The 49,538-nt window shown below is 61.2% G+C and carries 46 protein-coding genes; 20 read left to right on the plus strand and 26 right to left on the minus strand.

The genetic code is table 11. The features are described from left to right. The 6 genes from KBT70_RS20000 to greA all read right to left on the minus strand — a co-directional run. Positions 1–331: GNAT family N-acetyltransferase (locus KBT70_RS20000; protein ID WP_296638286.1), on the minus strand; the 331-nt coding region annotated here is incomplete at its 3' end. Continuing rightward, the gene (gene tsaB / locus KBT70_RS20005; RefSeq protein WP_296638288.1) at positions 321–899 is read right to left on the minus strand and encodes a tRNA (adenosine(37)-N6)-threonylcarbamoyltransferase complex dimerization subunit type 1 TsaB; all 579 of its coding nucleotides are present in this window, start codon (positions 897–899) and stop codon (positions 321–323) included. The genes tsaB and KBT70_RS20000, both read right to left, overlap by 11 nt. Further along, positions 889–1,452 carry a NifU family protein gene (locus KBT70_RS20010; protein WP_296638291.1) on the minus strand — a complete coding sequence of 188 codons (564 nt, stop codon included), beginning with the start codon at positions 1,450–1,452 and terminating at the stop codon, positions 889–891. Before KBT70_RS20010 ends, tsaB begins: the two co-directional genes overlap by 11 nt. A gap of 89 nt (positions 1,453–1,541) precedes the next feature. Then, positions 1,542–1,997 carry a universal stress protein gene (locus tag KBT70_RS20015; RefSeq protein WP_008281314.1) on the minus strand — a complete coding sequence of 152 codons (456 nt, stop codon included), beginning with the start codon at positions 1,995–1,997 and terminating at the stop codon, positions 1,542–1,544. 121 nt (positions 1,998–2,118) lie between these two features. After that, a complete protein-coding gene (locus KBT70_RS20020; RefSeq protein ID WP_296638300.1) occupies positions 2,119–3,135 on the minus strand; it encodes a hypothetical protein in 1,017 nt (338 codons plus the stop codon). Between the two features lie 14 nt (positions 3,136–3,149). Beyond that, the gene (gene greA / locus KBT70_RS20025; RefSeq protein WP_296638305.1) at positions 3,150–3,620 is read right to left on the minus strand and encodes a transcription elongation factor GreA; all 471 of its coding nucleotides are present in this window, start codon (positions 3,618–3,620) and stop codon (positions 3,150–3,152) included. Between the two features lie 278 nt (positions 3,621–3,898). Between greA and KBT70_RS20030 the strand changes: the two genes are divergently transcribed. Genes KBT70_RS20030 through KBT70_RS20040 form a run of 3 tightly spaced genes read left to right on the plus strand, consistent with a single transcriptional unit; the run spans position 3,899 to position 8,185 of the window. Further along, a complete protein-coding gene (locus KBT70_RS20030; protein WP_296638310.1) occupies positions 3,899–5,548 on the plus strand; it encodes an electron transfer flavoprotein-ubiquinone oxidoreductase in 1,650 nt (549 codons plus the stop codon). A 35-nt stretch (positions 5,549–5,583) separates the two neighbouring features. Next, complete coding sequence (locus KBT70_RS20035) at positions 5,584–7,371, plus strand: tetratricopeptide repeat protein (RefSeq protein WP_296638424.1); 1,788 nt, start codon at positions 5,584–5,586, stop codon at positions 7,369–7,371. Beyond that, on the plus strand, positions 7,361–8,185 hold the full coding sequence (locus KBT70_RS20040) for a 4-(cytidine 5'-diphospho)-2-C-methyl-D-erythritol kinase (RefSeq protein WP_296638427.1): 825 nt from the start codon (positions 7,361–7,363) through the stop codon (positions 8,183–8,185). Before KBT70_RS20035 ends, KBT70_RS20040 begins: the two co-directional genes overlap by 11 nt. Here KBT70_RS20040 and KBT70_RS20045 read toward each other — a convergent pair. Further along, entirely contained in the window at positions 8,178–9,179 is a 1,002-nt protein-coding gene (locus KBT70_RS20045) for a polyprenyl synthetase family protein (protein ID WP_296638314.1), read from the minus strand. The two genes, KBT70_RS20040 and KBT70_RS20045, sit on opposite strands and share 8 nt — an antisense overlap. Positions 9,180–9,235: 56 nt before the next feature. On the opposite strand from KBT70_RS20045, the gene KBT70_RS20050 reads away from it, so the two are divergent. From KBT70_RS20050 to KBT70_RS20060, 3 genes are all read left to right on the plus strand, one after another. After that, positions 9,236–9,451, plus strand: a complete 216-nt coding sequence (locus KBT70_RS20050; RefSeq protein ID WP_296638318.1) for a DUF2007 domain-containing protein — start codon at positions 9,236–9,238, stop codon at positions 9,449–9,451. Continuing rightward, the gene (locus tag KBT70_RS20055; protein ID WP_296638321.1) at positions 9,441–10,214 is read left to right on the plus strand and encodes a methyltransferase; all 774 of its coding nucleotides are present in this window, start codon (positions 9,441–9,443) and stop codon (positions 10,212–10,214) included. Before KBT70_RS20050 ends, KBT70_RS20055 begins: the two co-directional genes overlap by 11 nt. 122 nt (positions 10,215–10,336) lie before the next feature. Beyond that, entirely contained in the window at positions 10,337–10,507 is a 171-nt protein-coding gene (locus KBT70_RS20060; protein WP_296638323.1) for a YdcH family protein, read from the plus strand. A gap of 81 nt (positions 10,508–10,588) precedes the next feature. Here the strand turns inward: KBT70_RS20060 and KBT70_RS20065 are convergent, their stop codons facing one another. Beyond that, positions 10,589–11,197, minus strand: coding sequence for an alpha-ketoglutarate-dependent dioxygenase AlkB (locus KBT70_RS20065; protein ID WP_296638325.1), 609 nt, complete (start codon positions 11,195–11,197; stop codon positions 10,589–10,591). A gap of 209 nt (positions 11,198–11,406) precedes the next feature. On the opposite strand from KBT70_RS20065, the gene dnaK reads away from it, so the two are divergent. From dnaK to radC, 3 genes are all read left to right on the plus strand, one after another. Then, positions 11,407–13,314 (plus strand): molecular chaperone DnaK, encoded by a 1,908-nt coding sequence (gene dnaK / locus KBT70_RS20070; RefSeq protein ID WP_296638328.1) that lies wholly within the window; start codon positions 11,407–11,409, stop codon positions 13,312–13,314. Positions 13,315–13,392: 78 nt separating this feature from the next. Beyond that, complete coding sequence (dnaJ, locus tag KBT70_RS20075; protein ID WP_296638330.1) at positions 13,393–14,553, plus strand: molecular chaperone DnaJ; 1,161 nt, start codon at positions 13,393–13,395, stop codon at positions 14,551–14,553. Between the two features lie 87 nt (positions 14,554–14,640). Further along, the gene (gene radC, locus KBT70_RS20080; protein ID WP_296638333.1) at positions 14,641–15,396 is read left to right on the plus strand and encodes a DNA repair protein RadC; all 756 of its coding nucleotides are present in this window, start codon (positions 14,641–14,643) and stop codon (positions 15,394–15,396) included. Between the two features lie 3 nt (positions 15,397–15,399). Here the strand turns inward: radC and KBT70_RS20085 are convergent, their stop codons facing one another. From KBT70_RS20085 to secA, 3 genes are all read right to left on the minus strand, one after another. After that, positions 15,400–16,956, minus strand: coding sequence for a phosphate ABC transporter substrate-binding/OmpA family protein (locus KBT70_RS20085; protein WP_296638335.1), 1,557 nt, complete (start codon positions 16,954–16,956; stop codon positions 15,400–15,402). 25 nt (positions 16,957–16,981) lie between these two features. Continuing rightward, positions 16,982–17,956 carry a hypothetical protein gene (locus KBT70_RS20090; protein WP_296638338.1) on the minus strand — a complete coding sequence of 325 codons (975 nt, stop codon included), beginning with the start codon at positions 17,954–17,956 and terminating at the stop codon, positions 16,982–16,984. Positions 17,957–18,051: 95 nt separating this feature from the next. Further along, positions 18,052–20,748: a preprotein translocase subunit SecA gene (gene secA, locus KBT70_RS20095; protein ID WP_296638340.1), complete on the minus strand. Its 2,697-nt coding sequence runs from the start codon at positions 20,746–20,748 to the stop codon at positions 18,052–18,054. Positions 20,749–20,939: 191 nt separating this feature from the next. Here secA and KBT70_RS20100 point away from each other — a divergent pair, with 191 nt between their 5' ends. The 3 genes from KBT70_RS20100 to mutT are packed head-to-tail and all read left to right on the plus strand — an operon-like array spanning position 20,940 to position 23,419. Beyond that, positions 20,940–21,791, plus strand: coding sequence for a peptidylprolyl isomerase (locus tag KBT70_RS20100; protein ID WP_296638343.1), 852 nt, complete (start codon positions 20,940–20,942; stop codon positions 21,789–21,791). 3 nt (positions 21,792–21,794) lie between these two features. Then, complete coding sequence (gene argJ / locus KBT70_RS20105; protein ID WP_296638345.1) at positions 21,795–23,024, plus strand: bifunctional glutamate N-acetyltransferase/amino-acid acetyltransferase ArgJ; 1,230 nt, start codon at positions 21,795–21,797, stop codon at positions 23,022–23,024. After that, positions 23,021–23,419 carry an 8-oxo-dGTP diphosphatase MutT gene (gene mutT, locus KBT70_RS20110; protein ID WP_296638350.1) on the plus strand — a complete coding sequence of 133 codons (399 nt, stop codon included), beginning with the start codon at positions 23,021–23,023 and terminating at the stop codon, positions 23,417–23,419. Before argJ ends, mutT begins: the two co-directional genes overlap by 4 nt. A gap of 419 nt (positions 23,420–23,838) precedes the next feature. Here the strand turns inward: mutT and infB are convergent, their stop codons facing one another. The 5 genes from infB to KBT70_RS20135 form a co-directional block, all read right to left on the minus strand. Next, entirely contained in the window at positions 23,839–26,343 is a 2,505-nt protein-coding gene (gene infB / locus KBT70_RS20115) for a translation initiation factor IF-2 (protein ID WP_296638353.1), read from the minus strand. Positions 26,344–26,349: 6 nt separating this feature from the next. Further along, positions 26,350–26,973 carry an RNA-binding protein gene (locus tag KBT70_RS20120; RefSeq protein ID WP_296638357.1) on the minus strand — a complete coding sequence of 208 codons (624 nt, stop codon included), beginning with the start codon at positions 26,971–26,973 and terminating at the stop codon, positions 26,350–26,352. 23 nt (positions 26,974–26,996) lie between these two features. After that, positions 26,997–28,616 (minus strand): transcription termination factor NusA, encoded by a 1,620-nt coding sequence (gene nusA, locus KBT70_RS20125; protein WP_296638359.1) that lies wholly within the window; start codon positions 28,614–28,616, stop codon positions 26,997–26,999. 4 nt (positions 28,617–28,620) lie between these two features. Continuing rightward, positions 28,621–29,196: a ribosome maturation factor RimP gene (gene rimP / locus KBT70_RS20130; RefSeq protein WP_296638362.1), complete on the minus strand. Its 576-nt coding sequence runs from the start codon at positions 29,194–29,196 to the stop codon at positions 28,621–28,623. A 130-nt stretch (positions 29,197–29,326) separates the two neighbouring features. Next, the gene (locus KBT70_RS20135) at positions 29,327–30,319 is read right to left on the minus strand and encodes a P1 family peptidase (protein WP_296638366.1); all 993 of its coding nucleotides are present in this window, start codon (positions 30,317–30,319) and stop codon (positions 29,327–29,329) included. 150 nt (positions 30,320–30,469) lie between these two features. Here KBT70_RS20135 and KBT70_RS20140 point away from each other — a divergent pair, with 150 nt between their 5' ends. Further along, positions 30,470–31,678 (plus strand): aminopeptidase P family protein, encoded by a 1,209-nt coding sequence (locus KBT70_RS20140; RefSeq protein WP_296638368.1) that lies wholly within the window; start codon positions 30,470–30,472, stop codon positions 31,676–31,678. A 21-nt stretch (positions 31,679–31,699) separates the two neighbouring features. On the opposite strand, the gene KBT70_RS20145 is transcribed toward KBT70_RS20140, so the two are convergent. From KBT70_RS20145 to KBT70_RS20170, 6 genes are all read right to left on the minus strand, one after another. Then, entirely contained in the window at positions 31,700–32,113 is a 414-nt protein-coding gene (locus tag KBT70_RS20145; protein ID WP_296638370.1) for a BLUF domain-containing protein, read from the minus strand. Positions 32,114–32,961: 848 nt separating this feature from the next. Continuing rightward, positions 32,962–34,035 (minus strand): phenylalanine--tRNA ligase subunit alpha, encoded by a 1,074-nt coding sequence (gene pheS / locus KBT70_RS20150; RefSeq protein ID WP_296638373.1) that lies wholly within the window; start codon positions 34,033–34,035, stop codon positions 32,962–32,964. A 69-nt stretch (positions 34,036–34,104) separates the two neighbouring features. Next, entirely contained in the window at positions 34,105–34,569 is a 465-nt protein-coding gene (locus KBT70_RS20155; RefSeq protein WP_296638374.1) for a DUF1203 domain-containing protein, read from the minus strand. An 81-nt stretch (positions 34,570–34,650) separates the two neighbouring features. After that, positions 34,651–35,445, minus strand: coding sequence for an ion transporter (locus KBT70_RS20160; protein ID WP_296638377.1), 795 nt, complete (start codon positions 35,443–35,445; stop codon positions 34,651–34,653). 79 nt (positions 35,446–35,524) lie between these two features. Then, positions 35,525–35,911, minus strand: a complete 387-nt coding sequence (locus tag KBT70_RS20165; RefSeq protein ID WP_296638380.1) for an HIT domain-containing protein — start codon at positions 35,909–35,911, stop codon at positions 35,525–35,527. A 9-nt stretch (positions 35,912–35,920) separates the two neighbouring features. After that, a complete protein-coding gene (locus KBT70_RS20170; RefSeq protein WP_296638385.1) occupies positions 35,921–37,498 on the minus strand; it encodes a DUF5928 domain-containing protein in 1,578 nt (525 codons plus the stop codon). 150 nt (positions 37,499–37,648) lie between these two features. On the opposite strand from KBT70_RS20170, the gene KBT70_RS20175 reads away from it, so the two are divergent. From KBT70_RS20175 to KBT70_RS20200, 6 genes are all read left to right on the plus strand, one after another. After that, positions 37,649–38,467 (plus strand): sulfotransferase family protein, encoded by an 819-nt coding sequence (locus KBT70_RS20175; protein ID WP_296638430.1) that lies wholly within the window; start codon positions 37,649–37,651, stop codon positions 38,465–38,467. Between the two features lie 161 nt (positions 38,468–38,628). Further along, positions 38,629–38,898 carry a 30S ribosomal protein S20 gene (gene rpsT, locus KBT70_RS20180; RefSeq protein WP_296638389.1) on the plus strand — a complete coding sequence of 90 codons (270 nt, stop codon included), beginning with the start codon at positions 38,629–38,631 and terminating at the stop codon, positions 38,896–38,898. A 481-nt stretch (positions 38,899–39,379) separates the two neighbouring features. Further along, complete coding sequence (gene dnaA, locus KBT70_RS20185; RefSeq protein WP_296638395.1) at positions 39,380–40,726, plus strand: chromosomal replication initiator protein DnaA; 1,347 nt, start codon at positions 39,380–39,382, stop codon at positions 40,724–40,726. A gap of 124 nt (positions 40,727–40,850) precedes the next feature. Next, entirely contained in the window at positions 40,851–41,969 is a 1,119-nt protein-coding gene (gene dnaN / locus KBT70_RS20190; protein ID WP_008281276.1) for a DNA polymerase III subunit beta, read from the plus strand. 54 nt (positions 41,970–42,023) lie between these two features. After that, positions 42,024–43,130, plus strand: a complete 1,107-nt coding sequence (recF, locus tag KBT70_RS20195) for a DNA replication/repair protein RecF (protein WP_296638403.1) — start codon at positions 42,024–42,026, stop codon at positions 43,128–43,130. Continuing rightward, on the plus strand, positions 43,131–43,751 hold the full coding sequence (locus tag KBT70_RS20200) for a LysE family translocator (RefSeq protein ID WP_296638406.1): 621 nt from the start codon (positions 43,131–43,133) through the stop codon (positions 43,749–43,751). 13 nt (positions 43,752–43,764) lie between these two features. On the opposite strand, the gene KBT70_RS20205 is transcribed toward KBT70_RS20200, so the two are convergent. The 3 genes from KBT70_RS20205 to KBT70_RS20215 form a co-directional block, all read right to left on the minus strand. Next, the gene (locus KBT70_RS20205; protein ID WP_296638408.1) at positions 43,765–44,211 is read right to left on the minus strand and encodes a YtoQ family protein; all 447 of its coding nucleotides are present in this window, start codon (positions 44,209–44,211) and stop codon (positions 43,765–43,767) included. A gap of 17 nt (positions 44,212–44,228) precedes the next feature. After that, the gene (gene pheT, locus KBT70_RS20210; RefSeq protein WP_296638412.1) at positions 44,229–46,628 is read right to left on the minus strand and encodes a phenylalanine--tRNA ligase subunit beta; all 2,400 of its coding nucleotides are present in this window, start codon (positions 46,626–46,628) and stop codon (positions 44,229–44,231) included. A 111-nt stretch (positions 46,629–46,739) separates the two neighbouring features. Beyond that, positions 46,740–47,756 carry a D-cysteine desulfhydrase gene (locus KBT70_RS20215; RefSeq protein ID WP_296638415.1) on the minus strand — a complete coding sequence of 339 codons (1,017 nt, stop codon included), beginning with the start codon at positions 47,754–47,756 and terminating at the stop codon, positions 46,740–46,742. A 96-nt stretch (positions 47,757–47,852) separates the two neighbouring features. On the opposite strand from KBT70_RS20215, the gene KBT70_RS20220 reads away from it, so the two are divergent. Next, complete coding sequence (locus KBT70_RS20220) at positions 47,853–48,725, plus strand: LysR substrate-binding domain-containing protein (protein WP_296638418.1); 873 nt, start codon at positions 47,853–47,855, stop codon at positions 48,723–48,725. A gap of 6 nt (positions 48,726–48,731) precedes the next feature. On the opposite strand, the gene KBT70_RS20225 is transcribed toward KBT70_RS20220, so the two are convergent. Then, positions 48,732–49,436 carry a hypothetical protein gene (locus KBT70_RS20225; RefSeq protein WP_296638421.1) on the minus strand — a complete coding sequence of 235 codons (705 nt, stop codon included), beginning with the start codon at positions 49,434–49,436 and terminating at the stop codon, positions 48,732–48,734. Positions 49,437–49,538: the final 102 nt, after the last annotated feature.

Below are 49,538 nucleotides of genomic sequence, written 5' to 3' on the forward strand. Positions count from 1 at the left end.
GGTAGCCTGCGGCGCGGTAGAGCGCCAATGCGGGGGCATTGTCCTCGGCCACTTCAAGAAAGGCCGTGGTTGCGCCGCGGGCCCGTGCGCTTGCATCAAAGGCCGTCAAGCAGGCGCGCGCCAGACCTTCGCGGCGATAGTCGGGGTCGGTGGCGAGCGTCAGCACTTCGGCCTCGTCCGCGATCACGCGGCCCAACACAAAGGCCCGCGCGTCGCCCACGGCAAAAACGAAGGCACTACCGAGCAGCGTGGCGAATTCCTCGGCGGACCAGGCCCGGCCCGAATTGCGAAAGGCGCGGGCGTGGCAGGTGGCGAGGGTTTCAGGCGTCATCAAGGATCACTGGCGGGAGGTCGCGCGCGGGGGCGGCATCGGCGGGACGCACATAAAGCGGGGCGGGCGGCGGGCTGTCTTGTGGTGCCTGAGCGGCCAGACGCGCCATCAGTTCAGCCAGCCGGGCGGGATCAGGCGGCAGGATAGGATCGACGACAGAGGTGATCCCCACCAATTCCGGCGCGGCGGTGGCCGTCTGGATATAGGCCATGTCACGGGGCGCGGGCACGCAGGGTGTGCCGCCCTGCGTCTGTGCGCGGATCGCCTCCAGCGTACTGATTCCGACGGTGGGGATATCGAGGCTCAACGCCAGCCCCCGTGCCGCCGCGACGGAAATGCGAATGCCGGTGAAGTTGCCGGGACCGATGCCCACACCGATACGGTCAAGGTCCCGCCATGTGATCCCGGCCTGATCCAGCACCTCGTGCAAGAGCGGCATGAGCCGCTCGGCCTGTCCGCGCCCCATGGTTTCGGCACGCGATACGAGCACACGCTCTCCTTGCAACAAAGCGGCCGCGCAATGCGCGGCCGATGTGTCAAAAGCCAGTATCAGTGGTTCAGAGACCAACAGGGCGCACCTCTGTCACCTCGGGGATATAGTGGCGCAACAGGTTCTCGATCCCCATCTTGAGCGTGATGGTAGAGGACGGGCAGCCTGCGCAAGCGCCCTGCATGTGAAGATAGACGACGCCACGGTCAAAGCCGTGAAAGGTGATGTCGCCCCCATCCTGCGCCACGGCGGGCCGAACGCGGGTGTCGAGCAACTCCTTGATTTGATTCACGATCACCGAATCCTCGCCGCTATGTTCGGCATGACCCGACGCACCGCCGCCCTCGCCCAGCATGACCGGTTGACCGGATTGGTAATGTTCCATGATCGCACCCAAAATCGCGGGTTTGATATGATCCCATTCGATCGCCTCGCCCTTGGTGACGGTCACGAAATCATTGCCGAAAAACACACCCGACACACCCGGCACGCGGAAAATACGCTCTGCCAGCGGGGAGCTACCGGATTTCTCGGCGCTCGGGAAATCTGCAGTTCCAGCCTCGAGCACGGTCTGACCGGGCAGGAATTTCAACGTCGCGGGATTGGGTGTGGATTCGGTCTGGATGAACATGGCGCGCCCTTTCGTGGTTGCCCAAGATATGCGCCCGACGTCCCGTGCTGTCAAGGATTGGAACGATTCTAAACTGGTGCGGGCCTGCCTCAGGTGATGGCCTCAAGCCGTTCTTTGGTCAGATCGCCGGGCACGATGGTGATGGGAATGGGCAGGGTGCCTGCGGTCTTGGTCAGTTGCGTAACCAGCGGACCGGGCCCTTTCTTGCCGGTGGCGGCCCCAAGCACCAACACGCCGATCGCTGGATCATCCTGGACCTGCGCGATGATCTCGACCGCCGGATCGCCTTCGCGGATGACCAGTTCCGGGTTGATCCCCTGTTTGTCGCGCATCCATTTGGCAAAGACCTCGAAATGCGCCTCGATCCTCTCGCGCTGTTCCTCGCGCATGAGGTCGCCCACGCCGATCCAGTGGTTGAACTCCTCGGGTGGGATCACGGCAAGGATTTCCACCCCGGCCCCTGTATGGGCGGCGCGCATCGCGGCAAAGCGCATGGCGTTGAGACATTCGCGGCTGTCATCCAGCACGACGAGAAACTTGCGCATCGGTTCTATCTCCTCAGGCGCGCATCATGCCGTGGTTTTTTCTTCGGGGCAATCGCAGAGTCGGGGGGCTCTGCCCCCCGGCCCCCGAGGTATTTTAGGCCAGATTAAACCGAGGCGCGGATCAGTCGAAGGTGCCCGCAACGCGCCCCAAGAGCATGAAGGCGCGGGCGGTGCGCGTTTCTGAAAGCTCTGATATTTCAGAATCGCTGGCGGTTTCGGCGAACTGGGTGAACATCTTGTCGAAACGGCGCAGAAAATGATGTGCGGCGTCACGAAAGATCGTGTCCTGTTTCATCCGCGCTGCCGTCAGCGCCAGCGATGAGCGGTCGCGGATACCGCCCAAGGCGGCGATGGTGCGGCCGCGCTCTCCCCCGGCAAAACGACGCCAGACCTCGGGGCGGGCCATGTCGGGGCGCAGGTCATCCATGTAGATGCCATCATGCGACATCAGCGTCAGGATATCCTGTGAGGCGCGGATCAACTGGGCAGTAGGCCGGTCCTTGAGCGCACGGCGCAGGGCGGCGAAGCCCACCTTGTCCTCGGGGTTGTCGGGGAAATTCAGGGCGCGGATGAAATCGGCCCGCTCGAGCGGGGCCTGCATATCCTCGGCAGAGGTGCCAAGCGGCAGCGAAACCTGATCGCCGGGGTCACTGGGCGAAGGGGCCGGGGCCAATATCGGACGTGGTTCGGGCATGCCCACACGGATCGAGGAGAATGTCGCCAGTGCCGTTTCCGTCTTGCGTTGGGCGGCGGCGATTTCGTCGAGCTTCTGACTGACGGTCTTGTCCACGGTCTGACCAAGCGTCTGGTTCTGGGCAACATAGGCGGCGCGGATCGCGTCGATGGCGGCGCGCAGGCGGCGACTTTCTTCGCGCATCACACGGCTGGTGCGGGCGGCAGTCGCCCCGACCCAGATCATCGCCACGGGCATGAAGACCGCAATCAGCACGATCACGAATTGCAGCGCGCCGCCGCCGGTTTCGGCCCGCGGGGTGAAAACCAGAAAGAACACCGCCGAGCCCAAGAGCCAAATTGCCGAAAGCGCCAGGGCGATCCATTCGATCGACGTGACCCCTTCGGTTTCGGATTTCGTGTCAAACCCCTTGGCGGGGCCATTTTCAGTGCGGGCTGGGCGCATGATGGGGTGCCTGATCAGATATAGGCGACCTTTATCACCTCGTAGGCGCGATCACCACCGGGCGTGCGCACTTCGACGCTATCGCCCTCTTCTTTGCCGATGAGCGCCCGAGCAATCGGCGATTTTATGTTCAAAAGGCCCTTTTCGATGCTGGCCTCATGCTCGCCCACGATTTGATAGGTGCGTTCCTCGCCCGAATCCTCGTCCACGAGCGTGACGGTCGCGCCGAACTTGATCGCGCCTGAGAGCTTGGCGGGGTCGATCACCTCGGCGAGACTCAGGATGCCTTCAAGCTCCTTGATCCGGCCCTCGATAAAGGACTGTTTTTCCTTGGCGGAATGATACTCGGCATTCTCGCTCAGGTCGCCATGCTCGCGCGCCTCGGCGATAGCCCGAATGATCGCGGGGCGCTCCACCGATTTGAGCTGTTTCAGCTCAACCTCAAGCGCGGCATGGCCGCCAGCCGTCATCGGGATCTTTTCCATATCAACCGTCCATTGTCAGAAGCGGGGCCGCTAGATAGCAGGCCCCGTCACATCACATCTCGAATTTCGAGGCAGATTGCCCGAAGCGCGCGCCCGATTGCAAGAGCGGATCGCGGAGAGCGCGAGATTAGGCCGCTGTCGCGTGACAAATTGCCGTTTTCCAAATGGTTTTACGTCGTGTTTCAATTGACGCTCGATACATGCGCAGGCTAGTCACACTCGCAACTTTGTTGCGCGCGAGGACCATGATTGCTGCGCCCGGGAAAAGGATGAGGACGATGACCGAGATAACACGCGAGACGATGGACTATGACGTTGTGATCGTGGGCGCGGGCCCGGCCGGTCTTTCGGCGGCGATCCGCCTCAAGCAGCTTGATCCCGATTGCGCCGTTGTGGTGCTTGAGAAAGGCTCTGAGGTGGGGGCGCATATCCTGTCCGGTGCGGTGCTCGATCCTTGCGGTCTCGATGCGCTGATCCCAGACTGGAAAGAGCGCGGCGCGCCGCTCAACACGCCCGTGACCGAGGATAATTTCTATATGCTGGGCGAGGCAGGCCGAATTCGCGTGCCGAATTTCCCGATGCCGCCGCTGATGAACAACCACGGTAATTATATCGTCTCGATGGGCAATGTCTGTCGCTGGATGGCCGAGCAGGCCGAGGAACTGGGCGTCGAGATATTCCCCGGTATGTCCTGTTCCGAGCTGGTTTATGGCGAAAATGGCGAGGTCAAAGGCGTGGTTGCCGGGGAGTTCGGCAAGAATGAGGATGGCACGCCGGGCCCGAATTACGAGCCGGGGATGGAATTGAACGGCAAGTATGTCTTTCTATCCGAGGGCGTGCGCGGCAGCCTCGCCAAAGAGGTCATTGCCAAATACGATCTGTCCAAAGGCAAGGAACCGCAGAAATTCGGCCTTGGCATGAAGGAAATCTGGGAGGTCGATCCCGCCAAGCATCGCCCCGGCACCGTTACACATACGATGGGCTGGCCGCTGGGCAGCAACGCCGGTGGTGGATCGTTCATCTATCACCTTGAGAACAATCAGGTCTATGTGGGCTTCGTGGTGCATCTGAACTACAAGAACCCCTACCTTTTCCCCTATATGGAATTCCAGCGGTTCAAGCATCATCCGATGGTGGCCGACCTGCTCAAGGGCGGCAAGCGCGTGGCCTATGGCGCGCGTGCCATTTCCGAGGGCGGGTATCAGTCGATGCCCAAGATGGTGGCGCCCGGCGTGGCGCTGTTGGGGTGTTCGGTGGGCATGGTCAACGTGCCGCGCATCAAAGGCAATCACAACGCCATGCTCTCGGGCAAGGCGGCGGCAGAGGCGGCGCATGCGGCATTGGTCGCAGGGCGCGCCAGCGACGAGTTGAGCGATTACGAGACCGAAGTGCGCAGCGGTGCTATTGGCAAGGATCTCAAGAAGGTGCGCAACGTCAAGCCGCTCTGGTCGAAATACGGTCTCTTGGCGTCGCTTGGCCTCGGTGGGTTCGACATGTGGACCAATACCGCGGGCTTCAGCCTGCTGGGTACGCTCAGCCATGGCAAAAGTGATGCCGCCGCGACCGAACCCGCGTCCAAGCACAAGCCCATCGACTATCCCAAACCAGACGGCAAGCTCAGCTTTGACCGGCTGACCAATGTCAGTTTCTCGATGACCAATCACGAGGAAAGCCAGCCAGCGCATCTGCAGTTGAAAGATGCCAGTGTTCCGATTGGCATGAACCTGCCCAAATATGACGAGCCCGCGCAGCGCTATTGCCCGGCGGGTGTCTATGAGGTGGTGCGCGAAGAGGGCAAAGACCCGCGTTTCGTCATCAACTTTCAGAACTGCGTGCATTGCAAGACCTGTGACATCAAGGACCCAAGCCAGAATATCAACTGGGTCACGCCACAGGGGGGGGATGGTCCGAACTATCCCAACATGTAAGCATTTCGTGATCTTTGGGGCGCGGCGCGGCAATTCTGTCGCGCTGCATTGCCTTGGGGGGGCGGGCATATTACCTTTGCGACAAACCAGACCATAAAAGGCAGGACAGCGTGACCCATCGACCTCTTGCAGCGCTTGCATTTACCGCCCTCTTGCAGGTCATGCCCCTGCCCGCGATGTCAGAGGTGTCCTCTGGTGCCTATCTCGCAGCCCAACAGGCCCGCACCACGGGCGATTTCGCGGCAGCGGCGCAGTATTATGCTCAGGCACTGACTCGTGATCCGTCCAATCCCGCCCTGTTGGAAAATGCCACCGTCGCCTATCTGGCGCTGGGCAGGCTGGAACCGGCGGTCGCGGTCGCGCGCAAGATCGAGGCGGACGGGCTGCGCAGTCAGGTAAGCCAGATGGCGCTGGTGGCGGATGAGACACGCGAGGGGCAATGGGATGCGCTGCTGACGCGGATCGCAGAGGAACGCGGGGTCGGTGATCTGGCGGATGGGATGATCGCGGCTTGGGCCGATCTGGGCAAGGGCGACATGACCTCGGCACTGGCGCGGTTCGATGCGGTGGCCGAAGAGCGTGGCTTGCGCAGTTTTGCGATTTACCACAAGGCGCTGGCATTGGCCTCGGTCGGGGATTTCGAAGGCGCGGACAAGGTGTTCAGCGGCGAGGATGAAGGCCCCATCCAACGCACCCGGCGCGGGGTGATCGGCTGGTCGCAAGTGCTGAGCCAAATCGGACAGCAAGAGCGCGCCATCAGCATCATCGACGACACGTTCGGCACCGATATTGACCCCGAAATCGAGGCTCTGCGTGCGCGTCTCGCAGCGGGCGAGAGCGTGCCCTTTGATTTGGTCAATAGCGCATCGGACGGGATTGCCGAGGTGTTCTTTTCCCTCGGTCGCGCGTTGATGCAAGAGGCCAATGACGAGTATGTCCTGATCTATGCCCGCGTGGCCGAGATGATCAAACCCAGCCATGTGGATGCCGTGCTCATGGCTGCAAACCTGCTTGAGGATCTTGAGCGTTACGATCTGGCGATCGAGGCCTACAAGAAAGTGCCGCGCGATCACCCGTCGTATCATCTGGCCGAGTTGGGACGCAGCGATGTTCTGCGCCGCGCGGACAAGCCGGACGCAGCCATCGAAGTGCTGGAACAGTTGGCGACGGTCTATCCGAATCTGCCAGAGGTTCATGTGGCGGTGGGGGACCTCTATCGTTCGCAAGAGGATTTCGCCGCCGCGGTGCCCGCCTATGATCGGGCGCTTGATCTCTATCAGGCGCGGGGCAACGATCAGTGGTTCGTGCGCTATGCCCGCGCCATCAGCCACGAGCGATTGGACAATTGGCCCGAGGCCGAGGCCGATTTCCGTCGCGCGTTGGAGCTGAACCCGGATCATCCGCAGGTGCTCAATTACCTCGGCTATACGATGGTGGAAAAGCACATCAATCTGGACGAGGCGCTGAACATGATCGAGCGCGCTGTCGCGGCACAACCCGAGAGTGGCTATATCGTCGACAGCCTTGGATGGGTGCTCTATCGCCTCGGGCGCTATGAAGAGGCCATCGTGCAAATGGAGCGCGCGGCCGAATTGATGCCGACCGATCCGGTGGTCAATGACCATCTGGGCGATGTGCTCTGGGCTGTGGGCCGCAAGGTTGAGGCCCGGTTTCAGTGGAAGCGCGCGCTGTCGCTGAACGAGAGCGAGCCCTCGCCCGATCTGGAGCCGGAGCGCGTGCGCCGCAAGCTGGAAGTGGGTCTGGATCAGGTGCTGAAGGACGAAGGCGCGGAGCCTCTCAAATTTGTCAAAGATGGCAACTGACGGGTTCGCCCCCGCCAAGATCAACCTTTCCCTGCATGTCACCGGGCGCCGGTCAGATGGTTATCATCTGCTCGATTCGCTGGTGGTCTTTGCTGATCTGGGCGACCGTCTGAGCCTGCGACCTGCCCCAGAGGCCCGACTGAGCGTGACCGGGCCAATGGCCGGGGGCGTGCCGACCGGCCCTGACAACCTTGTGCTGCGGGCGGCGGCGCTGATTGGGATCACCGCCGAGATCACGCTCGACAAGCATCTGCCTGCAGCTGCGGGCATTGGCGGCGGGTCAAGCGATGCGGCGGCTTGCCTGCGGGCCCTGGCAGAGATGAGCGGTCTATCAGTGCCCAGCGATGTCTTGACCCTTGGGGCCGATGTGCCGGTCTGCCTATTGGCGCGCGCCGCGCGGATGCGGGGGATTGGCGAGGATGTGATCCCGGTCGATGGTTTGCCGATGCTCGATGCCGTGCTGGTCAATCCCGGCGTGCCTGTCTCGACGCCCGCAATCTTTCGCAGGCTCGCGCAGCGGGACAATCCGGCGATGCCCGAGCAATTGCCGATATGGCCTGATGTCGCCACGCTCATCGACTGGCTGAGAGCGCAGCGCAATGATCTGCAAGACGCGGCGATTGCGGAAGAGCCTGTGGTGGCCGACGTGCTGCATGCGATTGCATCGACGCGGCACTGTGCCCTCGCACGAATGTCGGGATCAGGGGCCACCTGTTTCGGGCTCTATCCCGATGCCACGACCGCCACGCGCGCCGCGCAAGCGCTGAGTGCGGCAAACCCCGGCTGGTGGGTGCAGGCCACGCGGCTTAGCTGATCCGCGCCACCACATAGCCTGCGAGATTGTCGAGCATGCGCTGCACGGGATGATCCGGCAGCACGGCAATCGCCGCACGGGCGCGGGCAGCCCAATCCAAGGCTTCGGCGCGGGTCTGCTCCAGTGCGCCATGCGCCTGCATCAAGCCAAGGGCGTGCTCCAGATCGCCATCGCGCTGATCGCCTTTTTCGATGGTGCGTTTCCAAAAGGCGCGTTCTTCGGCATTTGCCGCCGCCACCGCCTTGATCACCGGCAGAGTCAGCTTGCGCTCGCGGAAATCATCACCGACGTTCTTACCGGTGGATTTGGCATCGCCTTGATAGTCGAGCAGATCATCGACGATCTGAAACGCAATACCAAGCGCATCGCCATACTCAAAGAGCGCCTTGACGTGATCCTCGGGCGCACCAGCAATGACGCCCCCCACCTCGGTCGCGGCAGAAAAGAGCGCCGCCGTCTTGCCGCGCACCACTTGCAGGTAGATATCCTCGGTCGTCGCCAGATCCTGCGCCGCACTCAGCTGCAACACCTCGCCTTCGGCAATCGTGGCCGAGGCGTTGGACAGGATATCGAGCACCCGGAGCGATCCCGGCTCGACCATCAACTGAAACGCGCGGGCAAAGAGGTAATCGCCCACGAGCACGCTCGATTTATTATCCCAGAGCAGGTTGGCGGTGGGGCGACCGCGCCGCTGCGCGCTCTCGTCCACCACATCATCATGCAAGAGCGTGGCGGTATGGATGAATTCCACCGTGGCCGCCAGATGCACATCAAACGGGCCGTCGTAACCGCAGAGATCCGCAGTGGCCAGCACCAGCATCGGGCGCAGGCGCTTGCCGCCTGCCTCGACCAGATGCGCGGTCACTTGCGGAATGCGCGGGGCGTGGCGGGACGCCATCCGCTCGCGGATCAAGAGGTTGACCGCCTCCATCTTGGACGCCAGATGGGCGGCCAATTGTTCATGCGGCTTGGTGGCGACTTCATCCAATCCCATACTTCCCTCGTCAACACCGCTCGACATAGCGCGCGCCATGCTCTTATCTATGGCCCATGAAACAGCTTTTGCGAACCAATGACATTTCGTCCATCGCCTTTGCTCAGGCGCTTCTTCAGGGCGAGGGTATAGACTGCTTTGAAATGGACGTAAACATGAGCATCCTCGAAGGCTCAATCGGCATTTTCCCACGTCGCCTCATGGTTGCGACGGCCGATTACGAAGACGCGCGGACCACTCTCATCGACAACGGTTTCTCGCTTGAGGACTGAGCCCTTTGCCGAGGACGAACTGAGTTTTGACGCCTTTTTGGGCGGGCGCTTGCAGATTGCACAGCCGAAAACAGGCTATCGCGCCGGGGTCGATCCGGTGCTTTTGGCCGCGAGCGTGCCCGCGCGTGCGGGGCAAACCCTGTTGGATCTGGGCTGTGGGTCGGGGATTGCCGCACTCTGTGTCATGGCGCGGGTGCCGGGGGTGATGGCGGCGGGGCTGGAGGTGCAACCCGCCTATGCGACACTGGCACGCCGCAACAGCGCGACCAATGGTCTGGCGCTCGACGTGACAGAGGGCGACATTGCCGACATGCCCGCCACCCTGCGCGCGCGGCAATTCGATCATGTGATCGCCAACCCACCCTATTTCGACCGCCTGCACAGCACCGCCGCCGAGGATGCAGGCCGCGAGCGGGCGATGGGCGAGGCGCTGCCGCTGGCGGACTGGGTGCGCGCCGCGGCCCGGCGCACACTCTCGGGCGGGACTGTGACCTTTATTCAGAGGGCAGAGCGCTTGCCAGATCTGCTGACGCCGATGGCGGCGCATCTGGGAAGTATCGAGGTGCTGCCTCTGATCCCGCGTCGAGGCCGCGCCGCGCGGCTGATTCTCGTCCGGGGGCGCAAGGGTGGGCGCGCAGCACCACGTTTGCACGATGGCTGGCTTCTTCATGCAGGCGAAAATCATGGGCAAGATGGTGAGGATTATACCGCCGCCACCTCGGATGTGCTCAGGAACGCAGCAGCGCTGCCTTTCCCCGCCTGATTTATCTAAAATGCCGCAGGCATAGAGCCGCGCAGTTTGCAGGTGCAGCGTGACAGTATTGTAAAAATGTGGTGCACTTCCCATGTCGAATAGACAAACCCACACCACAGAGGAGACTGCCCATGAGCTTGAGTTCGCATATCGAAGAACTGAAGAAGAAACATCACGCGCTCTCGGAACAAGTGGAACGGGCGCAGCGCGCGCCGGGCAGCAGCACGTTGGAAATCGCAGACCTCAAAAAGCAGAAACTGAAGATCAAGGAAGAGATTGAACGCCTGTCGGTCAACGCCTGACACGCTCTCACCTCTCACGACGGGTCTTGTCCGCCAGAGTGCGGACAAGGCCTTTTTTATGTCCGCGCCGCAACTCTGGCATCAATCCACCACACGGCAGGTCAGGTTGATCCGCCCGCCTCCGCGCAAGAGGGTGGAACTGCCCGGTCTGATCCGGTCAACGCCGTGATAGACGAGCCGCGCAGCGCCGCCCATCACCACAACATCGCCGGAGTTGAGCCAGATCGAGTCTGTCTTGCCGCCGCGCGTTGTGTTTCCGATGCGAAAGAGCGCGTCATCCCCCAAAGAGACCGACAACACCGGCCAACTGAAATCGGCCTCGTCCCGGTCCTGATGCAGCCCCATGCGCGCGCCCGCTGTGTAATGATTGATCAGGCAGCAGTCGGGCATGCGCACATCGCTGACCAAAGCGCGCCAGATCGCCAGCACACTCTCGGGAATCGGGGGCCAAGCCATGCCAGCGGGATGGCTTGGCGCATAGCGATAGCCGCCCCGGTCGCTGATCCAGCCATAGCGCCCCGCCGAAGTCATGCGCACGGTCATCGCGCGGCCCGATGGTGTCACGGGCTGAAAGAGTGGCGCCTCTGCCACCACATCGCGCAACTCAGTCACCATCGCGGATTGCATATCGTGATCAAGCCATCCCTTGAAAATCGCGACATCCCGCAGGATCAGCGTGGGCTCTGGCATCGCATGCCTCCTTTTGCGCCGGACAGCACCAATTCGGACCAAATTCGAGGAATTGCCCCGCAGCCACCGCTTGCAGGGGCACAATCCCCTGCCTATATACGCCCGGAAACACTGGTCATGCCACTGGCTGACCTGTCATTCACCGGGGGCCTGATGCCGGAACGGGTCGGGCCTCTGTCACATCGCCTAAGTAGAAGGGATCGAACAACATGGCCAAAGTTATTGGTATTGACCTCGGCACCACCAACAGCTGCGTCGCGATCATGGACGGCTCTCAGGCCCGCGTGATCGAAAACTCCGAAGGCGCACGCACCACCCCCTCCATCGTCGCCTTCACCGAGACAGAGCGTCTTGTGGGTCAGCCCGCCAAGCGGCAGGCCGTGACCAACCCGGAGAATACGATCTTTGGTGTCAAGCGCCTGATCGGCCGTCGCGCGGATGACGCATACCTCGCCAAAGACAAGAAGAACATGCCGTTCACTGTCATTGATGGCGGCAACGGCGATGCCTGGGTGCAGGCCCGCGGCGAGAAATACAGCCCCTCGCAAATTTCCGCCTTCATCCTCGGCAAGATGAAGGAAACCGCCGAGAGCTATCTTGGCGAAGAGGTGACGCAGGCCGTCATCACCGTGCCCGCCTATTTCAACGACGCACAGCGTCAGGCCACCAAGGATGCCGGCAAGATCGCTGGTCTCGAAGTGCTGCGGATCATCAACGAACCGACTGCGGCTGCGTTGGCCTATGGTCTGGACAAGAAGGATACGCATACCATCGCGGTCTATGACCTTGGCGGCGGCACCTTTGACGTGACCATTCTCGAGATTGACGATGGTCTCTTCGAGGTCAAGTCGACCAATGGCGACACCTTCCTCGGGGGTGAAGACTTTGACATGCGGATCGTGAACTACCTCGCGGATGAGTTCAAGAAAGAGCATGGCGTTGACCTGACCAAGGACAAGATGGCGCTTCAGCGCCTCAAGGAAGCGGCGGAGAAGGCCAAGATCGAGTTGTCCAGCTCGTCGCAGACCGAGATCAACCAGCCGTTCATCTCGATGGGCTCGAACGGTCAGCCGCTGCACATGGTCGTGAAGCTGACTCGCGCCAAGCTCGAAAGCCTGGTGGGCGATCTCATCACCGCCTCGCTCAAGCCCTGCAAGGCTGCGCTCAAGGATGCGGGCCTGACGGCGGCGGATATCGACGAAGTGGTCCTTGTGGGCGGTATGACCCGCATGCCCCGCGTGGTGGAAGAAGTGACCAAGTTCTTTGGCAAGGAACCGCACAAGGGTGTGAACCCCGATGAGGTTGTCGCCATGGGTGCGGCCATTCAGGCCGGTGTGCTTCAGGGCGATGTCAAGGACGTGGTGCTGCTCGACGTGACGCCGCTGTCGCTTGGTATCGAGACCTTGGGCGGTGTCTTTACCCGCCTCATCGACCGCAACACAACCATCCCGACCAACAAGAGCCAGATTTTCTCGACCGCCGAAGACAACCAATCGGCCGTGACGATCCGCGTGTTCCAGGGCGAGCGGGAAATGGCGGCAGACAACAAGATGCTGGGCCAGTTCAATCTGGAACACATCCCGCCCGCGCCGCGTGGCATGCCCCAGATCGAGGTGACATTCGACATCGACGCCAACGGCATCGTGTCTGTATCGGCCAAGGACAAGGGCACCAACAAGGAACAGAAGATCACGATTCAAGCGTCTGGCGGTCTCTCGGACGAAGACATCGAAAAGATGATCAAGGACGCCGAAGAGAATGCCGAGGCCGACAAGGCCCGTCGCGAATTGGTCGAGGCCCGCAATCAGGCCGAAAGCCTCATCAACTCGACCGAGAAGTCGATCGAGGAGCATGGCGACAAGGTCGATCCGACCACGGTCGAGGCGATCGAGCTGGCCATTGCCGCGCTCAAGGACGAGCTTGAGACCGACAATGTCGGCAAGATCAAGTCCGGCATCCAGAACGTCGCCGAAGCGTCGATGCGGTTGGGCGAGGCCATTTACAAGGCCAGCCAGAGCGAGTCTGACGATGAGCCGCGTGCTGCCGATCGTGGCGGCGATGAGGATGATATCCTTGACGCCGATTTCGAGGATCTCGACGACAACAAGCGCGCCTGAGGCCCGTCTTGACCCACTGGGGCCGGTTCGGCATTGCACCGGACCGGTCCCGTCAGGGTCACACCAAGGAGATCCCCGATGGCCAAACGTGACTATTACGAAGTGCTCGGGCTGTCCAAGGGCGCCTCGGCCGATGACATCAAGAAGGCCTATCGCAAGAAGGCCAAAGAACTTCACCCCGACCGCAACGCCGACAACCCTGACTCTGAACGCCAGTTCAAAGAGGCGGGCGAAGCCTATGACGTGCTCAAGGACCCGGACAAGAAAGCGGCTTATGACCGCTTTGGTCATGCTGCATTCGAAGGCGGCATGGGCAATGGCGGTGCGCGCCCCGGTGGCTTTGGCGGCGGCGCAGGCCAGGGCGATTTCGCCTCGGCCTTTTCGGACGTGTTCGATGACCTCTTTGGCGATTTCATGGGCGGCGGGCGCGGCGGTGGCGGGCGCCAACGTGCGGCGCGTGGTGCTGACCTGCGCTATAACCTGCGCGTGACGCTGGAAGAGGCCTTTGCCGGTCTGCAAAAGACGATCAAAGTGCCCTCTGCCGTGCCCTGTGACGCCTGCGATGGGTCCGGTGCCGAAGGTGGCGCACAACCCAGCACTTGCCCGACCTGTTCGGGCATGGGCAAGGTGCGCGCGCAACAGGGCTTCTTTACCGTCGAGCGGACCTGTCCCACCTGTGGCGGTCTGGGCCAGATCATCAAGAACCCCTGCAAGAGCTGTCAGGGGCAGGGCCGCGTGCAAAAAGATCGCGCGCTCTCGGTCAACATCCCTGCGGGCGTAGAAACCGGCACCCGTATCCGGCTTGCCGGTGAGGGCGAGGCGGGCATGCGCGGTGGTCCGGCGGGCGACCTTTATATCTTTATCGAAGTGGCCAAGCACGAGCTCTTCGAGCGCGAGGAAACAAACCTCTTTTGCCGCGTGCCGGTGTCGATGACCAAAGCGGCCTTGGGGGGCGATATCGAAGTGCCCACCATCGACGGCGGCCGCAGCCGGGTCAAGATTCCGCCGGGCTCGCAATCGGGGCGCCAGATGCGTCTGCGTGGCAAGGGCATGCCGGCCCTTCGCGGGGGCGCACCGGGCGACATGTTTATCGAGATGGCGGTGGAAACACCCGTCAATCTGACCGCGCGGCAAACCGAGCTCTTGCGCGAGTTCGAGGCGCTGAGCGAGGATAACAGCCCCGAGAGCAAGAGCTTCTTCTCTTCGGTCCGCAGTTTCTGGGACTCGATGAAGAGCTAAGGCAAACCCGGCCTGCGAAGGCCGGGTTTTTTCAATTTTTCTGCAGACGTTAACCACTTGCTAAGGCTCTTGCGGCAGGGTGGGCGCATGAGCAAATCCCGCGCCTTTTCCGATATGCCCCTCCCCCTCTTTGCCTGCGACGCGGCAGAGGTATCGGGGGGCGAAAAGCTTCCCTCTTACATCCGCGATCACCGAACCCGGCTGCGGGCCCGCTTCCTTGACGGGGGGGCTGCGGCGATGCCCGATTACGAGCTTCTGGAACTCGTGCTCTTTCGTGCCATTCCCCGGCGCGATGTGAAACCGCTGGCACATGCGCTGCTGGCCCAGTTCGGGGATTTCAACGGGGTTATCTCGGCCCCGCTGGAGCGGCTCATCGCTCTGCCCGGCGTGGGCGAGGCGGTGGCGACCGAACTCAAGATCGTCGAGGCCGCTGCGCATCGCCTGGCGCGTGCGCGCGTGCTCCGCCGGCAGGTGATCTCTTCTTGGGACGCGCTGCTCGACTATTGCCACACCACCATGGCCCATGCTGAGGTCGAGCAATTCCGCGTCTTTTATCTGGACCGCAAGAATATCCTCATCGCGGATGAGGAACAGGCGCGCGGCACTGTGGATCATGTGCCGGTCTACCCGCGTGAGGTGGTCAAGCGTGCGCTGCACCTCAATGCAAGCGCGCTCATTCTGGTGCATAATCATCCTTCGGGTGATCCCACGCCCTCTGCCGCCGATATCGATATGACACGACAGGTCCAGACCGCCGCAGAGGCGCTTGGCCTGACGCTGCACGATCATATCGTGATTGGCAAATCCTCTGAGGTCAGCTTTCGCTCTGCGGGCTTTCTCTGAGCGTCAGCGCACCCAGACTTCGACCCGCCGGTTGACCTGCCGCCCCCAAGCGGTGTCGTCGCAGGCCATCGGCATCGCCTCGCCAAAGGCCTCGAGTTCCAAACCGATCCGCTCCAGATTGGCGGTCTCGGCGGCGCGCATCACGGCGCGTTGCACGGTCTCGGCCCGGCGCAGGGCGATGTCGCGATTGGTGCCAGCCGGACCATCACCATCGGAAAAGCCGACAAAGACCAAGCGCCGCGCATCGTAATGCCCCAGTTCCATCGCCCGCGCCAATTGCTCGGCGTTCGAGCGCGATTGCGCATCAAGCCGCACCGATCCAGCCTCGAACCGGAACGTCGTCGTCAGACGCTTGAGCGGCCCCAGCACCTGCACCATGCGCTGCAACTCTTCCAGCCCCACCTCTGCGCCTGCCTGCGCTATCGCATTGGCAAAGCGGTCGCCTTGGTCGTTGATCACGATTTCCTCGGGGGTCTGATCCACGAACCCGGCGCGCCGGATCACCAACTGCGCCGACGGATCGCGCAGATATGTCATGAACTCTCGCCCCAGCTTGGGCAGTCGGCGTGCGGGCAGATAGACAAAGAGGGGGGCCGTCAGCGGATAATCCTCTGTCTTGACCGCGCGACGCGTGGCGCTGAGGGCAAAGCCACAGTCCCCCGTGAGCGCCAATTCCCAGGTGTTGCCCTGTTCCGAGCGCGTTGTCAGGCCAATCGCGAAGGGATCGCGCGCAACCGCTTCGGCAAAGGCGGAACCGTCAGGATGGCGCACCGCATGTGCGATCACGTCCCGCCCTTCGGGGCGCAGCACCTGATCGACGCTGGCCTGCCCTATCCCGGTTGTCGCATCCCACAGATGCACATCAATCGGGGCGTCAGGACCCCCCAGAGCGGCCCAATTTGTGATTTCCCCAGACAAGACCTGTGCGAGTTGGCGCAGGCTAATGCCTTGCACCGGATTGCTCGGCGCGACCACGGGTATGAGCGCATCGAGGGCCAGAACACGCACCTGTCCCGACGCCATCAGGTTGCCCAATCCCGCCTCGCGGGCGCGCGTGATTTCGTCTTGTCGCGCCTCGCGCAGCGTTAGGGCAATATCGGCCTCGTTGGCCAAGAGATCGGCAAATCCCTCATCAGTGTTGGTCAGCCGAAAGACGAATTCGCCAACCAGCGTGCCGTCCCCCTGATGCAGCGCAAAAAGTAATTCTTGCGGGCTGACATCCTCACGTGTGACGGCGTAATCGCCACGAATGGCAAAGGCCTCGATCAGCGCGGGCATCAGCACCCGACCAATCGTCGGCGCACCGGAGAACACCAGCCGCGCCACGTAATGTTCCAGATCCGGACAGCCCGGCCCCTCACAGGCCACGCCCGAGCCATCGACCGTCAACTCGCCGTAAATCGTGTCGACCCGGTAGAATTCCCCGTCGAACCCCAGCAGATTGCCGGAAATCTCGACCGCGCCGTCATGCGAGCGCAGCGTGACATCCTGAGCAAGGGCCAAGCCCGGCAGAGCCAGAAATGAAAGTGCGGCGAGAATCGCCGCACGCACAATTGTCATAGCTTGCTCCCTGCAAGACCGCGCCTCAGTTGGACGCGATCTTCAGGTCATTGAACAGGTTTTTCAACACAAGAAAGTCGCCAACCCCGTCGCAATCTGGCATTGCCAGCACGATATCCTGCACATCGAGCCCATTCGCTCCGATTGCGATGGATTGCGCCTCGAGATCGCGACCGCAATTGGTGTCTGTCACCTCGGCCTCGACCTGCAAATTCACTTCGCCGCTCTGCGCTGCTGCACCGGTGGGAAATGTATAGACCTCGGCCCGCAGCGCGTGATCCATATCCGGCTCGCCCAGAGAGGTCAGGAACCCGCCCTCGCCCTTGAGTGCGCGTGTCATGTCCTGACTGGCCCCGGCCCAGACATGCCCGGACCCGCCAAAATCAGCGCCATATTCGAGCGCATGCACATGCAGCGCAGCACCCCCCCGCCATTGCACGACAAAGCGGTCATAGAGCGCCAGCGTGTCCACGGTCGCGGTGGCAATGGCCCCTTGACCATCCTCAAAGGCTGCAATGAACACTGCCGCTTCGGTCAGCGCGGGCACGCTCAGCGTGCTCTCGCCTTGATCGCCGGTCACCGCGGTGAACATCATGCCGTTGTGATGCAGCGTAAATCCGGTGTTGGGCTGGCAGGGCGCGCTCAGCTTCACTTCGACCATGGCGGCGGCCATTGGGCGTGCCTCCATGACGTAGTCACAGGTGAAACTTGGTGCTGCCTCTTCCTCGGGCATCGAGTCGGTCAGGGGCACATCTTTGGCAACGGCCAGTGTCACGGGGGCTGCGGGCAGGGGCACAGGCTCTGGCGCAGTCATCGGCGGTACCGCCTCGGCCGAGGTGAGCTCGATCTGGGTGATCTCGACCGGCGTCTCAAGAGCCGGGGTAGGGACCAATCCTGCAGTTTGAACGGGGCTCTGTGCCCCGGCCTGCATGAAATAGCCTATCCCCAATGCACAGGCGAGCGTGCCGCCTGCGGTGATGTAACGTCTGGCCTTGGACATATCACTCTCCCTGACACATCAATTGTCACGGGGAAGCTACTGTTCAAAAATGGCCGCCGTATGGCGGGGAATGGGTGTCAATCGGGCGGGCGACCTTAGGCCAGCCGCCCGTGACAATGCTTGAACTTCTTGCCAGATCCACAAGGACAAGGATCGTTGCGGCCCGGATTGCCCCATGTTGCGGGATCATTTTCATCAAAGCCGGGGGCTACGTTCTCACTCACCTGCGGTGGTTCACCCGTATCGGCCGCCGCCATCATCGCCGCGCGCTGCGCCGCCATTTCCTGCATGAGCTGCTGCTGTTCGGCCTCGCTCATGGGGCGGATCTGCGCCAGTTTCTGCGTGACATCCATGCGCAGGCTGTCGAGCATGTTCTCGAAGAGCTGGAACGCCTCGTTCTTGTATTCGTTCAGAGGATCGCGCTGTGCATAGCCACGGAAGCCGACGACGCTGCGCAGATGCTCGAGCGTCAGCAGATGTTCGCGCCACTTGCCGTCGATCGTCTGCAAGAGAATCTGCTTCTCGATCATCCGCATGGTATCGGGGCCAAACTGCGCTGCCTTGGCCGCCATCATCTCATCGGCGGCCTTGTCCAGACGTTCAACGATCTCTTCATCGTCGACCCCTTCTTCGGCGGCCCAGTCGATCACTGGCAGGTCCATGTTCAGTTTTTCGATCACCGCCGCGTAGAGGCCTTGGGTATCCCATTGGTCGGCGTAGGTCTTGGGCGGCATGTATTGATCGACGAGATCGTCGATCACCTCGCCGCGCATGTCCTTGACGATGTCGCTCAGATCCTCGGCGCGCATGATGTCGAGGCGCTGCTTGAAGATCACCTTGCGCTGCTCGTTCATCACATCGTCGAATTTCAGCAACTGCTTGCGAATGTCGAAATTGCGCCCTTCGACCTTGGCCTGTGCGCGCTCTAGGGATTTGTTGACCCAAGGATGAATGATCGCTTCGCCCTCTTTCATGCCGAGCGTCGCCAACACCTTTTCCAGCCGCTCTGAGCCGAAAATGCGCATCAGATCGTCCTCAAGGCTGAGGAAAAAAGCCGATTTGCCCGGATCGCCCTGACGGCCAGAACGACCGCGTAGCTGATTGTCGATCCGGCGGCTCTCGTGCCGCTCGGTGGCAAGGACAAAGAGCCCGCCAGCGGCCTTTACCGCCTCTTCATCAGCGGTATGTTCGGATTCGATCCGCTTGCGGATATCCTCGGGGTCGGCCTCGGGATCGGCGGCGATGGCCTCCATGATCTTGAATTCGACGTTGCCGCCCAGCTTGATGTCGGTGCCGCGTCCGGCCATGTTGGTGGCAATCGTGACCGCCCCCAGCTTGCCGGCATCGGCGACGATCTGCGCCTCTTTCTCGTGCTGGCGGGCGTTGAGCACGTTATGCTCGATCCCGGCCTCGGTCAGCAACTTGCTCAGCATCTCGGATTTCTCGATGGAGGTGGTGCCCACCAGTGTCGGCTGGCCTTTTTCATGGGCCGTGCGAATGGCCGCGACGATGGCCTCGAATTTCTCGCGGGCGGTGCGATAGACGGCATCATCCTTGTCGATCCGCGCGATGGGGCGGTTGGTTGGAACTTCGACCACGCCCAGACCATAGATTTCGCCAAATTCCTCGGCTTCGGTCAGGGCGGTGCCGGTCATGCCCGAGAGCCTGTCATAGAGGCGGAAGTAATTCTGAAAGGTGACAGAGGCGAGGGTGACATTCTCGGGCTGGATGGTGCACCCCTCTTTGGCCTCGATTGCCTGATGCAGCCCGTCCGACAGGCGCCGCCCGGCCATCATCCGACCGGTGAATTCGTCGATCAGAACGACATCACCACCGCGCACGATGTAATCCTTGTCCTTCTGGAACAGTTTGTGCGCGCGCAGACCCTGATTGACGTGATGCACGATGGTCGTGCTTTCGGGATCATAGAGCGATTGCCCCTCGGGCAGAATGCCGCGCACGCTGAGCAGGTTTTCGAGATACTCGTTCCCTTCTTCGGTAAAGGTGACGTTGCGAGTCTTTTCGTCCAACTTGTAGTGGTCGTCCTGTAATTCGGGAATCAGGGCGTTGATCGTCTGATAGAGACTGCTGCGGTCCTGACTGGGCCCCGAGATGATCAAGGGCGTGCGTGCCTCGTCGATCAGGATGCTGTCCACCTCGTCGACCACGGCGAAATTGTGCCCGCGCTGGTTCATATCCTCAAGCGAGGATTTCATGTTGTCGCGCAAGTAGTCAAAGCCGAGTTCGTTATTGGTGGCATAGGTCACGTCAGCGGCATAGGCCGCCTTTTTCTCGGACTCGGGCTGTTGGGGATAGACCACACCGGTTCTCATGCCGAGCGCAGCAAAGACCTTGCCCATCCATTCGGCGTCACGCTTGGCGAGGTAATCGTTGACGGTAACGATATGAACGCCCTTGCCCGAGAGGGCGTTGAGATAGGCGGGAAAGGTTGCGACCAGCGTCTTGCCCTCACCGGTCTTCATCTCGGCGATATTGCCCTGATGCAGGAAAATCCCACCCATGAGCTGCACGTCAAAGGCGCGCAGGCCCAAGGCCCGGCGCGCGCCCTCACGGCAATTGGCAAAGGCTTCGGGCAGGAGGGCATCGAGGCTCTCGCCTCCGGCGATCCGAGCCCGGAACTCATTGGTCTTCTCTATCAGCGCTTGATCGCTCAGGCCTTGATATTCGGGTTCCAGCGCGTTGATCTTTGCGATCAGCGGGCGTGTCGCCTTGATCTTGCGGTCATTCGGGGTGCCGAAGATCTTTTTGGCGACCGTTCCAATACCCAACATGTTTTATCCGTTCCGGTGTTTTGCCTATCCGTGGCAGGCAACCGCTTGCCCCTCTTGTCGCGTCACCCTAAAACGGGGCGCAAGACGGCGGTTCTGCCTTGGTCTCAAGGCGATGTAAGGGCCAGCCGGTTGAGTGTCAACGCTGCGCACCCGCGCACCCCGCTCTGCGGGCCCCACCAAAGGATGATTTCATGTTTCGCCCCCTGCTTTCGACCGCAGCCCTTGTGACCGGGCTTGCCCTTGGCGCGCAGGCCCTCGCACAGGACACCCCGAGTGCCGAAACGGTGATGGCCACCGTGGGCGGCACCGACATCACTCTTGGGCATATGTTGGCGGTGCGCGCGGCCTTGCCCGCGCAATATGATCAGGTGCCCCCCGAGGTGCTCTTCAAAGGCGTACTCGATCAACTCATCCAGCAGGAATTGCTGAGCCAGGCGCATGAGGGCGAGATGTCGCGTGCCGCAGCGCTGCAACTCGAGAATGAGCGCCGTGCCGTTCTGGCCGCCGATGTGGCTGAGGGCGTGGTCAACGCCGACCTGACCGAAGAGCGGCTACAAGCCGCCTATGAGGCGCAATATGCTGGGGCCGAGGAAGAGACCGAGTACAAGGCCGCACATATTCTGGTCGAGACAGAGGAAGCGGCGCAAAAGCTGGTTTCCGAGTTGGAAGGCGGGGCGAATTTCGCAGCGCTTGCGCAGGAACATTCCATCGGTCCCTCTGGCCCGTCAGGTGGTGATCTGGGTTGGTTCGGCGATGGCGTGATGGTGCCTGAATTCTTTGCAGCGGTGTCAGCGCTAGAGGTCGGGACCGTTTCAGCACCGGTGCAGACGCAGTTCGGCTGGCATGTGATCAAGCTCGAGGAAACACGCGTCAAGGAGCGCCCGACGCTGGACGCCGTGCGCGAAGACTTGACCAACACCCTGCGCCAAGAGGCCTTTGACGCCTATATCGCAGCGCGCGAGGCCGCAACCGACGTGACCCGCACCGATACGACTGCGATGGACCCTGCTGTCATCAACCAAACCGACCTGCTGGAGAACTGAGCCATGGGTGCCAAACCGCCGCTTTCCCCGCTTGCCCCGGCGGGCTTTCCCAAGTTGCCCGTGATCGGTGGCGTGAGCTTTGCCACGACAGAGGCAGGCGTTCGGTACAAGAACCGCACCGATGTGCTCTTGGTCAGCCTTGCACCCGGTACTGCGATCGCCGGGGCCTTTACCCGATCTGCCACGCGTTCCGCGGCGGTGCTGGATTGTCAGGACAAGATCGGCGGCGATCCGGCACACGGCGCAGCTATCGTGGTCAACTCGGGCAATGCCAATGCCTTTACAGGGCGACGCGGGGCCGATTCTGTGCAGGCCGTCACCGAGGCCGCGGCCAAGACTCTGGATATTCCGGCAAGCCGCGTGTTTTCCTCTTCGACCGGCGTGATCGGCGAGCCCTTGCCGCATGAGCGGATCATCGACAAACTGGGGGAACTGGCATCGGCCCTCTCCCCCCACGCGATAGAGACTGCCGCCCGCGCCATCATGACCACAGACACCTTTCCAAAAGGCGCCTCTGAGGTGGTGATGATCGACGGGCAGGCCGTGCATATCGCAGGCATCGCCAAAGGCTCTGGCATGATCGCGCCCGATATGGCGACGATGCTGGTCTATATCTTTACCGATGCTGCGATGGATCAAGAGATCCTCCAGGACATGGTCAGTGCACTGAACCGCAAGACCTTCAATTGCATCACCGTGGATAGTGACACCTCTACCTCTGACACGCTTCTGGTCGCCGCCACCGGCGCCTCTGGCATTCGCGTGACCGAGAACAACATGGGCTTTATGGAGGCGCTGCGCCGCGTCATGCTCGATCTGGCGCATCAGGTGGTGCGCGATGGCGAAGGGGCGACGAAGTTTGTTGAAATCTCCGTCACCGGTGCCGCCTCGGATGCCGAGGCACATATCCATGCCAAGGCCATCGCCAATTCGCCACTGATCAAGACCGCCATCGCGGGTGAAGACCCCAATTGGGGGCGTGTTGTCATGGCGATCGGCAAATCCGGAGCGCGGGCGGACCGCGATCTGCTCGCGATCTGGTTTGGCGATATGCAGGTGGCCAAGGACGGCTTTGTCAGCCCGAGCTATGACGAGGCCACTGCCGCCGCCTATATGAAGCGCCAAGAGATTGTCATTCATGTCGATCTCGGTCTTGGGGGGGGCACGGCCCGCGTCTGGACCTGCGATCTGACCCACGGTTATATCGACATCAACGCGGATTACCGCTCGTGAAAACCGTTCTGGTTTCGGCGGTCGCCCTCATTGACGTGGACGGCCGTATTCTATTGACCCAGAGGCCGGAGGGTAAATCCATGGCCGGTCTCTGGGAATTTCCCGGCGGCAAGGTCGAGTCGGGCGAGACCCCCGAAGTGGCGTTGATCCGCGAACTTCAAGAGGAGTTGGGCATCAACACCTGGGCCAGTTGTCTGGCCCCCCTGACCTTTGCCAGCCATTCCTACCCTGAATTTCACCTGCTCATGCCTCTCTTTGCCTGTCGCAAATGGGAAGGGATCGTGCAAGGACGCGAGGGGCAAGCGCTCAAATGGGTGCGCGCCGCAGACTTACGGTCCTACCCCATGCCGCCTGCTGATATTCCCTTGATTCCCATTCTGCGCGACTGGCTCTGATACCGATTCGCATCGAAATTGCGTGATGCAGAAATTGCTGCGTCAAGCTTTTTCGATGATGGCGACTTAGAAAATCGGTCTTTCGAAATAAAATGCACCGATCGTGAAAATGTTAGTTTCTTTTTAACCAGTTTCGGAAATACTGAATCAACTTTCACGGTTTTGTCACATTCGGGGGGAATGACATGCTGCGCACCGTTCAATTGGGGTCTTGTGTTTCAATTCAGGGAATCTTCGTTCGGCTTCTCAGCAATGGCTTGATGCAGGTCCGGGTCGGAAATCGCCTCTACTCGGGTCGCCCAGTCGAAACGCGCACCGCCTGATCGAGATTCGATAGGTCTTTCGCAGTTTTCAAAGGTATCAAAAGCAAAAGGGGCCGCCCTCTGGGGCAGCCCCTTTGTTTTTCCACGCCTTATGGATCAGGCCAGTGTGCGCACCACTTCTTCGCGCTCGAAAATCTCGATCACATCATCGGGGCGGATGTCATCGTAATTCTCGAAGGCCATACCGCATTCCTGCCCGGACTGGACCTCGTTGACATCATCCTTGAACCGCTTGAGCGTCTTGAGTGTGCCCTCATGGACCACCACATCATCGCGCAAGAGACGCACACCGGAAGATCTCCGTGCTACGCCCTCTGTCACCAGACAGCCCGCCACACGACCAATGCCCGTAACCTTGAACACTTCCTTGATCTTGGCATAACCGATGAACTTTTCACGGATTTCATTGCCCAAGAGACCGCTCGCCGCCGCCTTCACATCGTCGACCAGATCGTAGATCACCGAATAATACCGGATCTCCACACCTTTCTGGTTGGCGGTGTTGCGTGCGGGCGCATTGGCGCGGACGTTAAACCCGAACACCGGCGCACCGGACGCTTCGGCCAAGCCGATGTCGGATTCGGTGATCGCACCCACACCGGAATGGAGCACGCGCACGCGCACCTCGGAGTTGCCGATCTTTTCCATCGCCTGAACGATGGCCTCGGCCGAACCCTGCACATCCGCCTTGACGACGATTGGCAGTTCCTTGACGTTCTCGTCTTCCTTGGCCTTGGCCAAAAGCTGTTCGAGCGTGGTGCCGGCACCGACGGCCGCGCGCTTTTCCTTGGAGGCATTGGCGCGGTATTCGGCAATCTCGCGCGCTTGCGCTTCGGTCTCGACGACGTTCAGCACATCGCCCGCCTCGGGGGTGCCGTTGAGGCCTAGGACCTCGACCGGCACAGAGGGGCCAGCTTCTTTGATGCGCTCGCCGCGATCATTGATCAACGCGCGCACGCGACCATATTGCTCGCCCACGACAAAGACGTCGCCCTGACGCAGTGTGCCCTTCTTGACCAGCACGGTCGCGACCGGACCGCGGCCCACGTCAAGTTGTGCTTCGATCACGGCACCTTCGGCGGCACGGTTCGGATTGGCCTTGAGTTCGAGAATCTCAGCCTGAAGCGCGATGGCCTCGAGCAATTCGTCCAGACCCTGCCCGGTGACGGCCGACACTTCGACATCCTGCACGTCGCCCGACATCTGCTCGACGATCACTTCGTGTTGCAAGAGATCGGTGCGCACCTTCTGCGGATTGGCCTCGTATTTGTCGATCTTGTTGATCGCCACGATCATCGGGACCTTGGCCGCCTTGGCGTGATTGATGGCCTCGATGGTTTGCGGCATGACCGCGTCATCGGCAGCGACGACCAGAACCACGATATCCGTCACCTGCGCGCCACGGGCTCGCATGCTGGTAAAGGCCGCGTGGCCGGGTGTGTCGAGGAAGGTCAGCATCGCGCCACTGTCGGTCTTGACCTGATAGGCACCGATATGCTGCGTGATGCCCCCGGCCTCGCCGGCGACAACCTTGGCGTCGCGGATCGCATCCAGAAGCGAAGTCTTGCCGTGGTCGACATGGCCCATGATCGTGATCACGGGTGGACGCGGTGTGAGGTCTTCGGGCTTGTCCTGAATGGTATCAATCACATCCTCGACGTCCGAGTCGCTGACGCGCACCACACGGTGTCCGAATTCCTCGATGATGAGTTCGGCGGTGTCGGCATCAATCGACTGGTTCTGCGTGACCATCATGCCGCTTTGCATCAGCGCCTTGACCACGTCACCGACGCGCTCGGCCATCCGGTTGGCAAGCTCGGAGACGACGATGGTCTCTGGCAATTGCACATCACGCACGATCTTTTCGCGTTCCTGCAGGCCACCCATCGCCTTTTGACGGGCGCGTTCCTGCTTGCGCTTCATCGCGGCCATGGATTTCGGGCGACCGCCCTCGCCCCCGGCAAGCGCCTGGTTGAGCGTAAGTTTACCCGAGCGGCGGGCATCATCCGTGCCACGCGCCTTGCCCCGGCGGGTTTGCTGATCGTCTTCTTCGCGCTTGCGCGCGACAGGAGCAACCTTGGAGGCGGGTGCCCGCGACGGAGCCGCCACAGGGGCTGCGTCCGGCTCTGCCGCAGATGCCGCCGCCTTGAGCGCGGCCTGTTCGGTGGCGCGCTTCTGGCGCTCTTCTTCTTCCACCTTGGCGCGGGCCTTTTCCTCGGCTTCGCGCTGTTCGCGTTCCTTGGCCTCGGCTTCTTCGCGGCGGCGGTTGCGCTCTTCTTCGCGTGCCTTTTCATCCGCCTCGCGTTGGGCGGCGTCATCGGCTTCGCGCGCTCTGGCTGCGGCGAGCGCCTTCATCCGGCGCTCCAGCTCTGCATCAGAGATCCCTGCCGGACGCTTGGACGCGCTGGTAATACCCGAAGACGTTGCGGACCCCGCAGCGCCGGTCGCAGCCGCCGCAGGCTTGGGCACGACGACGCGCTTGCGCTTGGTTTCCACCACGACGTTCTTGGTTCGGCCATGGCTAAAGCTCTGCTTCACGTTCCCCGGCCGGGAACCTGCGCCACGCACCCCCAAAGGTTTCTTTCCGTCGTTGTCGCTCATAGTCTTCTACTTTCCTTTCCGGCGCGCTGTCTCGCCGTCCGAGACGCGCAGACCTTTCAGTCTTGCCGCCTCCTCTACAACACGTTGCAACAAACCTCCAGCACCCAGTGCCGCGTGGATTGTGGTTTGTCGGCCAAAGGCCTGGCCCAACTCGTCTGCCGTAAGCCAGCCAATGAAAGAGCCGCCATGAGGCGTGCTCAGCTTGGATTTTCCGCGCTCAGAGCCATCGCTGGCCTGAATGAGGACACGCGCATCTTCGCGCATGAGCATGTCCTTGACCTTTTCATATCCCGACACGGCACGCCCCCCCTTGCGGGCGAGGCTGATAAGGTCGATCACCCGCCGCGCCAAGAGGGCCTCGACCTGATCGACCAGACCCTCGGGCACCTGAACAGGTTGCTTGGCCGCGCGGGCAAAGAGGCCCTTGGTCGCGGCCTTTTCGAGGGCGGCACGATCCGCCGCGACCCAGATACCACGCCCCGGCAGCTTTTCCGCGAGGTCCGGGGCAATCTGCCCTTCGGGACCGATCACAAAGCGGATCAGCCCATGCTTGGGCTGCACCTCACCCGTGGCGATGCATTTACGCTCCGGACCGTCGCTCCGGTCTTTGGGTTCACCACCGCGCCCCATGATGTTCTCCAAGGCCTGAGCGATCAGGCCTCGGCCTCCTCGTCATCGCCGTCGAGATCGGCTTCGTCGGCATCGCCTTCGAGTTCGGTCGGATCGACCCAGCCCAGCATCACGCGGGCGGTCATCACCATATTCTGCGCCTCTTCCAGCGAGACGTCAAATTTCTCCAGAATACCCTCGTCCTTGACGCGCTCGCCCTTGACCGTGGTCCAGCCACCGGCCAGTTCCCAATCGGCGCAGGTCGCGAAATCCTCGAGCGATTTCACATCGTCCTCGGCCAGAGCCAACACCATCTGCGGTGTCAGACCTTCAAAGGCGATCAGACTGTCCTCGACCCCCAATTCGCGGGCCTTGTCCAGAGCCGCCTTGGCCTGCGCCTCGATCACGTCACGGGCGCGCGCCTGAAGTTCTGCGGCGGTATCCTCATCGACACCGTCGATCACGAGCAGTTCGTCAAGATCGACATAGGCCACCTCTTCAAGGTTGGTGAACCCCTCCGAGACCAGCAGTTGCGCAAAGAATTCATCGAGATCAAGCGCATCGACAAAGAGCTTGGTGCGCTCTTCGAATTCCTTCTGGCGGCGTTCGCTATCCTCGGCTTCGGTCATTATGTCGATATCAAGCCCGGTCAACTGGCTGGCCAGACGCACGTTCTGGCCACGACGACCGATGGCAAGGCTCAGCTGCTCTTCCGGCACCACAACCTCGATGCGCTGTGCATCCTCGTCGATCACCACCTTGCTGACCTCGGCAGGCTGGAGCGCGTTGACGAGGAAGGTTGCCTGATCCTCGTTCCACGGGATGATGTCGATCTTTTCGCCCTGAAGCTCGTTCACAACCGCCTGAACCCGGCTGCCGCGCATACCGACGCAGGCGCCGACGGGATCGATCGAATTGTCATAGCTGATCACGGCAATCTTGGCCCGGCTGCCGGGATCACGCGCCACGGCCTTGATCTCGATGATGCCGTCGTAAATCTCGGGCACTTCCATCTTGAAGAGTTCCGCCATGAACTGCGGATCGGTGCGGCTGAGGAAGATCTGCGGTCCGCGCTGTTCGCGGCGCACGTCCTTGATATAGCAGCGCACGCGGTCGTTGGGCCGATAGGCCTCGCGCCCGATCTTTTCATTCCGGCGCAGGATCGCTTCGCCCCGGCCCACATCGACGATGACGTTGCCATATTCCTCGCGCTTGACCACACCGTTGATGATCGTGCCCACGCGGTCCTTGAATTCTTCGTATTGGCGATCACGCTCGGCTTCGCGCACCTTTTGCAGGATGACCTGTTTGGCGCTCTGCGCGGCGATGCGGCCCATCTCAACAGGCGGCACTTCTTCGACATAGGTGTCGCCGACCTTGGGGTCGTCCAGATATTGCTTGGCCTGCGCGACCGTCATTTCGGCCTGATAGTTTTCCACCGCGTCATCCTCGACCACAGTGCGCACGCGGGTAAACTTGGCACGGCCCGTCTTGCGGTCGATATTCACGCGAATATCCATCTCGCTGCCGTAGCGGCTCTTGGCGGCGCGGGCGAGGCTTTCTTCCATCGCTTCGACCACCAGTGCCGGGTCGATCATCTTTTCGCGCGCGACCGCTTCTGCGGTCTGCAACAGCTCCAGCTGGTTGGCGGATGTGATTGCCATGGTGTCAGTCCTCCTCAGAACCGTTCTCGGTTTCGATCTCGTCAAATTGCTCTTCGTTGATCACGCCCGCCGCCTTGCGCTGGCGCAGCATTTCCTTGATCAACTCATCCGTCAGAACCAGCTTGGCATCGGACAGCCAGTCGAATTCCAGTCCGATCGTGCCTTCCTCGACATTGATCAGCACCTCGGTGCCCTCGACGCCCGCCAGCACGCCCTTGAAGCGGCGGCGTCCATCGATCAACTCGCTCGTCTCGATCTTGGCCTCGTACCCCTCGAACATCTCAAAGTCCTTGAGCCGTGTCAGGGGCCGGTCAATACCGGGGCTCGACACTTCGAGCGTGTAGGCTTCGGTCAGAGGGTCCTCGACATCCAGAACCGCGCTGACCGCCGTGCTGATCGCGGCGCAATCATCCACCTCGATCCCGCCTTCGGGCTTGTCCGCCATGATCTGGAGGGTGTGATACTGTCCGCCCATGAGCCGGACGCGCACCAGTTCATAGCCCAGATCCTCGATCACGGGGGTAATGATCTCGGCCAGTCTGCGATCAATCGCTGCCTTTGCAATCAAGTCGTTCGTCATGGTTCCCAAGCACAAAAAAACGGGCGCGCGGCCCGTTACACTCTCCGGTGGTGCATTCGAGTGGACCCGAAAGCGCCGCTGTTGAGGGGCATATACGCCCCTCTCCCTGAGTCTGCAAGGGGATTCCACGTCAGCCGAATCTGTCCTGCCAAGCGGGCAAGGTATCACCCGCGACTGACCGTGCCGCGTAAACCGCCCGCGCAACTGCGCGCGCCATGACGCAGGCCGCCGCATGGCCCAGCATCACCTGTGCGGCCAGATCGGGCGCGGCGCGCGCAGCGGTGGAGGCGGCAAAGATCAGATCCCCATCCATCAGGGTATGCGAGGGCACGAGGGCACGGGCAAACCCGTCCTGCGCTGCCGTGGCCAGCCGCGTGCATTGCGCCTGCGTGAGCGCCGCATCGGTGGCGACAATGCCAATCGTGGTATTGCCATGCTGCGCCAGCTTGGTCGGGGCCAAGAGCGGATCGGGATAGGACCGTGCTACACAGCGCCCGCCAAATTCGGCGTTCCGCTCGAACGGGGCGGCCCAGAACTCTGGCCCCTCGCCCACCGTGGCCGAGCCAAGCGCATTGACCGCCACCAACGCCCCCACCGTCAAGCCCCCCGGCAAGAGGGCCGAGGCCGACCCGATGCCGCCGCGCAGATTGGCCGTGGTCGCGCCCGTCCCGGCCCCGACGCTGCCAATCTCGAAATCCTCTGATGCTGCGTTCAGCGCCGCAAGGCCAAGCGCCTTGTATGGGTTCTCGCGCCACGCCTTGTCGCCGCCATTCAAGAGATCAAAGAGAATCGCCCCCGGCACAATCGGCACCCGCACATCGCCTACGACAAAACCGCGCCCCATGTCGCGCAGCCCATCCGCCACCCCCGACGCGGCATCAAGGCCAAAGGCCGAGCCACCCGACAGAACAAGCGCATCGACCTGTTCGACCACGCGGTCAGGGCTGAGCAAATCCGTCTCGCGCGTGCCGGGTGCGCCGCCCATCACATGCACACCTGCGGTGAAGGGCAGATCGCCCACCAGCACCGTCACGCCCGAGCGCAGGCGCGGGTCCTGTGCATGGCCCACGCGTAGCCCCGCCACATCGGTGATCAGATTTCGTGCGGTGAATTTCGTCCCCATGCCGCAATCCCTCTATCCTTGTCGCAAACCCGCTTGCGAGACTTGCCCCAATCGGCAAAAACGCCTCAGGCTCGGGCGATGGCGTCGCCCCATAACGGCCTTTCCCCACAGTCCTGAACGCCGGGACCTTCTTTTGCAAGGAGGGTCACTATGACTGCACGTCCTGAATTCTATCGTTTCCACAATGGTGAAAAGGCCCCGCTGCCCTTTGCCGTGTCCGAATATGAGGCCCGGCTTGCCGGTCTGCGCGCCATCATGGCCGAGAATGGCACCACCGCCGTGGTTCTGACCTCGATGCACAACATCGCCTATTACTCGGGCTTCCTCTACTGCTCCTTTGGCCGCCCTTACGGCCTTGTCGTCACCGACAGTGCCTGCGTGACGATTTCGGCGGGCATCGACGCCGGTCAACCCTGGCGCCGCTCGTTTTGCGACAACATCACCTATACCGACTGGCAGCGCGACAATTTCTGGCGCGCGATCCTGTCGGTCACGGGTGAGGGGCGTGTGGTGGGCTACGAGGGCGATCACCTCACCCTGCAAAACCGCGACAAGCTGGAGAATTTCCTCAAGCCCGCTGCAATGGTCGACATTGCCCCTGCCACGATGCGTCAGCGCATGAAGAAATCGGCGGCGGAAATCATGCTCATCCGGTCCTGTGCGCAGGTGGCGGACGTGGGCGGCTACGCCATCCGCGATGCGGTCAAGGTCGGCACGCGCGAGATTGACGTGGCCATGGCGGGCCGTGACGCGATGGAGGCCGAGATTGCCAAGCGCTTCCCCGACGCAGAATATCGCGATAGCTGGGTCTGGTTCCAGTCTGGTATCAACACCGACGGCGCGCATAATCCCGTGACCGCCCGCGCGATTGAACGCGGCGATATCCTGTCACTTAACACCTTTCCGATGGTCTCAGGCTATTACGTGGCGCTGGAGCGCACGATGTTCGCAGGCGAGGTGGACGATGCCAGCCTCAAAATCTGGGAGGCCAACGTCGCCGCGCATGAATATGGCATGTCGCTGCTGAAACCCGGCGTGAGCTGTGCCGAGGTCACGCACAAGATCAACACCTTTTTCGAAGAGCGCCAATTGCTGCAATACCGCACCTTTGGCTATGGTCACAGCTTTGGCATTCTCAGCCATTATTATGGCCGCGAAGCAGGTCTGGAACTGCGCGAGGATATCGACACGGTGCTGGAACCGGGCATGGTCATCTCGATGGAGCCGATGCTGACGCTGGCGGCTGATAAACCCGGCGCGGGCGGCTACCGCGAGCATGACATTCTCGTGATCACCGAAGATGGCAACGAGAATATCACGGGCTACCCCTATGGGCCCGCGTTCAACGTGGTTGGCTAATCGAAACCGATGCGGCGGGGTTTACCCCGCCGTATCACAGCGCGTTGCAGCCAGACGCTGAAAGAACCTCAACGCCTCTTGCCCGGCAGAGAACCGCTCCAACGCGCCGCCGCGCACCTCGGCGATGCTCCAGACCCAGCTTTGCGCCGGATCGTCGAGCATCGACCACTCGGGGAACATCCGCTCGTCCACTTCGCGGTGCATCAGGCGCACCGGATTGACATGGCGGTCGTCCTGAAGAATCCGGTCATAGGTGGCCTCGACCTTGGGTTTTGGGCCTTCCAGCAATTGAAGATACATATCCCCGCGCACGATCAGCGCGCCGGTGACGTCGTCGCGGGCGTTGTAGCGCCGTGCGTCCATCAGGATGCCCGCCAGCATTGCATCGTCAAAGCCAAAGGGCTGAGAGGCATAGATCAACTGTGTCAGCGGCATGGCAAGGCTCCTCAAGCCGAATCTCTGGGCGACGCGGGAGGCGCCGTCGACGGGGTGGATATCTCGGTCTAGGCGCCCCAATCCTTGCCAAAGAGCCAGGACCGGCGCACAACCATTGATCAACAGCAGCACCACGCGTGCCACCCAGATACGTTTCCCCCCGCCTCCGATCAACCCACCCACAGGTATACGCGATACGTTAGAATAGCGTTAAACGGCGCTATTGACAGGAGAGAATCGTCTGCTGAGAGACGATGAGCCGCGCGATCGCTGGGCCGGGGACTAGCGATGCAACAGATGTGACTGCCACTTTATCCCAGCAAAGTCCGCGTGACCTCTCAGTGAGGCGCTCCCTCTCAAAATCGCTAGGCCGCGGCACGGCCCAGCGATCGCGCGGCGGCGCTACGCGCCTTGTTCCGCGCGAAAGACGTCAAATGTAGGGTGATTGAAGTCCATCATTCGTTTGCGGGTGCCATGCTCTCGCATTTCCGCACGGTATATATTAATCAAACGCTACTCCTGATCGCTTCGTTTCCTGAGCCAAACCATTGCTCCAATGATAATGCAGATCGGAAATATAAAAGCTAAGAAAAACCAAGACGTTATGATCACGAAGATTGAGGCTATTCCATATGTTCCGGCAATGTATCCTCCAGTTCCGGTCAAGATGGCCACACCAGAACTGTGAGCCACAGCGCTAAATCCAAGAGCCGAGAGTAAGACATTTGCCCCTAAGCCGGCCACTCCAACCCCGGTCGCTGCTCCTGCGAGCCACCGATCCTTAATGACATCAGGCAAGTAACCTGCCGATCTAGCCAACAATCCGATTAGTATTGCTTTCAATAAGCTCACCTGCTCAACCCACCATGCAGCGTCGGTTGATCGAGGCTGGCAAACCCGTAATGCCGCAGCCAACGCAGGTCTGAATCAAAGAACGCCCGCAAATCGGGGATGCCATATTTCAGCATCGCGATCCGGTCGATCCCCATGCCAAAGGCAAAGCCCTGCCATTCATTGGGGTCAATATTGCCCGCCTGCAAAACCTTGGGGTGAACCATGCCGGACCCGAGAATTTCAAGCCAATCATTGCCCTCGCCCACCTTGAGTGTGCCGCCTTCCCAGGAACAGCGGATATCCACCTCGGCCGATGGCTCGGTGAACGGGAAATGCGACGCGCGAAAGCGCAGTTCGACATCATCCACCTCAAAGAACGCCTTGACGAATTCTTCCAGCACCCATTTGAGGTTGGCCATGGAAATGGCACGGTCAATCGCAAGCCCCTCGACCTGATGAAACATCGGCGTGTGGGTCTGATCGTAATCCGCGCGATACACGCGGCCCGGCGCGATGATCCGAATGGGCGCGCCATTGGCCTGCATGCTACGGATCTGCACCGGACTGGTATGGGTGCGCAGGACATGCGGCGGGCGCTCGTCCCCCTCCGCCCGATGCGTATAGAACGTGTCCATCTCGGCGCGTGCCGGATGGTGGCCGGGAATGTTCAGCGCGTCGAAATTGAACCAATCTGATTCGATCTGCGGCCCCTCGGCCACGGCAAAACCCATGTCGGCAAAGATCGCGGTCACTTCCTCGGTGACTTGGCTGACCGGGTGGATCGTGCCCATCCGCCGCCCCCGTGCAGGCAGCGTCACATCCAGCCACTCGCCGCGCAGCCGCTCGTCCAAGGCGGCATCGCCAAGCGCCTGTTTCTTGGCGGCAAGCGCGCTGGTGATCTCGTCCTTGAGCGCATTCAGACGCGGCCCGGCCTCTTGCCGCTCTTCCGGGCTCATCCGGCCCAGTTCGCGCATCGCAAGGCTGATCTCGCCCTTCTTGCCCACGGCCTGCACGCGCAGATCCTCAAGCGTGGCCTCGTCGCCCGCATGGGCAATCGCCGTCAGATATTTTTCCCGCAGATCACTCATTGCTTCCATCCCGCTGGTCTCTCCGGCGAGTTACCGCGCATCGGCGCGGCGTGCAAGCGATTGCACCGGTCAGGCCCGGTCGATCCGCGCCTGATAGCAATTGTTGCGGGCGGAGCGAACATGGATATAGGCCACATCTTTCTGCTCGAAAACCTGTTCAGCATAGGCCGTGATCTCGGCCGCCGCCACAACGCGACCGGTGCCGTAAACGATGCGGTCCCGGCTATTATAGCCCTTGAGCAGATAGTCGGGGCTGTCGCGCAAGACTTCGGGCATCTCTTTGCCCTCATGCCGCGCGCAGGTATCAGCACAGAGGAAAATCGGCCCGGTTTCCGCATAGGGATGTAGCCCTGCAAAGGGGCGATAGGCGAGGATCAGCATCCCCGCCCCCTCGGGTATGAGGCGCAGACAGTGGCGGCACGGATTGCCAGACCCTTGCGCAACATGGTGTTCGGGCGGGGTTCCATAGGCATCGGGCGCGCCTGCTTGCAAGGCGCGGACAGTCTCTGTGGGCAAGGCGGTGATGGCGATCATTTTTGGGCCTCCAGTCTGGGTTTCCCCAAATCTGCCCCAAGGCCGTGTCATCATACGACCCGCTTCTTGCGCAATCGGCGCTCAACCCTTCGGTTTCTTGTCCTGCACATCCCGCAACAGCACCTCAAGCTGTGTGAGACGCGCCAACACCTCGTCACGGTAATTATCGGTCTTTTCTACATCTTCGGCGTGATGCGCATCCTGCATGGAGTTCACGATCAGACCAACCAGCAAGTTCACCACCGCAAATGTCGTCACCATGATGAAGGGCACAAAGAAGGCCCAAGCATAAGGAAACTGCTCCATCACCGGGCGCACGATGCCCATCGACCATGATTCCAGCGTCATGATCTGAAAGAGCGAATAGGCCGAGCGCCCAAGATCGCCAAACCATTCCGGATAGGCTGCGCCAAAGAGCTTGGTCGCCATCACCGACCCGATATAAAACAGCATCCCCATCAGCAGGAATACCGATCCCATGCCGGGCAGAGCCGTCACCAGCCCCTCGACCACGCGGCGCAGCGACGGCGCGACCGAGACCACGCGCAAAAGCCGCAAGATCCGCAACGCCCGCAGAACCGACAGGCCCTGCGTGGCCGGAATGAGAGAGATGCCCACGATCACGAAATCAAAGATATTCCAGCCATTTCGGAAAAATCCCCCGATCCCGCGCGCAAAGAGCTTGGCCGCAATCTCGACCACGAAGACCGCAAGACAGAGCTTGTCGAGCAAAAGGATCAGATCCCCCGCCTGCGCCATGATCGTGTCAGAGGTTTCCATGCCGAGGATCACGGCATTGAACAGGATCACGCCCAGAATGGCGTTCTGAAACAAAGATGTATCAAGAAATGCGCCGACGCGGTTGCGAAAATTCATGAGGCTGCCTGCCAAGTCCTGTGTCTGACCAATGTGCCCCATATGGGCGCATCTCATCTGCGGCACAAGCGGGGTTCGCTCAGCTTTCGGCGCGCGCCAGCATCCGGCCCAGCGGACGACCGCCCAAGATATGCAGATGGTAATGCGGCACCTCTTGCACACCATGGGCGCCGGCATTGGTTATGGCACGGAACCCTTGACCGCCTGCGCCCAGATCGACACCCGTCATGCGACACACCTCTGCCACAGCGCGGTTGAAATCGACGATCTCGGCATCGCTCGCCTCGGCGGCGAAATGGTCATAGCTGGTATAGGCACCCTTGGGGATCGCCAGCACATGCACCGGCGCTTGCGGCTGAATATCATGAAAGGCAAGGGTATGCGCCGTCTCCAGCACGGTCTTGTTGGGTATCTCGCCGCGTAGAATGCGGGCAAAGATGTTCTGGGGATCATAGGCATGGGGCATGGCGCGTCCTCAATCTGCAAACAGGTGGTCGGGTTCTGCGATTTCCTGCGCTTTTTCGCGCGGAATATCAAGGAACCGCGCCAGCAAGTCGGCGCGTTGACCCTTGTCGTCCGATTGCCGCAGGATCATGTGATTCTCGAACTCGGAATCGCGAATGCGGTCACTTTCATAGGTCATGTCGCCTCGGATCGTCGGCAACAGGCGCTCCAATGTCTCGGGCGGGGTCTGCTCGCCCGCCAGCCCCACACGCATGGCATGCCCCGTCAGATACTCATCGGTGAAGTGGCACTGAATTTCCAAGAGCTTGGTCACGGCACGATCGCCACAGAAATCCTGCAAGAGATCAATGCTGCCAGGGTCCATGCAGACCAAAAGCCGGTCGGTCTCGTAAAAATCGAACAGCATCCGCATCAGCGCGCGCCGGTGCCGTGTCCGCTTGGCCAAGGTGGCCTGAAGCCCGCCCAGATCGGGCAGGGCCGTGCCCTCTTCATTGAAGAGGTATTCGATTGCGGGCAAGTTCGTGACCTGTCGGATACGCTCCAGCAGGCGCTTGGCCACATGCCACTTCTTGCACACGACGATCATCAATTCGCGCTCGCGGCCCAAAGTGCTCTCGGTTTCCCAGAACCGCTGGGCAAACCGCCGTCCCTCGCGCCCGCGCGCGGTCAGGAATTGAAACAGGCTGCGGCCCTCGTTTGAAATCTGGAAATGTGCCTTGTCATCAGAATAGAGCGTGCCCAACCGCCGCTTCAACTCGAGTGCTTCGGGGCTGATCTTGCGGGCAAAGAGATAGTCCTGACTGAGCAGCAGGTCATAGTGGTCATTATAGAACGTCACCGGCATGCCGTAATCTGTGAACATGAGAAAGGTCAGCGTGCGCGTCTCGATCTCGCGCTCGGGCACGAGATGCCGCACGAGCGTCTGAAAAAAGGTCTCGTCCGGAATCCAGGTGGTGCGGAAGAATCGCATCACGTCGCGCCGACGCCGCGTGAATTCGAGAATCCACTCTACCGTGCGCCGCCGCAAACACCACCATTGGCTTCCGATCTGGATCTGGATGTCATGGGGAATGGCGCGCGTCAGCCCCAATTTGCGCTGGAGGTTGAAGGAGGCATAGAACCGCTTTGGCTGGGTTCGCTCGTTGAAGAAGTGGCGATAGATAAGCCGCTCTTCCTTCATCCCGGTCTTGATCCACTCGCTGTCGAAATAATCGAAGCTCTCGACATAGTCGACATCGCGATTGTCGAGGAACTGATGCGCGAACCGCGCTGATTTGATCGGGGCGCAATCGCCCGACAGCATGTAGAAATGCGTGGCGCGCGGGAATTCGTCTACCGCCGCCTCAACCGCATAGAGCGTGGCCTGCACCAGCGACCACGCGCCCCAGCCGCATTTGATCCGTTTCTTCGCAAAGGTCACATTGGGATTGTCCGCCAATGCCGTTTTGATCCGGGTAAATGCCTCTGGCTTGGCGCGGGCGTCGAAGTGGATTGCCATGTAATCGCCAGCCGCCGTCAGCATCTCTGCCTGACGGATGATCGCCTCAGGGTCCTTGTGACACAGCAGGATGAATGCGATCTTTGCCATTACGGAAACGGTTTAACCTTCGATTGACCGACTGTTTATAGCATTAACGGTGAACAGCGCCTGAATAAACAGACTTTCTTTGGTTTTTTGAACAGGTTAGACAGGGTGAAGCCCGCATCAAGCGGGAAAGTGATGGCGGAGGCAGTGATCATGGGATTTCCCGGAACCTGGATGACCGAGAGCGAGAGCGTGGTCTACCGCGTGGTGCCAAAATGCGCCTGCTCGACCATCGGCCAGATTCTCTACTACTCCGACCATGGTGTGTTCTTTGATGGCGACATTCACGACGCCACCGAGGGCCTTCATAAATGGGCGCGGGAAGACAGCCAGAAACTGATCAATGCCAATGTCAAAACCCATACGTCCTACGCCTTTTCCTGCGTGCGCAATCCCTATACCCGCATCCTGTCGTCCTTCTTTGACAAAATCTGCGGCATCCAGCGCAATGGAAGTCGCTATCGCGGCAAACTGGTGCCGACCATCATCCAGAAATATGGGATCGAGGTGGGCGGCGACGACGGCAAACAAGAGTTTGACCAGATCAAGAGCTTTCGTCGTTTCCTGCTTTTCGCGCGCGATACCATCCGCTGGAAACGTCCGATGGAGCCAGATATTCACTGGTCCGCGATGTCCGGCCATATCTCGACCTTCATCGTGAACGGTGGCCGCTACGACAAGATTTTCTGGACCGAGAAATTCGATGAGGGCATGGGCGAGGTGTTGGCTGCCATCAATACCAAGCACAAGATCGACCTCAAGACGATCCCGCGCTTTAACGAATCCGAGGGCCACGGGCCCAAACGCGCCCATCCGGTCGAGGATTATTTCGACGATCTGTCGATGCATCTGATCTACGAGATCTACAAACGCGATTTCGACCTCTTCAAATACGATTTCGAGAATCCCGCCAACAAGATGCCCGTGGGCGAGATTGACCTTGACGAGGTTCACGCCACGCTGGGCGACTGAGCACACCACCCAGAGGGGCTTGCATTCCGGACCAACTGGCGTATACGGCACGCCAGACATGCGCGTGATGCCCGCTCAGGCAAGAATCACCCCGTTCGGCGGGGGTCCCGGTTGGGTATGACGTGCGTTTACACATATCGAACCGAGAAAGGCTCACTCTCATGGCCAATACGCCGCAGTCCAAGAAACGCGCCCGTCAGAACGAAAAGCGTTTCGCCGTCAACAAATCCCGCCGCTCGCGCATCCGCACCTTCCTGCGCAAGGTCGAAGAGGCCATCGCCTCTGGCGATCAAGAAGCAGCCGTGACCGCCCTGCGCAACGCGCAACCCGAGTTGATGCGTGGCGTGACCAAAGGTGTGGTTCACAAGAACACCGCATCGCGCAAAATTTCGCGCCTGTCGGCCCGCGTCAAGGCCATCGCACAGAGCTGAGAAGCAACCCATTGAAAGTAAAAGGCAGCGCTCCCGGCGCTGCCTTTTGCATGTTTGGCGGTCTGAAGGCGGCCAGAGATTCTTTTCAGTCAAAGCGCGTGTCAAGCGCATAGAATAGTTGCCGCCGCGCCTCTGAGGTTGCTAGTTTCAGACCTGCGATTCACGCTTGGGGGGACAGGCTGCATCGGCGCCGGACACAGAGGGAATACCTCGGTCACGGCACCGCAACTGAGCATTTTGCTCTGGCCATGTCCAATGCGAATGTATTTTGCGGTCAAGAACCGCGTGGCTTTGGGACGGGCCGCGCATCCAAGGTGATTGACCCCAGAATGCGCGCTTGTTGACGAAGGAACACGCGACCGTTGCTGTGACAACGGCCCGTATGGTCTTTTGCCACACTCAGACTCGTGTCGCACGGGGTCGAGCAGCTGCTGTTCGATCCGGTTTGAGAAGAACGGCAGAGTCGCGGAACGGGGACAGAATGACACAAGAGCAATGGGGCCAGTTGAAGCAGAAACTTCAGCAATCCATCGGGCAGAGCAATTTCAAGAACTGGATCGAACCACTCGAATTCGCCCGCGTCGATGATGGTGTTGCGACCTTTCATGTGCCTACGACGTTTCTTGGCAATTATGTCTCGCAACATTTCGGCGAGTTGATCCTCTATCAGATGAGCAGCCTCGCTCCGGATGTCAGGCGGGTGCAGTTCCGCGTCGCGGCCAACAGTGGCACGCGCCCCACCCGGCCCGCCGCGCCTGCCCCGGTGGAACCTCTGGCCGATAGCCTCGTGCCGTCTGCCCCGCTGGACGAGCGGTTTACCTTTGACAGTTTCGTCGTGGGCAAGCCCAACGAGCTGGCCCATGCCGCCGCGCGCCGGGTGGCCGAATGTGGCCCCGTGACCTTCAATCCGCTGTTTCTTTATGGCGGCGTCGGGCTGGGCAAGACCCACCTGATGCATGCGATTGCCTGGGAGTTGAAGATCACCAGGCCCGACCTCAACGTCGTCTATCTCTCGGCGGAACAGTTCATGTATCGCTTCGTTCAGGCGCTGCGCGACCGCAAGATGATGGATTTCAAATCCGTGTTCCGCTCGGTCGATGTGCTGATGGTGGACGATGTGCAGTTCATCGCCGGCAAGGACAGCACCCAAGAAGAGTTTTTTCACACCTTCAACGCCCTCGTGGATCAGAACAAGCAGATCGTGATTTCTGCCGACCGCGCCCCCGGCGAGATTGCCAACCTCGAGGAACGCATCAAGTCACGCCTGCAATGTGGCCTCGTGGTTGACCTGCATCCGACCGATTACGAATTGCGCCTTGGCATCCTGCAATCCAAGGTCGATCGCTACCGCGCGCAATACCCTGACCTCGTGCTGAATGACGGGGTGCTCGAATTCCTAGCCCACCGGATCAGCACCAATGTCCGCGTGCTCGAAGGGGCGATGACCCGGCTCTTTGCCTTTGCCTCGCTGGTGCGCAAACCGATCACGCTGGAACTGACGCAGGATTGTCTGGCGGACGTGCTGCGTGCCTCCGAGCGTAAGGTGTCCATCGAGGAAATTCAGCGCAAGGTCTCGGACCATTACAACATCCGCCTGAGCGACATGATTGGCCCCAAACGCACGCGCTGCTATGCCCGGCCCCGTCAGGTGGCGATGTATCTGTGCAAGCAGATGACCTCGCGCTCGCTCCCGGAAATTGGCCGCCGCTTTGGAGGCCGCGATCACACCACAATTATGCACGGCGTCAAGCGTATTGACGAATTGCGTATTCAGGATGCGCAGATCGCCGAAGACTTGGAGCTTCTGCGCCGCACGCTGGAAGGGTAAGAGGCGGCAGCCCTTGACGCTGCCGGTTTTCCAGCCGAAAACACCAGAAAACACTTGAGGTGCGGGGTAGAGTTGCTACCTTGCCCCTCCCGGCGTTGAACCGGCACCTGACAGGAGCGAGGGAATGAAACTCAGCATCGAACGCGGCGCATTGCTCAAGGCCGTGTCCCAGGCCCAATCTGTGGTCGAACGGCGCAACACCATTCCAATCCTCGCCAATGTGCTGATCGAGGCCGAGGGCAACAGCGTGCAGTTCCGCGCCACCGATCTTGATATCGAGGTGGTGGACAAGGCCCCGGCCCAGGTCGAGCGTGCCGGAGCCACGACCGTATCGGCGGTCATGCTGCATGAAATCGTGCGCAAACTACCCGATGGGTCGCTCGTCACGCTGAGCGACGATGGGGCCTCTGGCCGCCTCACGGTTCAGGCCGGTCGCTCCAATTTCAATCTGGCCACATTGCCGAAGGAAGATTTTCCGGTGATGGCCTCCTCGGAATACGCGAGCAATTTCTCGGCCCCGGCACCCGTGCTGCGCCGTCTCTTCGACAAATCGAAATTCGCCATTTCAACCGAGGAAACCCGCTATTACCTCAATGGCGTCTATCTGCATGTCTCTGACGCCGATGGCGGCAAGGTTCTGCGCTGTGTGGCCACCGATGGCCACCGTCTCGCGCGTATTGATGCCGACCTGCCCGATGGCGCGTCGGACATGCCCGGTGTGATCGTCCCGCGCAAGACGGTGGGCGAATTGCGCAAGCTTTTGGAAGACGATGACATGAAGATCGCGGTCTCGGTCTCGGAAACCAAGATCCGCTTTGCCACCCCTGATATCACCCTCACCTCAAAGGTGATCGACGGGACATTCCCCGACTACACCCGCGTCATCCCACAGGGCAACACCCGCCGAATGGAAGTAGACGCCGCAGAGTTTGCGCAAGCCGTCGACCGTGTCGCCACTGTGAGTTCCGAGCGTTCGCGCGCTGTGAAACTCTCGCTTGACGAAGACCGTCTGATCCTCTCGGTCAATGCCCCCGACAGCGGTGCTGCCGAAGAAGAATTGGCCGTGGCCTATGGCGATGAACGGCTGGAGATTGGATTCAACGCCAAGTACCTTCTGGAAATTGCCAGTCAGGTGGACCGCGAGAACGCCGTTTTCCTGTTCAACTCTTCGGGCGATCCCACGTTGATGCGCGAAGGCAATGACACGACAGCGGTCTATGTCGTCATGCCGATGCGGGTGTGACCCCTGTCGGAGCCTCCGGCGGGAGTATTTTTCGGAACGATGAAAGGGCCGTGAATGCCCGGCCTTTACCTCTCGGAATTGACCCTCTCGCATTTCCGCTCGCATAAATTCGGGCGATTGTCGCTGGATGCGCGGCCTGTGGCAATTCATGGGCTGAATGGCGCAGGCAAGACCAATCTGATCGAGGCGGTCTCTCTTTTGTCGCCCGGTCGTGGCCTGCGGCGCGCGGCGGCGCAGGATATGGCACGGCGACCCGAGGCGCTCGGTTGGAAGATCACCACGATCCTGCATTCCCTGCATCAGGTCCACGAAGTCGAAACCTTCGCCGAGGGCATGGCCGCCCGTCAGGTCCGCATCGACGGCAAGACCGCCACGCAGATTGCGCTCGGGCGCGTCGCGCGCGTGCTTTGGCTCATCCCTGCCATGGACCGTCTCTGGATCGAAGGGGCGGACGGGCGCCGCCGTTTTCTCGATCGGATGACCATGAGCTTTGTTCCCGCCCATGCCGAAGCCACGCTTGCTTATGACAAGGCGATGCGCGAGCGCAACCGCCTGCTCAAGGATCAGGTCCGCGATGCGCAATGGTATCTCGCCCTTGAACGGCAAATGGCCGATGCAGGCGCCGAAATCCACGCCAACCGCCAGCATGCCCTAGCGCTGATCGCAGGCGCGCAGATGCAGGCCGAAACCGCCTTTCCGACCGCCGAGCTTGAGCTTACCCAAACCGAAGGCGAGATGCCCGAGACCGCCGATGACCTGCGTCAGGCGCTGGCCGAGAGCCGCTTTCGCGACCTTTTGGCCGGGCGCACCCTTATCGGTCCGCACCGCGCCGATCTCTATGGCGTCTATGCCGCCAAAGGCGTGCCCGCCGCCGACTGCTCTACCGGAGAGCAAAAGGCGCTCTTGGTCTCGCTCATCCTCGCCAATGCCCGTGCACTCGCCCGCGATTTCGGGGCACCACCGCTCTTGTTGCTGGATGAGGTCGCGGCCCATCTTGACGCCACCCGCCGTGCCGCCCTCTATGACGAAATCTGCGCTCTGGGTGCTCAGGCGTGGATGACCGGCACCGGGCCGGAGCTTTTCACCGAACTGGGTGACAGGGCGCAGCATATCGAAGTGGTCGAAGACGGTGGGCTGAGCCGTGTGATCGGGAGCGTGTGAATGACAGTCACAGGGGAACAACTGGCGCTCTATGCCGCCGCCATGGCGGGCCTCTGGGCCGTGCCGGGGCCGGTTTGGGTGGCGCTCACCGCGCGCGCCCTCTCGGGCGGCATGGCCGGAGCGTGGCCTCTGGCGGTGGGTGTGGCCTTGGGCGATCTGATCTGGCCGCTCTGTGCCATCCTCGGCCTTGCGTGGGTGCTGTCGCTCTATGGCGACGCCCTCAGCCTCTTGCGTTGGGTTGCAGCGGGGGTATTCATTGCGATGGGTCTTTTGCTGATCCGCGCGCCTGCGCGGGTGCCCGGTGCCGATAGCCGCATGACCCGCCCCGGCATCTGGGCGGGCTTTTCCGTGGGCGTCGCAGCGGTGATCGGCAACCCCAAGGCAATCCTATTTTACATGGGATTTCTGCCGGGTTTTTTCGACCTCTCGCAGGTCACAGCGCCAGACATCGCGGCGATCCTCGCCATCTCTGCCATTATCCCAATGCTGGGCAATCTGGCACTTGCGCTCTTTCTGGATCGCGCGCGCCGCCTCTTGCAAAGTCCGGCGGCGCTCAGGCGGATGAACATCGGGTCGGGGGCCCTCTTGATCCTTGTCGGGCTGGTGATCCCCTTCACATGAGCAGCACGCCCACCTAGCGCGGCAAGGTTCCAGTCAGGACATAGCGCAGCAGGTCCACCACTTGCGCCGGTTCGCGCGCCACGGCGAGGGCGGCGGCATCCACTTCCTTGAGGGCATGGTCATGTTCCGGGCGTTGCAGAATGATCAGGGACTTGCCAAGCGCCGCGGCATAGCCCGCGTCAAAGGCTGCGTTCCATTGTTTGTATTGCTCGCCAAAACGCACCACGACCACATCCGCCTCGGCTAGGCCTTTGCGGGTGCGGATGGCATTGACCATCGCGCCTTTGTGGTCGTGCCAATATTTGTTCGGCTCTTCGCCCAGAATCGCCACGCCACAGTCGTCGCTGGCGGCGTGATCCGTGACCGGGCTCGAGAACACCACATCAAGTCCCTTGGACCCCTCGATGATCTGCTCTCGCCAATCGGTATGGATTTCGCCTGACAGATAGACCTTGAGCATGGTTTCCTCCTTTTTCTTCAGCCCCGCAGCACGCCGCCGGTGGCCTTGGTCACTTTCTCGATGATCTTGGCCGAAACCGCCTCGATCTCGGCCTCGGTCAGGGTCTTGTCGCGCGGTTGCAGGCGCACGGTCAGGGCGAGAGATTTCTTGCCCTCCCCCAGACTGCCGCCGCTGAACGCGTCAAACACCCGAACATCCTCGATCAGGGCCTTGTCGGCCCCTGCGGCGGCGTTGATCAGGGTCAACGCCTCGGTTTGTGCGTCCACGACAAAGGCGAAATCGCGCTCGACCGCCTGCAAATCGCTGATGTCGAGCGCGCCCCTACTGGCAGAGGTCTTGCGCGGCAGCGGAATTTCCGCCGGATAGAGGGTGAAGGCCACGGCAGGCCCCTTGACGTCTAGCGCCTGCAAGACGCGCGGATGCACTTCGCCAAAGATGCCCAACACCTTCTTGGGGCCGAGACAAATCCGCCCATGCCGTCCGGGATGGAACCACGCCGGACCGTCACGCAGGATCTGCACCTTGGCGGGCGCGCTGATGGCGGCGAGGATCGCCTCGGCATCGGCCTTGGCATCAAACACATCGACCGCACGCGCCGCGCCATGCACATCCTTGGGCCCGGTGCGCCCCACAAGGAGGCCCGCAACCTGCAAATGCTGATCGCCCGGCTCGCCACCATGAAAGGCATGCCCCACCTCGAACAACGCCAGATCCATGATCCCCCGCGCCTGATTGCGCGCAGCTGCCCGCAAGAGACCCGGAAGCAGGTCTGGGCGCATGTGGCTGAGATCCGAGCTGATCGGATTGGCCAACATCGTGGCATCATCGCCGCCGCCAAAGAGCGTTGCCGCCGCATGGTCGATAAAGCTGTAGGTGACACATTCATTATAGCCGAGCGCCGCACCTGTGCGCCGCGCGATCTGCTCGCGCTTTTGCATCGGGCTTAGGATCGGTTTCGGCACGCCCGGCAGGGCGCGCGCCATCGGGCGGCCTTTCAGCTTGGTCAGGGACGCAATCCGCGCCACCTCTTCCACCAGATCGGCTTCGCCCAGAATATCCGGACGCCAGCTCGGGACATAGGCCATATTGCCTTCGAGCTTGAAGCCGAGGGCGGTCAGCGTCTGGCGCTGCTCGCTCTCGGGGATATCCATCCCCACAAGCGATTGCACCCGCGCCGTATCCAGCCGATAGGCGCGGCTCACGTCCGGCACCTTGCCCGCGACCACGCGGTTCGAGGGCACACCGCCGCAGAGATCAAGGATCATCTGCGTCGCCAGATCCAATGCTTCCATGTTGAACGCTGGATCAATGCCACGCTCGTTGCGATAGCGCGCGTCGGAGTTGATGCGCAGGGCACGGCCCGTTGTGGCGATCTGCACCGTGTCCCAAACCGCCGCTTCGAGAAAGACATTCACGGTCTCGTCGGTGCAGCCGGTCGCAAGGCCACCCATGATACCACCAATGCTCTCGATGCCGGTGTCATCGGAGATCACCACCTGACCGGGACCAAAGGTGTATTCCTTGTCGTCAAGGCCGCTCAACGTCTCGCCGCCCGTTGTGCGGTGCACCCGCAAATTACCGCTGACCTTGTCGGCGTCAAACACATGCAGGGGGCGGTTGCGGTCATAGGTGAAGAAATTGGTGATATCGACGAGGGTCGAGATCGGACGCAGCCCGATGGCCCGCAACCGCTGTTGCAGCCATTCGGGCGACGGACCATTCTTGACCCCCCGGATCAAGCGCCCGGCAAAAACCTCACAGCCGCCGGTAGCGGTGTTTTCGTCAATCGTCACACCGATGGGGCAGGAAAACTGCCCTTCTATGTCAACGGTCTTGGCGGGCTTCATGGTGCCCAATCCTCGCGCCGCGAGATCAAGCGCCACGCCGCGCACGCCAAGCGCATCGGGGCGGTTGGGGGTGATGGCGATCTCGATCACCGGGTCCACCTTGGCAGGCTCATGCGCGGCCAGCCAATCGGTGAACCGCTGGCCCACCTCGCCAGAGGGCAGTTCGATAATGCCGTCGTGCTCTTCGCTCAACTCCATCTCGCGTTCGGAACACATCATGCCGTGGCTCTCGATGCCACGGATCTTGCCCACGCCGATGGTGGTGTCGATCCCCGGCACGTAAACGCCCGGCTTGGCGATGACCACGGTGATCCCCTCACGTGCATTGGGCGCACCGCAGATGATCTGTGTCTCGCCATCCGCCGTGGCCACCTGACAAACGCGCAGCCGGTCCGCATCAGGATGTGGTTCCGCCTTGAGCACCTTGCCGATGGTAAAGTCACGCAGCCGCGCGGCGGGATCGGTGATCCCCTCCACCTCCAGACCCAGATCGGTCAGGGTCTCGGCGATCTCCTCCACCGAGGCGGTGGTTTCCAGATGCTCTTTCAGCCAGGACAATGTGAATTTCATGCGTGCTCTTCCGCCGGCAAATATGGGTTCCAGAGCGCTTTACCGGATATGTCGGGCATGGAAAACCCCGCATTGCTGCGGGGCTCTGTCTTGCTCACCCTGTGGGGTGGGTTACTTCTTCCAGCGTCCCGAGAAATCAAAGGCGCTGTCATAGCCAAAGAGCGCGACCGCACCGCCGGTATGCAGAAAGACGACGCGCTCGCCTTTCTTGAAATGGCCCTTGCGAATGAGGTCGATAAAGCCTGCGGCCCCTTTGGCTGAATAGACCGGATCAAGCAGGATCGCCTCTAGTTCGGCAAACATGTGAATGGCTTCGATGCCGGATTCAGTGGGAATACCATAGCCTTCGCCGACATAATCGGTATTGGCGACCACATCCTCGCGCTTGACCACTCCGGCGCAGCCCAGCTTTTCAGCAGTGGCGCAAGCGAGGTTGTAGACATTCTCTTCCTGCTTGGCCTTGGGCGCGCGCACACCGATACCCAAAAGCGGGATTTGCGCATTCATCGCCTTGAGGCCGGTGATCAGCCCCGCCTGCGTGCCAGCACTGCCGGTGGCATGGACAATGTGATCCACCTTGAGCGCCCGATCATTGAACTGCGCCAGCATCTCGAAGGCGCAGTTGACATAGCCCAGCGCGCCCGTGGGGTTCGACCCACCACCGGGGATGGTATAGACATTGCGGCCCTCGGCACGGAACTTGTCCGCGACCTTTTCCATTTCGGCATTCATATCGCCGCCACCGGGGCGCTTTTCCGTGGTCGCCCCATGCATGTGATCCAACAGAACGTTGCCGCCATTGTTGTAATTGGCGTTGTTCGATCCGGTCCGATCCTCAAGCAGCAGGTGGCAATCCATGCCCAGCTTGGCGGCAAAGGCTGCCGTTTGACGGGCATGGTTGGATTGCGTGGCCCCTTGGGTCATCACCATATCCGCGCCCTGCAATTCCGCCTCGGCCATCAGGAATTCCAGCTTGCGGGTCTTGTTGCCGCCGGTGCTGAGGCCGGTGCAATCATCCCGCTTGATCCAGATTTCCGGACCGTTCAATTCCTTGGTCAACCGGTCCAGCCGCTCGAGCGGCGTGGGCAGATGGGCGAGAAAGCGGCGGGGATAACGGGCAAGATGCATGGGTGTCCTCCATTAACATGCGTTTTCCGTAGGCTAAGGCGGGACATAGGCCGCGTCTAATGCTATTATCGCCCCATATAATGCAAGGATTGCAATATGCGGCTGGAATGGTTGGATGATATTCTGGCGGTGGCCGATGCCGGATCACTCGCCCGCGCCGCCGAGATACGGCATGTCAGCCAATCCGCCTTTACCCGCCGCCTGCGTGCGATCGAAGAGGCGCTTGGCGTGCCGCTCTTTGACAGGCGTCGCAAACCTGTCGTCCTCTTGCCCGATATCGAGGCGCAATCAGGCGAGATGCGGGCGCTGGCCACGCAATTGCGCCACCTGCGCGAGAGCCTGATGCAGAGCGCCGGCGCGCGTGGCCTCACACTTGCCTGTCAGCATGCCATCACCACCACCCATTCCCCCGCGATTGTCAGCATCCTGACCGCGCAGGGCGGGCGGCCGGTGCGGGTGCGCTCTGACAACCGCGAGGAATGTCTCTTGCGCCTCTTGTCGGGCGAGGCCGATCTGGCGGTCGTCTATGCCGTGCCTGAAATTGCGCCACTCACGCTCAACCGCAGCTTTGAGCAGGTTCTTTTGGGGCGCGAGCGGCTAAGGCCCGTGGCGGCCCCGCGTCTGGCGCAGGGCAATGACCTGCCGTTCATCGGATATCCGGCAGATGTATTTCTGGGGCAGATCATGGCGCGCGCGATCCTGCCGCGTATTCCGGCAAACCGCCTCCTGCGCCGCCGCGCCGAAACCGCGCTGACGCTGGCGGCGCATGAATATGCGCGCCGGGGAATCGGGGTGGCATGGCTGCCCGAAGGCATGGTGCAACGCGATCTGGACGAGGGGCGATTGGTGCCCCTTGATAAAACGCTGCCGGGGCAAGAGATGGAGCTTTGGATGATCCGCCTGAGCGAACGCAACGATGATGGCTGGGCGCATGACTGGTCGCGGCTGGTAGCGGCACTGGGGGTCTGAGCCGCCTCAGATCACCCGGATCACATCCTTGTCGATGGCAAGCATATAGCCCCGCCGTGCGATATTCTTGACCAAGAGTTCACTCACCAGCTGATTGCCCAAGGTATCACGCAGGCGTTTGATCCGCGTGGCGCCTGCCGCCTCTTCACAGTCCTCGGGCTTGCGCCCTGAAATCACCGCCTCAATCTCGGCCCCGGTCATCACGTCATCATCCATCCGCGCCTCGGCCAGAACGCTGAGCGTTTCCATGGCGGCATCGGTCAGCTTGAAGCCCATATCGTTTAGATAGACCGTCTTTTCGTCGCGGCTGATCAGCAGGGAACTGACTTGAATCCCAGAGCGCTCGATCTGCGCCATGCGGCGGTTGAGGGTGATCAGCATCACCAGAAACACCAATGAGGCGACCAAGAGCGCCGTGGCAAAAACCAGCAGCACAAAAATCACCATCCGGTAGCTGACCAACGTTTCCGAGAATGCCGTGCCCGAGAGCGCCAGAATTTCCAGCAGCTTGATTTCGCCCTGACCGGTCAGCGCATCATTCTCGACAAAGATCCGCTCGACCTTGGCATTGAACGCATTGGCATCTGGCAGGCTGAGGAACAGGAATACTGCGGCACTGGTCAGGATGGCCACGATGGCCCCAACACCGGCGATCACCACCCGGTTGCCCGAACGGCGCGCATCGGCGGCGGTGGTGGTTATCCCGCGCATCCGCGCTCCCCTCTGGTTGTCACCTCAGCTTTCCTTCTTCGACAGCACCTTGAGCAGGGTCAGCCCCTGCTGCGCCAATTGTGCCCGAAGAGCCGCCTCTGC

Origin of the sequence: Roseovarius sp., assembly GCF_018066915.1 — a bacterium.
In the GTDB taxonomy this organism is placed as follows: Bacteria; Pseudomonadota; Alphaproteobacteria; order Rhodobacterales; family Rhodobacteraceae; genus Roseovarius.

Coding starts and splice junctions, on each gene's coding strand:
- KBT70_RS20010 (WP_296638291.1), bottom strand. CDS start 1,452: ATGTTCATCCAGACCGAATCCACACCCAATCCCGCGACGTTGAAATTC.
- KBT70_RS20015 (WP_008281314.1), bottom strand. CDS start 1,997: ATGCGCAAGTTTCTCGTCGTGCTGGATGACAGCCGCGAATGTCTCAAC.
- KBT70_RS20020 (WP_296638300.1), bottom strand. CDS start 3,135: ATGCGCCCAGCCCGCACTGAAAATGGCCCCGCCAAGGGGTTTGACACG.
- greA (WP_296638305.1), bottom strand. CDS start 3,620: ATGGAAAAGATCCCGATGACGGCTGGCGGCCATGCCGCGCTTGAGGTT.
- KBT70_RS20030 (WP_296638310.1), top strand. CDS start 3,899: ATGACCGAGATAACACGCGAGACGATGGACTATGACGTTGTGATCGTG.
- KBT70_RS20040 (WP_296638427.1), top strand. CDS start 7,361: ATGGCAACTGACGGGTTCGCCCCCGCCAAGATCAACCTTTCCCTGCAT.
- KBT70_RS20045 (WP_296638314.1), bottom strand. CDS start 9,179: ATGGGATTGGATGAAGTCGCCACCAAGCCGCATGAACAATTGGCCGCC.
- KBT70_RS20050 (WP_296638318.1), top strand. CDS start 9,236: ATGAAACAGCTTTTGCGAACCAATGACATTTCGTCCATCGCCTTTGCT.
- KBT70_RS20060 (WP_296638323.1), top strand. CDS start 10,337: ATGAGCTTGAGTTCGCATATCGAAGAACTGAAGAAGAAACATCACGCG.
- KBT70_RS20065 (WP_296638325.1), bottom strand. CDS start 11,197: ATGCCAGAGCCCACGCTGATCCTGCGGGATGTCGCGATTTTCAAGGGA.
- dnaK (WP_296638328.1), top strand. CDS start 11,407: ATGGCCAAAGTTATTGGTATTGACCTCGGCACCACCAACAGCTGCGTC.
- dnaJ (WP_296638330.1), top strand. CDS start 13,393: ATGGCCAAACGTGACTATTACGAAGTGCTCGGGCTGTCCAAGGGCGCC.
- radC (WP_296638333.1), top strand. CDS start 14,641: ATGAGCAAATCCCGCGCCTTTTCCGATATGCCCCTCCCCCTCTTTGCC.
- KBT70_RS20085 (WP_296638335.1), bottom strand. CDS start 16,956: ATGACAATTGTGCGTGCGGCGATTCTCGCCGCACTTTCATTTCTGGCT.
- KBT70_RS20090 (WP_296638338.1), bottom strand. CDS start 17,956: ATGTCCAAGGCCAGACGTTACATCACCGCAGGCGGCACGCTCGCCTGT.
- secA (WP_296638340.1), bottom strand. CDS start 20,748: ATGTTGGGTATTGGAACGGTCGCCAAAAAGATCTTCGGCACCCCGAAT.
- KBT70_RS20100 (WP_296638343.1), top strand. CDS start 20,940: ATGTTTCGCCCCCTGCTTTCGACCGCAGCCCTTGTGACCGGGCTTGCC.
- argJ (WP_296638345.1), top strand. CDS start 21,795: ATGGGTGCCAAACCGCCGCTTTCCCCGCTTGCCCCGGCGGGCTTTCCC.
- infB (WP_296638353.1), bottom strand. CDS start 26,343: ATGAGCGACAACGACGGAAAGAAACCTTTGGGGGTGCGTGGCGCAGGT.
- KBT70_RS20120 (WP_296638357.1), bottom strand. CDS start 26,973: ATGGGGCGCGGTGGTGAACCCAAAGACCGGAGCGACGGTCCGGAGCGT.
- nusA (WP_296638359.1), bottom strand. CDS start 28,616: ATGGCAATCACATCCGCCAACCAGCTGGAGCTGTTGCAGACCGCAGAA.
- rimP (WP_296638362.1), bottom strand. CDS start 29,196: ATGACGAACGACTTGATTGCAAAGGCAGCGATTGATCGCAGACTGGCC.
- KBT70_RS20135 (WP_296638366.1), bottom strand. CDS start 30,319: ATGGGGACGAAATTCACCGCACGAAATCTGATCACCGATGTGGCGGGG.
- KBT70_RS20140 (WP_296638368.1), top strand. CDS start 30,470: ATGACTGCACGTCCTGAATTCTATCGTTTCCACAATGGTGAAAAGGCC.
- KBT70_RS20145 (WP_296638370.1), bottom strand. CDS start 32,113: ATGCCGCTGACACAGTTGATCTATGCCTCTCAGCCCTTTGGCTTTGAC.
- pheS (WP_296638373.1), bottom strand. CDS start 34,035: ATGAGTGATCTGCGGGAAAAATATCTGACGGCGATTGCCCATGCGGGC.
- KBT70_RS20155 (WP_296638374.1), bottom strand. CDS start 34,569: ATGATCGCCATCACCGCCTTGCCCACAGAGACTGTCCGCGCCTTGCAA.
- KBT70_RS20160 (WP_296638377.1), bottom strand. CDS start 35,445: ATGAATTTTCGCAACCGCGTCGGCGCATTTCTTGATACATCTTTGTTT.
- KBT70_RS20165 (WP_296638380.1), bottom strand. CDS start 35,911: ATGCCCCATGCCTATGATCCCCAGAACATCTTTGCCCGCATTCTACGC.
- KBT70_RS20170 (WP_296638385.1), bottom strand. CDS start 37,498: ATGGCAAAGATCGCATTCATCCTGCTGTGTCACAAGGACCCTGAGGCG.
- KBT70_RS20175 (WP_296638430.1), top strand. CDS start 37,649: ATGGGATTTCCCGGAACCTGGATGACCGAGAGCGAGAGCGTGGTCTAC.
- rpsT (WP_296638389.1), top strand. CDS start 38,629: ATGGCCAATACGCCGCAGTCCAAGAAACGCGCCCGTCAGAACGAAAAG.
- dnaA (WP_296638395.1), top strand. CDS start 39,380: ATGACACAAGAGCAATGGGGCCAGTTGAAGCAGAAACTTCAGCAATCC.
- dnaN (WP_008281276.1), top strand. CDS start 40,851: ATGAAACTCAGCATCGAACGCGGCGCATTGCTCAAGGCCGTGTCCCAG.
- recF (WP_296638403.1), top strand. CDS start 42,024: ATGCCCGGCCTTTACCTCTCGGAATTGACCCTCTCGCATTTCCGCTCG.
- KBT70_RS20200 (WP_296638406.1), top strand. CDS start 43,131: ATGACAGTCACAGGGGAACAACTGGCGCTCTATGCCGCCGCCATGGCG.
- KBT70_RS20205 (WP_296638408.1), bottom strand. CDS start 44,211: ATGCTCAAGGTCTATCTGTCAGGCGAAATCCATACCGATTGGCGAGAG.
- pheT (WP_296638412.1), bottom strand. CDS start 46,628: ATGAAATTCACATTGTCCTGGCTGAAAGAGCATCTGGAAACCACCGCC.
- KBT70_RS20215 (WP_296638415.1), bottom strand. CDS start 47,756: ATGCATCTTGCCCGTTATCCCCGCCGCTTTCTCGCCCATCTGCCCACG.
- KBT70_RS20220 (WP_296638418.1), top strand. CDS start 47,853: ATGCGGCTGGAATGGTTGGATGATATTCTGGCGGTGGCCGATGCCGGA.
- KBT70_RS20225 (WP_296638421.1), bottom strand. CDS start 49,436: ATGCGCGGGATAACCACCACCGCCGCCGATGCGCGCCGTTCGGGCAAC.